General features: G+C 30.8%; 41 protein-coding genes. 28 read left to right on the forward strand and 13 right to left on the reverse strand.

The features are described from left to right. Window positions 1-202: 202 nt before the first annotated feature. A complete protein-coding gene (locus tag ACH2BP_RS05925; RefSeq protein WP_395057955.1) occupies window positions 203-670 on the forward strand; it encodes a hypothetical protein in 468 nt (155 codons plus the stop codon). A gap of 44 nt (window positions 671-714) precedes the next feature. Continuing rightward, the gene (gene yaaA, locus ACH2BP_RS05930) at window positions 715-1,473 is read left to right on the forward strand and encodes a peroxide stress protein YaaA (protein ID WP_395057957.1); all 759 of its coding nucleotides are present in this window, start codon (window positions 715-717) and stop codon (window positions 1,471-1,473) included. A gap of 215 nt (window positions 1,474-1,688) precedes the next feature. On the opposite strand, the gene rho is transcribed toward yaaA, so the two are convergent. Next, complete coding sequence (gene rho / locus ACH2BP_RS05935) at window positions 1,689-3,437, reverse strand: transcription termination factor Rho (RefSeq protein WP_395057959.1); 1,749 nt, start codon at window positions 3,435-3,437, stop codon at window positions 1,689-1,691. Window positions 3,438-3,615: 178 nt separating this feature from the next. Between rho and ACH2BP_RS05940 the strand changes: the two genes are divergently transcribed. The 4 genes from ACH2BP_RS05940 (at window position 3,616) to ACH2BP_RS05955 (ending at window position 7,061) form a co-directional block, all read left to right on the forward strand. Continuing rightward, window positions 3,616-4,026, forward strand: coding sequence for a DUF4293 domain-containing protein (locus ACH2BP_RS05940; RefSeq protein WP_395057961.1), 411 nt, complete (start codon window positions 3,616-3,618; stop codon window positions 4,024-4,026). A gap of 288 nt (window positions 4,027-4,314) precedes the next feature. Beyond that, window positions 4,315-4,983 carry a response regulator gene (locus ACH2BP_RS05945; RefSeq protein WP_395057963.1) on the forward strand — a complete coding sequence of 223 codons (669 nt, stop codon included), beginning with the start codon at window positions 4,315-4,317 and terminating at the stop codon, window positions 4,981-4,983. An 18-nt stretch (window positions 4,984-5,001) separates the two neighbouring features. Beyond that, window positions 5,002-5,274, forward strand: a complete 273-nt coding sequence (locus ACH2BP_RS05950) for a hypothetical protein (protein WP_395057965.1) — start codon at window positions 5,002-5,004, stop codon at window positions 5,272-5,274. A gap of 53 nt (window positions 5,275-5,327) precedes the next feature. Continuing rightward, window positions 5,328-7,061 (forward strand): ATP-binding protein, encoded by a 1,734-nt coding sequence (locus tag ACH2BP_RS05955; RefSeq protein WP_395057967.1) that lies wholly within the window; start codon window positions 5,328-5,330, stop codon window positions 7,059-7,061. A gap of 43 nt (window positions 7,062-7,104) precedes the next feature. Here ACH2BP_RS05955 and ACH2BP_RS05960 read toward each other — a convergent pair whose 3' ends face one another. Beyond that, window positions 7,105-7,599: a metallophosphoesterase family protein gene (locus ACH2BP_RS05960; RefSeq protein WP_395057969.1), complete on the reverse strand. Its 495-nt coding sequence runs from the start codon at window positions 7,597-7,599 to the stop codon at window positions 7,105-7,107. A 65-nt stretch (window positions 7,600-7,664) separates the two neighbouring features. On the opposite strand from ACH2BP_RS05960, the gene ACH2BP_RS05965 reads away from it, so the two are divergent. Beyond that, entirely contained in the window at window positions 7,665-8,792 is a 1,128-nt protein-coding gene (locus ACH2BP_RS05965; protein ID WP_395057970.1) for a cysteine desulfurase family protein, read from the forward strand. Between the two features lies 1 nt (window position 8,793). Next, the gene (locus ACH2BP_RS05970) at window positions 8,794-9,675 is read left to right on the forward strand and encodes a glycerophosphodiester phosphodiesterase family protein (protein ID WP_395057972.1); all 882 of its coding nucleotides are present in this window, start codon (window positions 8,794-8,796) and stop codon (window positions 9,673-9,675) included. 393 nt (window positions 9,676-10,068) lie between these two features. On the opposite strand, the gene lpdA is transcribed toward ACH2BP_RS05970, so the two are convergent. Then, the gene (lpdA, locus tag ACH2BP_RS05975; protein ID WP_395057974.1) at window positions 10,069-11,457 is read right to left on the reverse strand and encodes a dihydrolipoyl dehydrogenase; all 1,389 of its coding nucleotides are present in this window, start codon (window positions 11,455-11,457) and stop codon (window positions 10,069-10,071) included. Between the two features lie 295 nt (window positions 11,458-11,752). Between lpdA and ACH2BP_RS05980 the strand changes: the two genes are divergently transcribed. The 16 genes from ACH2BP_RS05980 (at window position 11,753) to ACH2BP_RS06055 (ending at window position 29,028) form a co-directional block, all read left to right on the forward strand. Beyond that, complete coding sequence (locus ACH2BP_RS05980) at window positions 11,753-12,178, forward strand: DM13 domain-containing protein (RefSeq protein ID WP_395057976.1); 426 nt, start codon at window positions 11,753-11,755, stop codon at window positions 12,176-12,178. Between the two features lie 28 nt (window positions 12,179-12,206). Next, the gene (locus tag ACH2BP_RS05985) at window positions 12,207-13,133 is read left to right on the forward strand and encodes a hypothetical protein (RefSeq protein ID WP_395057978.1); all 927 of its coding nucleotides are present in this window, start codon (window positions 12,207-12,209) and stop codon (window positions 13,131-13,133) included. Between the two features lie 10 nt (window positions 13,134-13,143). Continuing rightward, window positions 13,144-14,550, forward strand: a complete 1,407-nt coding sequence (locus tag ACH2BP_RS05990; RefSeq protein WP_395057979.1) for a hypothetical protein — start codon at window positions 13,144-13,146, stop codon at window positions 14,548-14,550. A gap of 41 nt (window positions 14,551-14,591) precedes the next feature. Then, on the forward strand, window positions 14,592-15,272 hold the full coding sequence (locus tag ACH2BP_RS05995; RefSeq protein WP_395057980.1) for a Crp/Fnr family transcriptional regulator: 681 nt from the start codon (window positions 14,592-14,594) through the stop codon (window positions 15,270-15,272). A gap of 77 nt (window positions 15,273-15,349) precedes the next feature. Further along, window positions 15,350-15,949, forward strand: a complete 600-nt coding sequence (locus ACH2BP_RS06000; protein ID WP_395057982.1) for a peroxiredoxin family protein — start codon at window positions 15,350-15,352, stop codon at window positions 15,947-15,949. A gap of 3 nt (window positions 15,950-15,952) precedes the next feature. After that, window positions 15,953-16,402, forward strand: a complete 450-nt coding sequence (locus tag ACH2BP_RS06005) for a YHS domain-containing (seleno)protein (protein WP_395057984.1) — start codon at window positions 15,953-15,955, stop codon at window positions 16,400-16,402. A 2-nt stretch (window positions 16,403-16,404) separates the two neighbouring features. Next, window positions 16,405-16,785, forward strand: a complete 381-nt coding sequence (locus tag ACH2BP_RS06010) for a DoxX family protein (RefSeq protein WP_395057986.1) — start codon at window positions 16,405-16,407, stop codon at window positions 16,783-16,785. A gap of 3 nt (window positions 16,786-16,788) precedes the next feature. Continuing rightward, complete coding sequence (locus tag ACH2BP_RS06015) at window positions 16,789-17,277, forward strand: DinB family protein (protein WP_395057988.1); 489 nt, start codon at window positions 16,789-16,791, stop codon at window positions 17,275-17,277. Further along, window positions 17,265-17,975: an NRDE family protein gene (locus tag ACH2BP_RS06020; protein ID WP_395057990.1), complete on the forward strand. Its 711-nt coding sequence runs from the start codon at window positions 17,265-17,267 to the stop codon at window positions 17,973-17,975. The genes ACH2BP_RS06015 and ACH2BP_RS06020 overlap by 13 nt, the downstream gene beginning before the upstream one ends. A gap of 137 nt (window positions 17,976-18,112) precedes the next feature. Further along, complete coding sequence (locus ACH2BP_RS06025) at window positions 18,113-19,009, forward strand: D-alanine--D-alanine ligase (protein WP_395057992.1); 897 nt, start codon at window positions 18,113-18,115, stop codon at window positions 19,007-19,009. 5 nt (window positions 19,010-19,014) lie between these two features. Beyond that, a complete protein-coding gene (locus ACH2BP_RS06030) occupies window positions 19,015-19,650 on the forward strand; it encodes a hypothetical protein (protein WP_395057994.1) in 636 nt (211 codons plus the stop codon). A 75-nt stretch (window positions 19,651-19,725) separates the two neighbouring features. Continuing rightward, on the forward strand, window positions 19,726-20,940 hold the full coding sequence (locus tag ACH2BP_RS06035) for an RsmB/NOP family class I SAM-dependent RNA methyltransferase (protein WP_395057996.1): 1,215 nt from the start codon (window positions 19,726-19,728) through the stop codon (window positions 20,938-20,940). Window positions 20,941-21,058: 118 nt separating this feature from the next. Continuing rightward, on the forward strand, window positions 21,059-22,240 hold the full coding sequence (locus ACH2BP_RS06040; RefSeq protein ID WP_395057998.1) for an endonuclease: 1,182 nt from the start codon (window positions 21,059-21,061) through the stop codon (window positions 22,238-22,240). Between the two features lie 186 nt (window positions 22,241-22,426). After that, a complete protein-coding gene (locus ACH2BP_RS06045) occupies window positions 22,427-24,541 on the forward strand; it encodes an endonuclease (protein ID WP_395058000.1) in 2,115 nt (704 codons plus the stop codon). 101 nt (window positions 24,542-24,642) lie between these two features. Continuing rightward, window positions 24,643-28,311: a phosphoribosylformylglycinamidine synthase gene (gene purL / locus ACH2BP_RS06050; protein WP_395058002.1), complete on the forward strand. Its 3,669-nt coding sequence runs from the start codon at window positions 24,643-24,645 to the stop codon at window positions 28,309-28,311. A gap of 288 nt (window positions 28,312-28,599) precedes the next feature. After that, window positions 28,600-29,028 (forward strand): hypothetical protein, encoded by a 429-nt coding sequence (locus tag ACH2BP_RS06055; protein WP_395058004.1) that lies wholly within the window; start codon window positions 28,600-28,602, stop codon window positions 29,026-29,028. A gap of 166 nt (window positions 29,029-29,194) precedes the next feature. On the opposite strand, the gene lpxD is transcribed toward ACH2BP_RS06055, so the two are convergent. Genes lpxD through ACH2BP_RS06070 form a run of 3 tightly spaced genes read right to left on the reverse strand, consistent with a single transcriptional unit; the run spans window position 29,195 to window position 32,210 of the window. Next, window positions 29,195-30,193: a UDP-3-O-(3-hydroxymyristoyl)glucosamine N-acyltransferase gene (lpxD, locus tag ACH2BP_RS06060; RefSeq protein ID WP_395058006.1), complete on the reverse strand. Its 999-nt coding sequence runs from the start codon at window positions 30,191-30,193 to the stop codon at window positions 29,195-29,197. A 24-nt stretch (window positions 30,194-30,217) separates the two neighbouring features. Further along, window positions 30,218-31,267: an AMP-binding protein gene (locus tag ACH2BP_RS06065; protein WP_395058008.1), complete on the reverse strand. Its 1,050-nt coding sequence runs from the start codon at window positions 31,265-31,267 to the stop codon at window positions 30,218-30,220. Next, complete coding sequence (locus tag ACH2BP_RS06070) at window positions 31,260-32,210, reverse strand: CPBP family intramembrane glutamic endopeptidase (RefSeq protein WP_395058010.1); 951 nt, start codon at window positions 32,208-32,210, stop codon at window positions 31,260-31,262. The genes ACH2BP_RS06065 and ACH2BP_RS06070 overlap by 8 nt, the downstream gene beginning before the upstream one ends. A gap of 91 nt (window positions 32,211-32,301) precedes the next feature. On the opposite strand from ACH2BP_RS06070, the gene arsC reads away from it, so the two are divergent. Next, entirely contained in the window at window positions 32,302-32,643 is a 342-nt protein-coding gene (gene arsC / locus ACH2BP_RS06075; protein WP_395058012.1) for an arsenate reductase (glutaredoxin), read from the forward strand. A 66-nt stretch (window positions 32,644-32,709) separates the two neighbouring features. Next, a complete protein-coding gene (locus tag ACH2BP_RS06080) occupies window positions 32,710-35,181 on the forward strand; it encodes a TonB-dependent receptor domain-containing protein (protein ID WP_395058014.1) in 2,472 nt (823 codons plus the stop codon). A gap of 141 nt (window positions 35,182-35,322) precedes the next feature. Here the strand turns inward: ACH2BP_RS06080 and ACH2BP_RS06085 are convergent, their stop codons facing one another. Further along, complete coding sequence (locus tag ACH2BP_RS06085; RefSeq protein ID WP_091477288.1) at window positions 35,323-35,490, reverse strand: hypothetical protein; 168 nt, start codon at window positions 35,488-35,490, stop codon at window positions 35,323-35,325. A 389-nt stretch (window positions 35,491-35,879) separates the two neighbouring features. On the opposite strand from ACH2BP_RS06085, the gene fumC reads away from it, so the two are divergent. Then, entirely contained in the window at window positions 35,880-37,277 is a 1,398-nt protein-coding gene (gene fumC / locus ACH2BP_RS06090; RefSeq protein WP_395058016.1) for a class II fumarate hydratase, read from the forward strand. A gap of 197 nt (window positions 37,278-37,474) precedes the next feature. On the opposite strand, the gene ACH2BP_RS06095 is transcribed toward fumC, so the two are convergent. The 6 genes from ACH2BP_RS06095 to corA all read right to left on the reverse strand — a co-directional run bounded on the left by ACH2BP_RS06095 (window position 37,475) and on the right by corA (window position 41,619). Continuing rightward, window positions 37,475-37,765, reverse strand: coding sequence for a helix-turn-helix domain-containing protein (locus tag ACH2BP_RS06095; RefSeq protein ID WP_395058018.1), 291 nt, complete (start codon window positions 37,763-37,765; stop codon window positions 37,475-37,477). Then, window positions 37,755-38,108 (reverse strand): type II toxin-antitoxin system RelE/ParE family toxin, encoded by a 354-nt coding sequence (locus ACH2BP_RS06100; protein ID WP_395058020.1) that lies wholly within the window; start codon window positions 38,106-38,108, stop codon window positions 37,755-37,757. Before ACH2BP_RS06100 ends, ACH2BP_RS06095 begins: the two co-directional genes overlap by 11 nt. A 229-nt stretch (window positions 38,109-38,337) precedes the next feature. After that, window positions 38,338-38,700, reverse strand: coding sequence for a hypothetical protein (locus ACH2BP_RS06105; protein WP_395058022.1), 363 nt, complete (start codon window positions 38,698-38,700; stop codon window positions 38,338-38,340). 304 nt (window positions 38,701-39,004) lie between these two features. Then, the gene (locus ACH2BP_RS06110; protein WP_395058024.1) at window positions 39,005-39,349 is read right to left on the reverse strand and encodes a hypothetical protein; all 345 of its coding nucleotides are present in this window, start codon (window positions 39,347-39,349) and stop codon (window positions 39,005-39,007) included. Window positions 39,350-39,832: 483 nt separating this feature from the next. Beyond that, the gene (locus ACH2BP_RS06115; protein WP_395058026.1) at window positions 39,833-40,525 is read right to left on the reverse strand and encodes a DUF1003 domain-containing protein; all 693 of its coding nucleotides are present in this window, start codon (window positions 40,523-40,525) and stop codon (window positions 39,833-39,835) included. A 23-nt stretch (window positions 40,526-40,548) separates the two neighbouring features. Then, window positions 40,549-41,619 (reverse strand): magnesium/cobalt transporter CorA, encoded by a 1,071-nt coding sequence (gene corA, locus ACH2BP_RS06120; protein WP_395058028.1) that lies wholly within the window; start codon window positions 41,617-41,619, stop codon window positions 40,549-40,551. A 70-nt stretch (window positions 41,620-41,689) separates the two neighbouring features. On the opposite strand from corA, the gene hutI reads away from it, so the two are divergent. Continuing rightward, a complete protein-coding gene (gene hutI / locus ACH2BP_RS06125) occupies window positions 41,690-42,925 on the forward strand; it encodes an imidazolonepropionase (protein WP_395058030.1) in 1,236 nt (411 codons plus the stop codon). The last annotated feature ends 285 nt before the right edge of the window (window positions 42,926-43,210 follow it).

Here is a 43,210-nt window from a genome sequence, read left to right on the forward strand (position 1 = left end):
AATCAAGTCAAATTTAAACAAAATGAGCCCGATACAATATCGAGCTCATTATTATCAAAATTAATTATAAATTTGTCCAAACTTTTGGGTGCAGTCTATAATTTCGGGACTTATTTTTTAAAGCCTTTTATAAATATTTTTTAGTTAAGAATCTCTTTATACCAAAACAAACTTATTCCCGTTAGTATTTAAAACATTCATAATGAAAAAGATAATCCTAATTATTGTTTTGGTTTTGTTATATAGCTGTAAAACCAAAAAGACAGCAACTTCGTCGGTAACAGAAAAATCAGTAGTTGTTGTAAATCCAAATGAAGTTGATGTCATAACTAAAAACCGAGCTTACGATTTAGGTACAAGATTATTAGAAGCTTGTAATACTTCTCGTTTCAAACCTTTTTCTAGTGAAGAAGCCACTGATAAAGTGAGACAAAATGTAAGGCCCGAAAAAATATCCGAAACCTGTAAAAAAATTAATTTCAGAAACGGAAAGTTTATTTCTTTAGATTTAATCGATGTAAAACATGACGAAATAAATGAACAATACATTTTTAAGTATAATATTAATTACGAAAAAAAATATTTCAAACGAGAACTCACTGTTTTTGTAAATGCTGACAATAAAGTTTCGGCAATGAGTACAAAAGAAGTAAAACCAAAACCGTTATAAATAGAAACTTTAATATATTTGTTGCAATAAAATTAAGCTTCTTCATGAAAATAGTCATTTCGCCAGCCAAATCATTAGATTTTGAAAAAAAATTACCAAACGATCAATTTACAAAACCAGTTTATTTAAAACAAACCAAAGAAATAGTTTCGGTTTTAAAAAAGCTAAAACCCAAAGATTTATCAGAAATGATGCATATTTCTGATAATTTAGCACAACTGAATTGGCAACGAAATAAAGAATTTAAAACCCCATTTACACCCGAAAATTCGCGTCCAGCGATTTATACTTTCAATGGTGAAGTTTATATAGGATTAGACTCCTACTCTATTCCTGAAGAAAAATTAGATATTTTGCAAAACAAACTTCGCATTCTTTCTGGACAATACGGAATCTTGAAACCATTAGATTTAATACAAGCTTACCGATTAGAAATGGGAACGCATTTACCAATTGGTGAACATAAAAATTTATATAGTTTTTGGAAAGAAGCATTGACAAATGCTTTAAACAAAGAATTAAAAAAGAACGAATTGTTCATCAATTTGGCGAGTAACGAATATTTCTCGGTGATTGATACAAAAAAATTAAAAGTTCCTGTCATTACACCAGAATTTAAAGATTATAAAGACGGAAAACTAAAAATGATTTCATTTTTCGCCAAAAAAGCTCGTGGATTGATGGTTCGTTACATCATAGACAATAATATTGAAACTTTAGATGGTTTGAAAGGTTTCAATTATGAAGGTTACTCTTTTGATGCTAATTTGTCGATAGGAAATACGTTGGTTTTTACGAGATAATTTAACCACAGAGTTTAAATAGATTTTGCTTTTAAAAATAGATTCCCTCCTGCTCGGGAAAGACAGTGTCGTAAATTGTCTTTCCCGCTCAGGCGGGAATCCAATTTAAATATTAAATTTAAAAACAAAATTCTCAAAGATTTCAAATAGAAAACTCTGAGAACTTTGTGAAAAACTCTTTTTACTCTGCGGTAAAAATATTCTGCAGTTAAAACCTAATCATTCATCGAAATCAAAAACTCTTCGTTGTTTCTAGTTTTCTTAAATCTATCATTTATAAATTCCATTGCTTCTACAGGATTCATATCGGCAAGGTATTTACGCATTATCCACATGCGTTGTATTGTTTTTTCATCTAATAATAAATCATCACGACGTGTACTTGATGAAGTAAGATCGATCGCTGGGAAAATACGACGATTTGCAATTTTACGATCCAATTGTAATTCCATATTACCAGTTCCTTTAAATTCTTCGAAGATAACTTCGTCCATTTTAGAACCTGTTTCTGTAAGTGCTGTTGCGATAATACTTAACGAACCACCATTTTCTACATTACGAGCTGCTCCGAAGAAACGTTTAGGTTTTTGCAATGCATTAGCATCTACACCACCACTCAATACTTTTCCTGAAGCTGGTTGTACTGTATTGTAAGCTCTTGCCAAACGTGTAATTGAATCTAAAAGTATCACTACATCGTGACCACATTCGACCAAACGTTTTGCTTTTTCTAATACTATATTGGCAATTTTTACGTGTTCTTGAGGTTCTCTATCAAAGGTAGAAGCAACTACTTCACCACGCACACTACGTTGCATGTCGGTAACTTCTTCTGGGCGTTCATCTATTAATAAAACGATTAAATACACTTCTGGATGATTGGCTGCAATGGCATTGGCAATTTCCTTAAGCAACATAGTTTTACCCGTTTTTGGTTGCGCAACAATCATACCTCGTTGTCCTTTTCCTATTGGAGAAAACAAATCGATAATACGAGTAGAAATTGAGCTTCCTTTTTCGGCCAAACGGAATTTTTCTGTTGGAAATATTGGAGTTAAATGTTCGAAAGAAACTCTGTCACGAACCACTTGTGGATCATGTCCGTTTATTTTTAAAACTTTTACTAAAGGAAAATATTTCTCCCCTTCTTTTGGTGGGCGAACCACTCCTTTTACAGTATCTCCAGTTTTTAAACCAAACAAACGTACTTGCGAAGTCGATAAATAAATATCATCGGGTGAAGCCAAATAATTATAATCTGACGAACGCAAGAAACCATAACCATCAGGCATCATTTCTAGTACGCCTTCGCTTTCTATAATTCCTTCGAACTCATAATCAGGCTCTCTAAAATTATTTTTATGTTTGGCGTTTGGGTTTTGATTCGGATTTTGGTTTGTATTTTTTTGATTTTGATTCGGATTTACCGGTTTTTCTTTTAGAACTGGCTCTTCATTTTCTGGTATTTGCGAAGCTACTTCATCTGTATTTGTAGGTGCAATTACAGGTTTTACAATTTTTTTATTTCTATGCGAATTGTCTACTTTAGTAACATTATTTTCATCTTTTGTAAAACGAATCACTTTTGGCGGACGTTGTTTTTGTACTGCTTCAACAACTGGTTTTTCTAATTCTGTAGTTGTTTCAGTTTTTGTTTCTTCAAAAGAGATTTCTTCTTGTTTAACTGGCGGTGTTACAACTGCCTTTTGAGTTATTGATTTTGGCGCAATTGGTTTTGCAACTTTAGCTTCAACTATTCTGGCTCTTTTTGGTTTTTCTTCAACTAATGGAGTAGTTTCGACTGCAATTGGAGCGATCTTCTCGGGATTTGCTGCTTGGTAATCTAATACTTGGTAAACAAGTTCGTCTTTTTTTAGCGTCTTGAATTTTGAAATTTTAGCAACTTTAGCAATTTCTTGTAGCTCGGTGAGCTTCATTTCTTTAAAAACAGAAATATCAAACATAAAATGATGTGTGAATTAATTATTTGGGATAAAATGCGAATGATTTTTTTTGAATCTTATTTTCCGAAGTATGAAGTGCTTACGGATTGTTATGGCAATATTACGTTTTTTTTTTGAGTAAACAATAGTTTTTTATAAAAAGAAAATATATTTTTGTCTTTATAATATATGATTTATAATGATTCAAAGAATACAAAGTATCTATTTATTACTCGCTTTTATAATAACTGGTGCGCTTACTTTTGTTTTTCATTTATGGAAATTAGAAAATGGCGAAACAATTTATTTTATGAATGATATAAAGTATACTGCTATATTTGGATTAAGTACTGCCTTATCATTAGTTAGTTTACTTTCGTTTAAAAAAAGACAACAGCAATTTGTGATGAACAGATTGAATATAATATTAAACTTAATTTTACTAGGATTATTTGTGTATCGTACACTAACAGTATCTGGAGGAACTACGGTTTCGGAGAAGGGTATTGGGATGTTTCTTCCTATTGTTGCTATCTTTTTGTTGGTTTTGGCCAATAAAGCCATCAAGAAAGACGAAGATCTCGTAAAATCTGTGGATCGATTGAGATAAACCTTTCATCTTAGTTTATTAGTGCGAGAAAAATCCGTTTCAAGAAATTGAGACGGATTTTTTGCTATATGACTGTTTGTTTTAGATCAATTATATTATTTTTTTAGTTAAGAATTGAGATTTAGACATTTCGAATTATCTCGGGTTTTTAACCTTGACACTTTTTTAGTAGATATTATGAAGAATAATATATTTTCATCTAACTAAATTTAGTTAGATGAAAATCATTAATTTCAGGTATTTCATGTAACTTTATAATCGTATATATTTGAAAATATAAATATGAAAATGGAAAACAAAATAAAAATACATTTAGCCGATGATCATCAAGTACTTATTGATGGTATTCTGGCTGTGCTAAAAACCAATTCAGATTTTGAAGTAGTTGGATTCTCTCTAAACGGAGAAGGTCTCGTAGATAGAGTGACGAGAAATAAAGCTGATATTCTTATTATGGATATAAATATGCCTGAAAAAGACGGCATACAAGTACTACGAGAAATGAACGAAGCAGGATTTCCTTGTAAGGTGATTATTTTGTCTAGTTACGATGATGCAAAACTAATAAAAGAAGTTATAAAATTAGGTGCTAGTGGCTATCTCACAAAACAATGCGCTGGGGAAAGTATTATAGATGCTATAAATACAGTTGCTTATGGAAACCAATATTTTTCTGATGCCATAAAAGATAAGATATTTAATATTTATACCGGAAATAATAACGACCACAATCAGTCATTAAATACCGAAGATTTAATTTCTAGCATAACCTCTAGAGAATTAGAAATTTTAAATCTAATTAGCCAAGAAAGAAGCGGAAAGTACATTAGCGATTTATTAAATATTAGTGTTAATACGGTAGAAACACATCGCAAAAACTTAATGAAAAAGCTAAATGTAAAAAGCTCAGTTGGACTGGTCATATTTGCCTCAAAACATAACTTAATAACTAATTAATAATAAAAACCAAACACTATGACTTATGACATGCTAGGATTGTTTTCTTTTAGTAAATTAAACACAAATGAATTTGAAATTTGTTTCGAAATTCCAGACAATTGTTTTTATGTTCTTACGCCTTTGGCTACAAGTTACATAATTACTGTAAAGCTAAATCCTGGAGAAACCCAACCCTCAACTACATTTGTAAGCTGCAAAGAAACCGCAACAACCCTTAGCAATAAACTTATTGCAAATTTCGAGCAATACAAATACTCTGGAGTAATACTTAAAAAAACCTACTGTTAGCATTGGTCTTTAAAAAAAGCATAACTAATAAACTACTAGTTTTCATTTTTTTAATGGCTAGTAAGTTTTGTTTTGGTTTTCAATCTCTAAATTTAGGAACGAAAACCAAAACAGATTCTATTTCATATTATATCGAAAAAAACAACTTGATAAAAGGATTGAATTATGCTCGCAAAAAATCAGAACACTATTTAGAAATTAAAAACTATTCGGCTTATTGTGACATTATGATTCAAAAATCGGAGGTGTATCGAGGTTATAACGACATGGAAAACACAATAAAAACACTTTATGATGCACGAACTATTGCCGAAACAAATAATTTATTAGAAAAACAAGTATTAATATATAGAGCTATTGGTAATATAAACGGAATTATTTACGAATATACAAAAGCCAAAAAATATTTGATAAAAGCAAATAATATAGCCTTAAAACTAAAAAATAATGATTTATTAATAAAAGTAAACCAAGGTCTTTTTAAAATATATTCCGAAACCAACTCAGATAGTACTTTTTACTATTTAAACAAAATAGACTCTTATACTAAAAAATCTAAAAATCTAAGAGATATAGGGCTTAATCAAAATAATTTTTTTTACTATTATAATTCAAAAAACGATAATATAAAAGCAAAAAAACATTTAGATAGTTCTTATTATGTAGCATTAAAAACTGGCGATAAAACTTTAATTGCAAGTGTCAAAAATAATTTAGGCCTTTATTATTTGACTACCGAAAAGGATTATGAAAAAGGAAAACAAGAATACATAGACGTTATCAAAATGTTTCCAAATAATGAGAACTCAATATCTTTATCTCCAGCTTATTTGAATATTTCATATGCTTATGAAAAATTAGGTGATTATAAAAATGCTTGCATATACAATAACAAATATTTAGAGTTACAAGATGAAAAAAATGCAAACCTGTACAAGTCAAATCAAGACGTTGAGATAAAATATGCAATAAATAAGGCTGAAAATGAGTTTAAAGAAAAAGAAAAAGCAATCATAGAAAAACAAGAAAGAAATCAAAAATTGTTATTATTATTTGCTTCACTATTTATTCTAGCTGGGTTTATCTTTTATTTTTATTACCAAAATTTATTGTTAAAACAAAAAAGTAAACTAAAAGATATAGATACAAAATTACAATACAAAATTATTAGTGCCACACTCGATGGCCAAGACGAAGAACGAAACAAAATTTCAGTGGTTTTACACGATCATGTAAGTGCCGTTTTATCATCAGTAGGATTACATTTATCCGCTTTTGAAAGCAGTTTAACAAAAGAACAAGTTACCGATTTAAAGAAAACTAGAGCTTTGCTAAAAGACGCGCATGATAAAGTAAGAGATTTATCTCATGAATTAGTTCCTCCATTATTAGTGAAATTTGGTTTGCAATTTGCGTTAAAAGATCTTTGCGAAAAAAACACAAACTCGCTCATACAATTTAAATTTCATTCTACTTTAGCTAAGGATAGAAGATATAACTCTGAATTTGAAACAAAAATATTTTTTATAGTATCAGAATTACTAAATAATGTGATGAAACACAGTAAAGCTTCAAAATCTAAATTATTACTAGAAGAAATTGACGGCAAATTACAGATTACAATTGAAGACAATGGTATAGGTTTCGACTCTAAAAATATTAGCATGTCTGATGGATTTGGTATTACTCAAATTCGTGCAAGGATAAAAAATATGCAAGGAGATATGAAAATTAAATCTAAAATTGGGCAAGGAACTACAATTATTATAAAAACCATTAGTACTTAAAACTTCTTAATCATATTTTATTAAAAGATTAAAAAAACTATCGTTATTTACTTCCTAATTCGATAATTTCTAAATCTTTTATTTTATCGCCATCTATAACAAATCTTAGCATGGTTTTCACCGTATGAAAACCACTTTTACCACAAGCACCAGGATTCATGTGTAATAAATTAAGTTTCTTGTCAAACTGCACTTTTAGTATATGAGAATGTCCACAAATGAATAATTTTGGAGGATTTTGTTGCAATTCTTCTCTAATATTAGGATTATATTTTCCCGGATAGCCACCAATATGCGTTATCCAAACATCGACACCTTCACACATAAAACGATTGTGCAAAGGAAATTCTAACCTTGCTTTTGCATCATCTATATTACCAAAAACAGCTCGCAATGGTTTGTGTTTTTGCAAAGTATCCGTAACTAATAAATTACCAATATCGCCAGCATGCCAAACCTCATCAGCAAGATTTACATATTTTAAAATTGCATCATCAAGATGACTGTGTGTGTCGGAAAGTAAAAGAATTTTTTTCAAAAGGACATTTTATGAAACAAAATACAAAGCTATACTAAAAATTTAAAATTTGTATATTTGCCATAATGAAAAAAGTATATTTAGATAACGCCTCGACTACACCACTTCGACCAGAAGTAATTTTAGAAATGACTCAAGTTTTGATGAATGATTACGGAAATCCATCATCTACGCATGCTTTTGGTCGTCATTCAAAAAACTTAGTTGAACTTTCTCGAAAAAGCATTGCAAAAAATCTTAATTGTTCCGCACAAGAAATTATTTTTACTTCTTGCGGCACCGAAGCAAATAATTTTATCATTCAATCTTGCATTAGAGATTTAAAAGTTGAAAGAATAATTACAAGTAAAATTGAACATCATGCTGTTTTACATACGGTACAAATTCTTCAAAAACTAAATGATATTCAAATTGATTATGTGAATATTTTGCCATCTGGCGAAATAGATTTGGTTCACCTATCGGATTTACTTTCTACAGAAGGAAAAACACTCGTGAGTTTGATGCATGTAAACAATGAAATTGGAACTGTTCTTAATTTGAATAGAGTTGCTAAAATATGCAAACAATACCAAGCATATTTTCATACTGACACTGTACAATCAATAGGAAAAACTACTTTCAATTTACAAGAAACACCAATAGATTTTCTTGTTGCAAGTGCTCACAAGTTTCATGGTCCAAAAGGAATGGGTTTTGCATTTATTCGAAAAGGAATGGTTTTAAACCCAATATTATTAGGTGGGGAACAAGAAAAAGGAATGCGTGCAGGAACCGAAAGTGTGCATAATATTGTGGGAATGGCAAAAGCGCTCGAATTATCCTATTTACATTTAGATGAAGAAGAAAAATATATTTTAAATCTCAAGGAATATACAATATCACAACTAAAATCTCATTTTCCAGAAATAAGATTTAATGGAAATCCGCAAGAAACATTTTACAATATATTGAATGTCATTTTACCTTTTTCTGAAGAAAAAACTTCAATGATTTTGTTTAATCTAGATATGAAAGGCATTGCCGTTTCTCGTGGTAGTGCTTGCCAGTCTGGAAGTGTAAAACCATCTCATGTTTTAGCCGAAATTCTTTCGGAAGCAGACTTAAAAAAACCAAGTTTACGAATTTCTTTTAGCCATTATAACACTAAAGACGAAGTAGATTATTTGATTGAAAACTTGAAATTTTTATAAAATGAAAAATATATATTTTCTTTTTACTCTGATTACTTTAAATTCTTTTGCACAAAATTTCGATATTCAAGGACATAGAGGTTGTCGTGGTTTACTTCCAGAAAATTCTATTGAAGCTATAAAAAAAGCTATCGATATTGGCGTTACAACACTCGAACTCGATATTGTTATTTCTGCAGATAATCAAGTTTTGCTTTCGCATGAGCCATTTTTATCGCACGAAATTTGCCTAGATTCAAATGGAAATGAAATTACAGAATCTAAAGAAAAGTCTTTCAATCTATATAAAATGAATTATGATCAGATTAGAAAATGTGATTGTGGTACGAAAATTCATCCAAGGTTTTTAAGTCAATCGAAAATAAAAACTTACAAGCCACTTTTATCAGAAATGATAGATAGTGTCGAAAATTATATTAAAAGGAAATATCCAAAAAAAACTATTTATTACAATATAGAAACTAAAAGCGCTGTTGAAGGTGATAACATTTTACATCCGGAACCAAAAGAATTTGTAAATTTATTATTGAAAGTTATTGATGATAAAAAAATTCATAAACGAATTCACATACAATCTTTTGATGTAAGAACATTACAATATTTACATAAGATCAAACCCCAAATAAAAACAGTTTTATTAGTAGAAAATAAATTTACTGTAGAAGAAAACCTAAAAATACTAGGGTTTAAACCCAATGTTTATAGTCCGGAATTTATTTTATTAAATAAAGAAAATGTTGACTTTTTGCATAAAAAAAAGATTCGAGTAATTCCTTGGACAGTAAATGAAATTATCGATATGCAAAAACTTATCAATTTAAAAGTAGATGGTTTAATTTCAGATTATCCCAATTATTATTTTGAAATGATAAACAAAAAATAAAAAAACCAGAAAAGAAATCTCATCGGGATATATTATTTTAATTCTAATTTCTTATTTATTTTGGTTTTGGTCTTTAAAAAAATTTGGAGCGATAAATTTTTTCCAAACAAATAAAACTAATAAAGAACCTAGAACAGCAAAAAACATTCCCATACTAAAAAGGTTACTACTTCCTGCGCTTTTATAACCAATTACATTAGCAACAGTTCCGCCTTCTATTAGACCGAAATAGCCTTAAAAATGTAAGTCATAATATTTTAGTTTTTTTAGGTTATGACTAAATTATAATGCTTTATTAAAACAAAACCATAACATATAAAAAAACCGCTTTGCTTTCACAAAACGGTTACTGTAGTATAAGAACACTAAAATTCTACTTTCTAATAATCTAAATTATAAGTGAATCACTTCACCATAAGCATCAGCCACAGCTTCCATAACGGCTTCACTCATTGTTGGGTGCGGATGAATTGCTTTCAATATTTCATGTCCTGTTGTTTCTAACTTACGAGCTACAACTGCTTCTGCAATCATATCGGTAACACCAGCACCAATCATGTGACAACCCAACCATTCACCATATTTTGCATCAAAAATAACTTTTACAAAACCATCTGGCGTTCCAGAAGCTTTTGCTTTTCCTGATGCCGAAAATGGAAATTTACCCACTTTGATTTCGTATCCTTTTTCTTTAGCCTGTTTTTCCGTCAAACCTACTGAAGCAATTTCTGGAGTTGCATAAGTACAACCAGGAACATTCCCGTAATCGATTGGATCTACATGCAAACCTGCAATTTTTTCTACACAATTAATTCCTTCTGCAGAAGCAACGTGAGCCAATGCTTGACCTGGAGTTACATCCCCAATTGCGTAATAACCCGGAATATTAGTTTGCGAAAATACATTGACTAAAATTTTATCTTTATCAGTAGAAATGCCTACTTCTTCCAAACCTATATTTTCTATATTTGTTTTGATTCCAACTGCCGAAAGCAAAATATCTGCTTCAATTGTTTCTTCACCTTTAACAGTTTTCACAGTAGCTTTTACTCCTTTTCCTGAAGTATCAATTTTTTCAACAGAAGAAGAGGTCATAATTTTTACTCCTGCTTTTTTCATCGAACGTTCCATTTGTTTTGAAATATCTTCGTCTTCAATAGGAACAATATTTGGCATAAATTCAACAATAGTAACTTCTGTTCCCATTGCGTTATAAAAATGAGCAAACTCTACTCCTATTGCACCAGAACCAACGATTATCATCGATTTTGGTTGTTTTGGCAATGTCATTGCTTGACGGTAACCAATAACTTTTACACCATCTTGCGGTAAGTTTGGTAACTCACGAGAACGTGCACCTGTCGCAATAATTATATGATCTGCATTATATTCGGTAACTTTATTATCTTTATCTGTAACATCAATTTTTTTACCTGGTTTTAGCTTTCCAAAACCATCTATAACGTCAATTTTATTTTTTTTCATTAAAAACTGAACGCCTTTACTCATGTCTCCAGCTACGTTTCTACTTCTAGAAACCACAGCGCCAAAATCTTTATCAAATGCAGGAACAACTAATCCATAATCCGAAGCGTGTTTCAAATAATCAAAAACTTGAGCCGATTTTAGCAACGCTTTCGTTGGGATACAACCCCAATTTAAACAAACTCCACCTAAATTTTCTTTCTCGACAACTGCCACTTTAAATCCTAATTGCGAAGCTCTAATCGCAGTAACGTAACCTCCAGGACCACTTCCTAAAACAATGATATCGTATTTCATTTTTTTGTTTTTTTTTTTTTTGTAAAAATGGAATTCGCAAAATGCTCATTTCATAATATAATTTTGTAATGAATTTTCAGTTTGCGAAATTAAGCAAATTATAAATACTACTAAAAATAATCCGTGCTTTTTTTAGTATAACAAATACAATACAAATGTAAGGAAGCTGACAATTAGCAACGAGAGGATTTTTTATTTTTAATGCGTTATTGTAAAACCATAATTCAAAAAATTACGTAAGTGTAAATGAAAGGTGATAAAAAACAATTCAATAATAAACTTAAAATTTAAAACCATGAAAAATCTATTTGCTTTCTTATTAGGAATATTTCTTTTCACTTCGTGTGAAAAAGAAGGGAATCTAACAACAAAAAGTTTGGAAAATAATACAATAAGTAGCACTGCAGTTCTAAAATATTCAGGTGAATTTTACCCAACATCTGGCATAAATGTTTCTGGTTTTGCTAAAATTTATATAGAAAACAATGAGTATAAAGTAAAATTAGAAAATTTTGCAGTATCTGATGGACCAGATTTGAAAGTCTATTTATCTAAAGAAAACACACCAATTAATTTTGTGAATCTAGGAAATTTTAAAGGAAATGGAAATACATTTTATACCATCCCAACTGGTGTAAATGTTTCTGAATATCAATATGTATTAATTCACTGCCAAGAATTTAATCACTTATTTGCAATTGCACCATTAACAAGTAACTAACATAAAAACAAATCAAACAAAACAGAACATGAAAACAACTAAATTAAAATTTTTATTATTATCATTATTTATCTCAGCAAGCTTTACTAATTCATTCGCGCAAGGTTGTAGTGATGCGGGTTTCTGCTCCGTTGGAAACGGATTTAAAGGTCACGAAGCAAATATGAAAAACAATTTTGATGTTGGCGTTGTATATGGCATTGCCGAAGAAGGTGTAACAGTATTCTCCCAATATTTAAGCTACACAAGAGATGTAACAGACAAATTTGCAATAAGTGCAAAACTAACATCAGCCATTGCTAATGGTGATTTTGGGACAAGAGGAAATATTGGTGATGTCTTTTTGACAGGAAATTACAAATTTAAAAACAAGTTTAGTGAACTTGAAAGTGCTAAAACATGGTCATTATTATTTGGGATTAAGATTCCTCTAACTGGCGCAAACGACAAAATAAATAATGTTTCTCTGCCAATGGCTTACCAAGCCAGTTTGGGAACCTTCGATTTTATTGGTGGTGTGAATCTTACATACAAAAAATGGGATTTTAATACTGCAGTACAAATCCCTTTAACAGACAACAAAAATTCCTATATAAGTAATCCATTGATCACTGATAAATTTGCCTCAACTAATTTATTTGAAAGAAAATCGGATGTTTTATTCAGAACAACTTACAGACTAAAAACTACTAATGAAAAATTTACATTCAAACCAAACCTTTTATTTATTTATCATTTAGGTGAGGATAGTTTCACTAATATTTTTGGGCAACGTGAAACAATTTTAGACTCCGATGGTCTAACTATAAACGGAAATCTAATTGTATCTTATAAATTAAATAAAAAGAGTTATTTAGAAACTTCGATTGCTTCTCCATTTGTTGTTAGAAAAGAACGTCCAGATGGGCTTACCAGAGGACTAACATTGGGGTTGAGTTATAAAGTTAATTTTTAAGTAAATGAGTATGAAAAATAATATTATTGTTTCGCTCTTATTATTTGTTGGATTAGTAAATGCACAAACTATTGTGGTCGAAGAAAAATTTAAGGATAATAATTTTCCAATAGGTTATAATTTCTTGCCTAATAAAAACAGATTGGTAATTCAAAAAGGAAATTATGTAGCATCATCAAATAATAAAATTATTAAAAACATTTATAGTTTTGATAATGATGGGTTTTTCGAAAAAATGATAGAAAATGAAGCACTAACAAACTGTATATTTTCCCCAACTGAAAATGCTTTTATAGTTTCTGAAACTTCTAAAACAGAAGAAAAAACTGATCGGTTTAAGTTAGTAATTAGTGGGAAGTCATCTCCATTTTTTAAAATGAATGAAAATTTTCAATATTTTAATGATGATTATGAGTTTAGTGTTTTAAATCAAGACAATAAAGGGGATATTAATTTTGAAAAAGATCAATTATCACTTAGCGTTACCGATATTGTTACTCGAGCAAACGAAAAATTTGCAATGAAAAAACCAAATTTAACTAGAATTATAGGTGATAATTTTGCAAAATATAATGATTTGTCGTTTGGTATTCGTGTAAATGAGTATAATTTTGGTCTTATCACAAAGTCAATTGCTAAAGATTACAAATCGGCAACACTATATCGTACAATATATAGTTATGGTGGTGTTATACTAAATGATTTTGCTTACAAAGTTGATTTTCAATACAAAAATCTCATATATAGTAATAACGGAGGCGGTTATATTTATACAAATCCGCAGTCTGGAGATACTTATGTAAGCGATTTGACTATCAATAATTTCGTTATCGACCAGAAAACAGACGAAGTATATGTTTACGGTTTATTTGGGAAAAACGCTAAAAGTTCAAGTAATATTACAAATGAACCATTGGGCTTTTATGTTTTTAAATTTGATAAATCTGGAAATAAAATATGGGAATCGGTACAAACAATCAATGACAAAAGTGATTTTAATGCAAACCAAATTGTAACAAACCTAAAGGTGAGTTTGACAATTAGAGACGAAAAATTATTGCTTTCTATAACTTCTCCATCTGAAAAGAAAGGTTATATTCAATATTCTTTTATTAACAAAATGACAGGAAATGTCATAAAGTTTAATAAAATAGGATTCAATATTTCAGCCGAAAATAAAACAATTAGCAACGGAAAGTTTGTTAATTCTTATTTTAACAATATTGGTTACGAAAAGAAGGCTTTAGATACAGAAGGATTAATTGCTCAAGAGAATAATATATTGTTTTCAAATTATCTGAGTAGTATTCAAAACAATCAAAAATTATTTTTTAAAACTTTTTATGCTAAAAACGGAATATGGTTATTAGAGACCGATAATCTTGGTTATTTTAAAATTTTATTTTTTAAAGAATAATTATACAAAAAATGTATATTTAAAGACTGAAAAACTATAAAATGTACGACGAATTAAAATACTGGTATCTGCGTGATCATAAACTTTTTAGAACATTAAGTTTTCCTCAAATAAAACAATTGTGTATCATTTCAGGTTTTAAAAAAGCTCAAAAAGGCGAAATAATATATTTCTCGGATTCCGATGTGCCAAGAATTTTTCTTTTAAAAACAGGAAGTATAAAAATTGTTTCTCTAGATGAAGATGGAAACGAAACCATTAAAGATATTATCCAGAAAGGAGATATGTTCGGAGAACTTTATTTGGATAGTGACATTCAAGTTAACGAATATGCTAAGGTACTTACTGATGAAGTTTCTATTTGTAGCTTTTTACAGTCTGATTTTGAGGATTTAATGCTTCGAAATCCACAATTAGCGTTAGGATATACCAAATTTGTTGGTCTAAAAATGAAACGGCTAAGAAATAACTATACCAATTTAGTTTCTAAAGATGCTAAAACAAGATTACTTACTTTCTTAAAAGAATGGGCTGAAAAAGAAGGTGTTTTTGATGACAATAATAAAGTAAAAATCGAAAATTATTTAACCCAAAATGATATAGCTCAAATAATTTGCACATCCAGACAAACAGCTACAACATTGATTAACGAATTTGTTGATAACGAAATTATAGAATACAATCGCAAGGAAATAATAATTCTTAATTATAAGAAATTATAATTTTTACTAATATATAAACTAGAAGACAATCATCCTACTTAAAACTACTTATTTTTGAAATAATAAATAAAACAATTATGAAAAAGTATATTTATCTTATAGTTTCAATTTTCTGTTGTGCCGTAAATGCTCAAACTGATTTACCAAAATCGGCAACAGAAATTTCTCCGTTGCTTATTGGCGAAAAAATTCCGTCAATAAAGGTTCAAAGCATCGACGGGAAAAATATAAATTTTGAAGATCTTACAAAAACTAAAAAAACGATCCTTGCCGTCTATCGTGGTGGCTGGTGTCCTTACTGCAATTTACATTTAAGTGCTTTAGGCGAAGTCGAAGAAAAACTAATCGAAATGGGCTATCAGATTATTGCTATAAGTCCAGATTCTCCAGAATCATTGAGAGAAACTATCACAAAAGACAAACTAAGCTATACCTTATTGTCAGACAGTAAAGGAGATTTCATAAAAGCTTTAGGAATAGGTTATAGTATCCCAAATGGTTTAAAAAAGCAGTTAAAAACTGTTTTGCATGGAGTAAAAAATGACTTTCTTCCTGTTCCTTCGCTATTTATCATAAATGAAGAAAACGAAATCGAGTTCGAATACATTAGTCCAGATTACAAAACAAGAATATCTAACAAATTATTATTAGCAGTTGGAACAGCTTTAAAAAAATGAAAAATGAAAAAACAATTATTAATTATAGCTTTACTTTTTACGCTTTCTAGTTTTTCTCAAAATACAAAAAAATCAGAACCCTTTAATCTAGAAAAGAAAATAGCCATACAAGGTTATGATCCTGTAGCTTATTTTAAACAAAAAAAAGCAATAAAAGGTAAGAAAGAATTATCATTTACTCATGAAGGAGTGATATATAATTTTTCTACAAAAGAAAATAAAGAAAGCTTTGCGAAAATGCCAGCAACATATGAGCCTCAATATGGCGGATGGTGTGCTTATGCTATGGGAAGTTCTGGAGATAAGGTCGATATTGATCCTGAAACTTTCAAAATTACTGATAATAAGCTATATCTTTTTTACAACGCTTATTTTAATAACACACTGAAAAGTTGGAATAATGACGAAAAACAATTAAAAATAAAAGCCGATTTAAACTGGAAAAAATATTAATTATGAATTCAATTTTAATAAACAGAACAGCAAAAATAATTATTGCTTTTATTTTGTTACAAACATTATATTTCAAATTTACGGCAAGCCCTGAATCTGTTTATATATTCACAAAATTAGGAGCGGAACCACTTGGAAGAATTAGTTCCGGAATTATAGAATTAGTTGCATCTATATTTTTATTTGTGGATAAAACTAAATTTTATGCAGCTTTCACATCCATGTCAACCATGTTTGTTGCCATAGTTTCTCATCTATTTATAATTGGTATCGAAGTAAAAAATGATGGCGGAACTTTATTTTTTTTAGCTTGCATAACATTTATTTTAAGCTTATTTTTAGCCTTTAGATACAAAAAAGATATTAATTTTTTGATAAAATAAACTATGAATTTTATTATTGTAAAACATACACTTGAAGAATTAAAGGATTTATTAAATCAATTATCTAATGAAGATTTTACTTTACCTATTTTATATTTAGGAAATTCATCAATAGGCGAACATTCAAGACATATCATAGAAATGTTTCAGTGTTTGCTCAATTCTTACGAATCTGGTTTGTTGAATTATGATGATAGAGTAAGAAATAATTTAATTCAAACAAATACCGATTTTGCAATTCAAACTATAGACAAAATTATTAAATCTATCGAAAGAGAAAATAAAAATATAGTTCTGAATCAGATGTTTTACGAAAATTACGTGTCGATTGAAACTAATTATTTTAGAGAATTATTATACAATTTAGAACACTGTATTCACCACCAAGCACTTATAAAAGTAGCTGTTTTTCAGTTAGATAACATACAAGTAACTGATACTTTCGGAATTGCTCCATCAACTATCGAATACAAAAAACAATGTGCACAGTAAGTTTTGTAAACAGTAATGGTAAATATATCATTACTTCAAATAGAGATGAAAAAGTCACTAGAGAAAAAGCTATAGAGCCCAAAATTCATTTAGTAAATGATAAAAAAATATTTTTCCCAAAAGACCAAAAAGCGGGCGGAACTTGGTATGCTGTAGATGATAAAGCACATATTATTGTTTTGTTAAATGGTGCCAAAGAAAAACATGAACTAAAATCTAGTTACAGAAAAAGTAGAGGATTAATAGTATTAGATTTAATTAGTTCGGAATCTATAATTTTATTTTGGCAGGAAATAAATCTCGACAATATTGAACCATTTACATTGGTTGTTTTTGAAAATCAAAAATTATATCAATTACAATGGAATGAATTAAAAAAAGAAATCACAGAATTGGAAACAACAAAAAATCATATTTGGTCATCATCGACCTTATATCCGTTAGCAATTCGGGAACAAAGAAAACAATGGTTTTATGATTTTTTAGAATCTAAAAATAGTGTTTCAGAATTAAATATGTTGCATTTTCACAAAAATACCGAAGACAATAATAAAGAAAACGGATTGGTTATAAATCGTAATAACGAATTGAAAACCTTAAGTATCACACAAACTGTTATCGAGAAAAATAAGGTTTCATTAACTCATTATGATTTAATAGAAAATCAGGAATTCACCAATTCATTTATAGTAATTTAATGCGATTATTTCTTCATAAATTGACCAATTGGGAATATTGGCCTTCGAAAATCGTATATTTTCCTATCAATTTTTTATGGGCTTTTTATGCTTTAAAATCTAGGACAATTTTCTTTTTTAATACTTCAAATCCAACAATGCGAAACGGAGGATTTTTTATGGAAAGTAAAAAGGAAATTTATGATTTGATTCCTCAAAAATATTACCCAAAAACAACATTAATAAAACACAAAACTTCTTTTGAAGAAGTTTTAATTGCTAAAGAAAAATCGAATATTCCCTTTCCATTAATTGTGAAACCAGATATAGGTTTACGAGGTTCAGCAGTAAAAAAAATAAAATCTGTTGATGAATTGAATGAGTATAACAAAAATGCAAATTTTGATTATTTAGTTCAAGATTTAATTCCTTTCCCTAACGAAATTGGTGTTTTTTATGTGCGATTTCCCAACCAAGAAAAAGGAAAAATCACAGGAATAGTAGCCAAAGAATTTATGATTGTTACTGGCGACGGAAAACTGACAATCAAAGAGTTAATAAAGCAAAATCCAAGATTTGAAATGCAGTTAACTACTTTAGAAAAAGAATATAAAAATAAATTAGATGAAGTTTTAGTTAAAGATGAAAAATTAAATTTAGTTCCTTTCGGAAATCATTGTCGTGGTTCAAAATTTGTTGATGCTAGTTATTTAATTTCAGATAAATTAACTAATGTGATAAATGAAATGTGTTTGCAAATAGATGGGTTTTATTTCGGACGAATGGATTTAATGTACAATTCTATAGCAGAATTAGAAGAAGGAAAAAACTTTCAAGTAGTAGAAATAAATGGTGCTGCAAGTGAACCAACTCATATTTATGACCCTAAACATTCTATCTTTTTTGCTTGGAAAGAGTTAGCAAGACATATTACTTACATGTATAAAATTAGCGTAGAAAATAATAAAAAGGGAGTTCCTTTTCTGACACATAAGCAAGGAATGTATCAATATCGATTACATCTAGAACAAAATAATAAAATATGTAATTTTTAATAATTTTGAAACATTTAAAAAACTTTATAGTCGGATTTTTAGTCAGTTTCGTGGGTTCGATTCCGCTAGGTTATTTAAATTTTATTGGATTCGAAATTTACAACAAATCAAATCTTACTCAATTATTATATTATTTATTTGGCGTTGTAATTGTTGAAGGAATTATAATTTATAGTACTTTTTATTTTGCTAACAAACTGATTTTAAACCCTAAACTTAAAAGTTGGATTTCAATATTTTCAATTATTTTTTTAATTTTTATAACAATTTATTTTTATCCTTCACAATCGCAAAAGAATGAAAATCATAATAGTGCAGTTACTTTTTTAATGTATCCATCTTTTATTATTGGATTAATTCTGAGTTCTTTAAACTTTGCACAAATTCCATTTTGGTTTAGTTGGAATATTTTTTTGGTTAATGAAAAGTATATCTCCTCAGTAAAAAACTTAAAATATGTCTATGTCTTAGGAACATTATTTGGTACATTTTCTGGAATGTTACTATTAGTTTTAGGACTTAAAAAAATTACCAATCAAGGAATTATTTCTGATAATTTTATATCAAACAATATTTGGATTATCTTTTTCGGATTGGCCATTTTTCAATTATTTCAGTTATTAAAAAGTAGAAAACCATAATATAATGGTAAATTGACTTTATGACTTTAAACTTTAGACTATTATATTGTACCTTTGCACCTCAATTTTAGAAAAATGAGATTACATAGAAATTTAGTTTACACCACAATAGATTCATTAAACGCTATTTTCAACGAAGGAGAATATGCAGACAAAGTAGTAGCGCGAGCATTAAAAAAAGACAAGCGTTGGGGAAGTTCAGACCGTAAGTTTGTTGCCGAAACTATCTATGAAATTGTACGTTGGAAGCGTTTATATTCAGAAATTGCAGAAGTTAAAGAGCCTTTCGATAGAGACAATATTTGGAGAATGTTTGCTTCATGGGCTGTTATGCGTGGTTACCCAATTCCTGATTGGAGACAACTAGAAGGAACACCTGAACGCAAAATAAAAGGTCGTTTCGACGAACTATCTAAAAACAGAGCCATCAAAGAATCTATTCCAGATTGGATGGATGCTTTAGGAGTAAAAGAACTTGGAGAAAAAGTTTGGGCTACCGAAATTGCTGCTCAAAACCAACCTGCAAAAGTTATATTAAGAACAAATACATTAAATACAACTCGCGAAAAATTACGTGCTATTTTAATGGATTTGAATATAGACACTGATATTTTAAAAGACCAACCAGATGCTTTAGTGCTAAAAGAAAGAGCTAATGTATTTTTGACCGATGCTTTCAAACAAGGATTATTCGAAGTACAAGATGCTAATTCTCAGTTAGTAGCTGCTTTTCTTGATGTAAAACCAGGAATGAGAGTCGTAGATACTTGTGCTGGTGCTGGTGGAAAAACATTGCATTTGGCTTCCTTAATGGAAAACAAAGGGCAACTTATTGCTATGGATTTGTATGAAAGTAAATTAAAACAACTAAAACTTCGTGCAAAACGTAATGGTGCTTTTAATATCGAATATAAAATTATCGATTCTACAAAAGTTATTAAAAAACTAGCTGAAAAAGCTGATAGAGTTCTTATTGATGCACCTTGTAGCGGATTAGGAGTTCTAAAGCGTAATCCAGATGCAAAATGGAAATTACAACCAGAATTCATCGAGAATATCAAAAAAATACAAGCCGAAGTGCTAGAAAGTTACTCACGAATTGTAAAACCTGGAGGGAAACTAGTTTATGCAACTTGTTCTATCTTACCGTCTGAAAACCAAGAACAAATTGAGAAATTTTTAACAACAGAAACAGGAAAAAGCTTTACCTTTATTGAAGATAGAAAAATTCTGGCCTCAGAATCAGGGTTTGATGGTTTTTATATGGCTTTATTGGAGCGTAAAATTTAAAAGATATTTGTTGAATATTATTAAATCATAAAGTTTGATTAATAAAGTTGTTTTTTTATTTTTAATCCTAAAATTAGGCTTATGTTTGCTAGCCCAAATTTTTTAAATTTTATTTATCATGAAAAAAATCTACTTATTATTATTACTTAGTGCTAGTTTAGGATTTGCACAAATTCCTACTAATTATTATAGCTCTGCTACTGGAACTGGTTATACTCTAAAAACACAGTTAAAAAAAATTATTGATAATGTAAATGATGGATTAAATCCAGAATATCTTCATATAGATAGAGGATATGGTTCTGGTACCAGTCAAACTAACAATGGTTTATGGTCAGGTTATGGCACAACAGATAGAGATAATGGAATTGGATACGAAAATGACAATACAATTGTTGATATTTATACAGAAATACCTTCAGGTCCAGACACTCATAATTTTAATTTCAATACAACTTCAGGTGCAAATTCTGGACAATGTGGAAGTTATACCAATGAAGGTGATTGTTATAATAGAGAACATATGATCCCACAATCCTATTTTGGTAGTGCAGGAATAATGCGTAATGATATACATCATGTTTACCCAACTGATGGTAAGGTAAATTCTATACACAATGATTGGGCTTTTGGAAGAGTAAATGTGGCGTCATACACATCAAGCAATGGTTCTAAATTAGGTTCAGCATTAAACTCTGGTTATTCAGCAGGATTTTCGGGAACTGTTTTTGAACCTATAGATGAATTTAAAGGAGATGTTGCTCGTGTATATTTATATTTTGCTACAAGATATGAAGATCAAATGGCTTCTTTCTACACAACATATACTACTGTTGATGCTAGAGTAATGTTTGATGGGTCTGCAAATCAAACTTTTTCACCTACTTTTTTAAACATTCTTCTAACTTGGAATTTACAAGACCCTGTAAGTACAAAAGAAATAGTAAGAAACAATGCATCTTATGCACATCAAGGTAACAGAAATCCTTACATAGATCATCCTGAATATGTTTGCCGAGTTTGGGGTGCAGGTTGTACATTAAGTACTAATTCTTTCGAGCTTATTGCAGATATAAACGTTTATCCAAATCCATCAAACGATCAAACAGTAAATATTGAAACTGAAAATGATTTAGATGAAATTCAGTTAATAAATGTAAACGGGCAAATTATGCAACAAGTTTCTAATCCTATTAGAAATCAAAACAAATACACTTTAGAAAATTTACCTCATGGATTTTATTTCCTAAAACTAAGTTCAGATAATAAATCTATTGTTAAAAAGATTGTTATTAACTAATTAAAAGCGGCAAATTTGCCGCTTTTTTTATGGCTATTTTTATCCTAAACAATTAACTATCAATAATAAATAACTTAACAATTAATTAATATCGATTATTTACTCGTTGTTTTATTAACCAATACTTTTGCATGAGTTTTTAAATTTTAACCAAACTTAGAACACTAACTAACAAACAATAACAAAATGAAGCAAAGACTACAATTACTCACATTACTATTTTCAATTTATTCATTTGCTCAAATTCCAACCGGATATTACAGTACCGCTACTGGAACGAGTTACACACTAAAAACACAATTGTATAATAAGATTACAGGTCATACAAATAATGGATATGATGGACTTTGGACAACTTATTCAACATCAGACAGAGATAACCAGTACGAAAATGATAATTCTATAATAGATATTTATTCAGAAAAACCAACTAGTGTAGATCCATACAAATATACATACGGTACAAGCCAATGCGGAACTTATAGTACCGAAGGTAATTGTTATAATAGAGAACATATTATTCCACAATCTGTATTTAATACTGCGTCACCTATGGTCGCAGATGCTCATTTTATTCCGCCAACTGATGGAAAAGTAAATGGCATGAGAAGTAATTATCCCCACGGAACAGTTGCAACTGCTTCATGGACATCATTAAACGGAAGTAAACTAGGAACAAGTTCTGTTTCTGGTTATACTGGAACAGTTTTTGAACCTATCAACGAATTTAAAGGAGATGTGGCTAGGATGTATTTCTATTTTGCCACTCGTTATCAAAATACAGTTGCTGGATATTCTTATGCTATGTTTAATGGAACAAGTAATCAGGTTTTTAGTACTCCTTTTTTAAATATGCTTTTAGCTTGGAATTCTCAAGATCCAGTTAGTGCTAGAGAAATTGCTCGTAACAATGCTATTTATGTTCGCCAAGGAAACAGAAACCCATTTATAGATCATCCAGAATATGTAAATATGATTTGGGGAAGTGGTGTACCAACTTCCGATACACAAGCCCCAACAGTACCAACAAATTTAGTAGCTTCATCAATTACATCAACTTCACTAAACTTATCATGGACTGCATCTACTGATAATGTTGGCATTACAGGTTACGATGTTTATATGAATGGCGTTCTTAGAACTACAATTACTTCAATTTCTACTTCAATAACAGGACTTGCAGGATCAACAGCTTATTCTTTTTATGTTAAAGCAAAAGATGCTGCTGGAAATAGTTCTGCTAATAGCACAACTATAAATGCAACAACCTTAGCACCGGCAGACACTCAAGCTCCAACAAGTCCAACAGGCTTAACTGCATCAGGAATAACAACTACATCAATAAATTTAAATTGGACTGCTTCGACAGATAATGTTGCAGTTTCTGGTTATGATATATATATGAATGGAAGTTTGAGAACATCAGTTACTTCTACAAATACCTCAATAACTGGATTAACAGCTGCTACAACTTATTCTTTTTATGTTAAAGCCAAGGACGCTGCTACCAATGTTTCGGCATCAAGTGTAACAATAAATTCAACAACAAATTCATCAGCTCCAAGTGTTACTAATTTGTATTTTTCTGAATACCTCGAAGGTTTTTCTAACAATAAAGCTTTAGAAATAACAAATGTAACAGGAGTTTCTGTAAATCTTTCTACTTATAGTATAAAAAAACAAACTAATGGGGCAGGTTCTTGGAGTACAGGAATAATACTTTCGGGAACAATTGCAAATAACGCAAAATATGTAATTGTAAATAGTTTAATTTCATCAACTTGTTATTCTACAACAACAGCAAATTTATCAACAACTTCAACAGATATGACTTTCAATGGAAATGATGCTATTGGATTATTTAAAAATGGAGTTCTTATAGATGTTATTGGAGATTTCAATGGAGGCACAGCAAACTTTTCGGCAGATGAAACTTTAAGAAGAAAAGCAACTGCTACTGTTCCAAAAGCTACTTTTAATAAAACAACCGATTGGGATGTTTTTGCAACAGATACTTGCACAGGATTGGGAAATAAGTCAGGGAATACAGATGAAATAAAAGCAACAATAAATTCCAATTTTAATATTTATCCAAATCCATCAAACGGAAATTTTAATATTTATTTTGATAATTCAAACGAAAGCTACTGTGTAGAAATCTATTCATTAATTGGTGAAAAAGTATTCGATAAAAAAAATACTAATGCAATAGAATCGGTTTCTAATCTTCAAAAAGGAATTTATTTAATTAAAGTAAGTAATGGCAACGAATCGATAACTAAAAAAATTATAATCAACTAAAAATAAAGAAGCGACAGAAATGTCGCTTTTTTTTATGCTATAATTTAATTGAAAATCATTAAATTTGCACTTTCAAACAACAACACACAAACACAAACACAATGATTTATTTCTTCGGAAACCAAACCAACACGGTTTTTGCAGTTCAGTCGCAAAACGAGATTTCAACTCAAGATATTTCAAAACTAAACTGGCTTTTTGGCGACTCAAATAAAATAGAAAAATCCGTGCTTACGGATTTTTTTGTTGGCCCTCGTGCCGCAATGATTACGCCTTGGAGTACAAATGCAGTTGAAATTACCCAAAACATGGGGATTTCAGGAATTATTAGAATTGAAGAATTTGAAAAAATTTCAGCCGATTTTACTGACTTCGACCCAATGCTGTCACAAAAGTACACGGAATTAAATCAAGAAATATATACCATTAATATTCAGCCTGAACCTATTTTGGATATTGATGATATTGCAACTTACAACAAACAAGAAGGTTTGGCTTTAAGTCAAGAAGAAGTAGATTATTTAGATCATTTGGCGATAAAATTAGGTAGAAAACTAACTGATTCGGAAGTTTTTGCTTTCTCTCAAGCCAATTCAGAACACTGTCGTCACAAAATTTTCAACGGAACTTTTGTTATTGATGGAGAAGAAATGCCTACTTCATTATTCAAATTAATCAAAAAAACATCAGCTGAAAATCCTAATGATATTGTTTCAGCTTATAAAGATAATGTTGCCTTTGTAAAAGGACCTCGTGTGCAACAATTTGCTCCAAAAAGTGCAGACAAACCTGATTTTTATGAAATTAAAGAATTTGATTCTGTTATATCTGTAAAAGCAGAAACGCACAACTTCCCTACTACAGTTGAACCTTTTAATGGAGCTGCAACAGGATCAGGAGGAGAAATACGTGACCGTTTGGCTGGAGGACAAGGTTCCTTACCATTGGCTGGAACTGCTGTTTACATGACATCTTATTCCAGATTAGAAGCTACTCAGGAAAAACCTTGGGAAAATGCAATGAACGAAAGGCCATGGTTGTACCAAACACCAATGGATATTTTAATAAAAGCGTCAAATGGGGCTTCCGATTTTGGTAACAAATTTGGACAACCGCTAATTACAGGTTCAATTTTGACATTTGAACACGAAGAAGAAGCTCGCAAACTAGGTTTCGACAAAGTAATCATGCAAGCAGGCGGAATTGGTTACGGAAAACTAGACCAAGCCATTAAGAAAAAACCACAAGAAGGTGACAAAATCGTTATTCTTGGCGGAGAAAACTATAGAATCGGAATGGGTGGCGCAGCAGTTTCATCGGCAGATACTGGTGCTTTTAGTACTGGAATTGAATTAAACGCGATTCAACGTTCTAACCCAGAAATGCAAAAACGTGCTGCCAATGCCATTCGTGGATTGGTAGAAAGCGATAACAACCCAATTGTTTCTATTCACGATCACGGAGCAGGAGGACATTTAAACTGTTTGTCAGAATTAGTTGAAGAAACAGGCGGTTTAATCGATTTAGACAAATTACCTATTGGCGATCCTACATTATCGGCAAAAGAAATTATAGGTAACGAATCTCAAGAAAGAATGGGATTGGTTATTGGTAAAAAAGACATTGATATTTTGCAAAGAATTGCCGACAGAGAGCGTGCGCCAATGTACCAAGTGGGTGATGTTACAGCCGACCATCGTTTTACATTCCAATCTAAATCGACAGGTGCAAAACCTATGGATTATGCTTTGGAAGATTTCTTCGGAAGTTCACCAAAGGTGGTTATGACCGATAAAACTATCGATCGAAAATATTCAGAATTAGAATATTCTAAAGATAAAATTGCAACTTATTTAGAACAAGTATTACAATTAGAAGCTGTAGCTTGTAAAGATTGGTTAACCAATAAAGTAGACCGTTGCGTTGGTGGAAAAGTCGCCAAACAACAATGTGCAGGGCCATTACAATTACCATTAAATAATTGTGGTGTCATGGCATTAGATTATCAAGGAAAAGAAGGTATTGCTACTTCTATAGGACATTCACCAATAGCTTCATTAATTGATCCCGTTGCTGGAACAAGAACAGCTATTGCAGAATCTTTATCTAATATTGTTTGGGCTCCAATTAAAGACGGTTTAAATGGAATTTCTCTTTCAGCCAACTGGATGTGGGCTTGTAAAAACGAAGGCGAAGATGCACGCTTATATGCCGCTGTAAAAAGTTGTTCAGATTTTGCAATCGAATTAGGAATCAATATTCCAACAGGAAAAGATTCTCTTTCGATGAAGCAAAAATATCCAAATGATGAAGTGATTGCACCGGGAACGGTTATTATTTCTGCAGCCGGAAACTGTACAAATATTACTAAAGTCGTAGAACCTGTTTTACAACATAATGGCGGAAATATTTACTATCTAAATTTATCGCAAGATTCTTTCAAATTAGGTGGAAGTTCATTTGCACAAGTTTTAAACAAAATTGGAACTGAAGTTTCTACTATTAAAGACGCTATTTTCTTCAAAAAAGCGTTCAACATTTTGCAAGATTTAATTAAAGAACGTAAAATTCAAGCGGGACACGATATTGGAAGCGGTGGATTAATTACCTCTTTATTAGAAATGTGTTTTGCAGATGTTAATTTGAGTGCAAAAATCGATTTGTCTTCTTTAGGTGAAAACGATACTGTAAAAACTTTATTTAACGAAAATATTGCAGTTATTTTTCAAGCTGATGGTTCTGTCGAAGCTGTTTTTGCTCAAAATAATATCGAAATTTTCAATATTGGTACTGTCGTTGAAGGAAATACAATTTCGATTACAAATTTTGATGATAATTTCAATTTTGATGTAGCTCAATTAAGAAATACTTGGTACAAAACGTCATTCCTATTAGATTCAAAACAATCAAAAAACGGAACAGCTTTAGCGCGTTACAACAATTACAAAAACCAACCGCTTACTTACACTTTTCCTACTCATTTTGACGGAAAAACACCATCAATAGATAACTTAAAACCACGTCCGAAAGCAGCTATTATTCGCGAAAAAGGAAGTAACTCCGAACGTGAAATGGCAAATGCTATGTTCTTAGCAGGTTTTGATGTAAAAGATGTGCACATGACCGATTTAATTTCAGGTCGTGAAACTTTAGAAGACATTCAGTTTATTGGAGCTGTAGGTGGATTCTCGAATTCTGATGTATTGGGATCGGCAAAAGGTTGGGCTGGAGCATTTTTATATAATGAAAAAGCAAATACCGCTTTGAAAAATTTCTTCAAAAGAGAAGACACACTTTCTGTTGGAATTTGTAATGGATGTCAATTGTTTATGGAATTAGAACTCGTTAATCCTGAACACAAAGTACATGGAAAAATGCTCCACAATGAAAGTCAAAAACATGAGAGTATTTTTACATCAGTAACAGTTCAAAAAAATAACTCTGTGATGCTTTCTTCTCTAGAAGGTGCAACTCTTGGTGTTTGGGTTTCTCATGGAGAAGGAAAGTTTAATTTACCAGAAGCAGAAGAAAATTATAATATCGTAGGAAAATATGGTTACGATAGCTATCCGGCAAATCCTAATGGTTCCGATTATAATACTGCCATGATGTGTGACACAACTGGTCGTCATTTAGTGATGATGCCACATATTGAGCGCTCTACTTTTCCTTGGAATTGGGCTAATTATCCAACTCACAAAAAAGATGATGTTTCGCCTTGGCATGAAGCATTTGTGAATGCAAAAAAATGGGTTGAGAAAAATAAATAATATATTTTTTAATTAGTCCAAGTTTCATCCCAAAAATTGTAAAGATTTAGGTATATGGGTTTGATTTTTTAATTAAAATCGAACCCTTTTTTCGTTGCTCTATGTTTGAATACTCTCAATTATTTATTATCAAATAGAAAAAAATATAAAGAATATTCCTTAAAAATATTTTCTAAATTAATTAGATCCTTTCTAATAATTAATTTTACAATTATTTTAAATAATTCTATAACATTACCGCAAAGCTTTACTGATAACTTTGAATATATAAATTTTAAAGAATTAATCATGAAAAATCGAAGTATATTACTAGCATTAGCGTTAAGTATCGGATTGTTTACAGTTTCTTGTAATAATGATGATGAGCCCGGAAATGGAGGAGAAACCATTGTTCCTTTAACTGGAAAATGGGAATTTAGTAAAGTAGGTACTACTGCTAGTGGAACGGAAACATTGACTGATGCACCACAAAATCAGAGCGGATGTAACAAGGATTTTATGGAACTTAAATCTGACAATACAGTAATAGAAGGTGATTATGATTCAACAATTGCTCCTTGTTCTTTTACTACTGATGAGGGAATTTATTCCAGATCACATAATAATTTAACAAGAGTTGTTGATGGAGTAACTACTGTTCAAGACATTGTTAATCTTACGATTCATGAACTAAAGCTAAAAGAGGCAAATGGTAATATTGAAATCTATACTAGATAATTCAATTTATTTTACCATTGAAATTCTGATTCTTTAAAGATGAAGCATAAAAAGCGGAAATAACTATTAGGTTATTTCTGCTTTTTTATTTCTTAGTTTGATAATAGATACATTATATATTGTGATTTGAATCGCTGAGTATTAAACCACAATAATTACAAAAAAATTACTTCGAAGAATCCTTAACCAATCGTTTTAAAATGGCCCATTGTTTTAGTGCATCTCTGGCATCGACAGCTGGATAACCTAAAACTACTTTTCCTGCAGGAACATCGGCGGCAACGCCAGAACCCGCACCAACCATAGCACCATCACCCAATGTTAAATGGTCTTTTATCGAGGCACTTCCTCCTATAACTACTCCGTTTCCTAAAGTAACCGATCCTGCTAAACCAGAGTTACCAGCCATAATACAAAATTTTCCCAATTTACTATTATGCCCTATCTGAACCAAATTATCTATTTTACAACCATCTCCTAAAATGGTCGAACTAAATTTTCCTCTATCTACTGAAGAGTTGGCTCCTATTTCTACATTATTTCCAATAATAACATTTCCTATTTGAGGAATTTTAACCAATCCTTTTTCCGGATCTGATCGAAATCCAAAACCATCGGCACCAATAGTTGCGTTAGGATGAAGAATACAATCGTTCCCAATATGACATCGTTCCCGAATTACAGTTCCTGACCAAATAATTGTATTGTCTCCAATAGTACATTCGTCGAGAATAGTAACATTAGGATAAATCGTCACATTTTTGCCGATTTTCACATTTACTCCAACATAACTTCCAGCTCCAATTCTTGTATCATCTCCAATAATTGCGGTTTCATCTATGATTGCTGTTGGGTGAATTGCTGTTCTAAATACTGGTGATGGAGGTGCGAAAAGAGCTAAGACTTGTGACATGGCCAAATCGGCATTTTTTACTTTTATAAAAACCCTGTTTTCTCCAGGTTCTATCGAAATATCTTGGTTTACAATCGCTGCACAAGCTTTTGATGTTTCCCAATATTTTTCATATTTTTTATGACCAATGAATGAAATCTCCGTTTCCTTTGCTAATTCTAGTTGTTCTGGAGCTGTTATACTGTGTGTTGTATTTCCTGAAATTTCGCCTTTTAGGATTTCATTTATTTCTTGAATCGAGTATGTTTTCATATATTTTGGTTGTTTTTGATTGATTTACAAAAATGAAGATACTACTTCATTTCTTTTAATTTTTCCAGTTTCGGTTTCGGCGAAATGTGGAATGAATTTTATTTGTTTTGGTCTTTCATATTTATCTAAATCCTCAAAAAGGGAAGATTCAATTTCGTATGGATTTCCTTCTATAAAAAGTATTAATTGTTCGCCTAATTTTTCGTCAGGGATTCCAGCAACAAAAAATTTATTGGCAATTTTATTTGAAAGCTTTGCTTCTATTTGCTCGGGAAATAATTTTATTCCGCCGCTATTTATTACATTATCTTGCCTTCCCAACCATATAAATTGATTTTCAGAAAGTAATTCAATGACATCATTAGTCACTATATTTTTTGCATTTAAATTTGGTGCAGAAATAACCAAACAATATCTATCATCTTGCGAAATAGAAACATTTGGCAAAGTTGTAAATGCCTTCTCTCCTACTCTTTTTGCTGCAATATGCGTAACAGTTTCGGTCATACTGTAAGTTTCGAAAACGTTACATTTAGATTGAATTATTTTTTTTTCTAAATCGGTATTTATTTTTGCTCCACCAATAATCAATGTTTTTATTTGATGCAATTGTGTTAATGAATTTTCGACTTGTAATGGAACCATCGCTACAAAATCGTAATTGTTTTCATTCCGAATCATTGGTTTAGAACTTGGCGCAACAAAATCTAAATCTAAACCTAAAATAAAAGCACGAACAAACATCATTTTTCCTGCAATATATTTTACAGGCAAACAATTTAAGGCTTTATCTCCTGATTTCAGTTCGAAAAAATCACCTGTTGCTATTGCCGAATTAGCCATGGCTTGCTTTTCGACTTTTATGATTTTTGGTTTTCCTGTTGTTCCAGAAGTCATAATTTCTAGATAGGTTTTCTCATCAAACCAATCTAAAATAAAGGAACCAAGAGGTTTTTCGTGCTCTATTCCTTCATTTATATAACTAAAAGCCACACGACAAAGATCTTCTTTCGTAAAATGAAAACCATTTAGTTTAAACTTATTATGAACATTTTTGTAAGTTGGTTTAGTCATTTTCTACGTTTATCACTTCCGGAGTTACTATTAATTTTCCAGTTAATTTTTGTTTCCAATTTGTCCAATTGTATTTTTTAGCAAAAACAAATAATAAAATTGGAAAAATAACCAATACTGGAAAAACGATTTCGAAACCTGCCTCTGGTTGTGAAACATCTTTTAGAATTGAATAAGTTTGAAAAGCTGTCCAGTCTGACGTAACCAATAAGGCTGCAAATAAATTATTTGCTGCATGAAAGCCTAGAGAAAGTTCGAGCCCGTCATCCATAAGCACTAAAATTCCTAAAAACAATCCTGTCCCGATGTAATAAACCATTGTGATATAACCCATTTTTTCTACTTCGGGATTGGCAAGATGCATTAATCCAAAAATCAGAGAAGTCATGAGTAACGGAAACCATTTATTTTTTGCTAACAATCCAAATCCTTGCATAAGATATCCTCTAAAAACAAGTTCTTCGACACTGGTCTGAATAGGAATCATCAGAATAGCAATGACTGCTAAAATGCCAAATTGGACAGGTTTAAAATTTAAAACAAAATCTTCGGGAGCAACATAATAACTAATTATGGTAACAATTATTTGAAAAATTCCCCAGATACTAAACGCGAAAAATACTCTTTTCCAATCTAACTTTTTTCTAATGGTTATAATATCTAACAAGGTTTGTTTGTGCAAAAATTTCAGTACTAAATATATTGCGCCAAGCGCTACGAGAAAAGAAAATAGAATTAAAAACAAAGTTAAATTTTTATCTAAAACAGTCATAAAACTGGTTTCGTCAAGATTATAAAAACCTTTTCCTTCTGCTACTAATTTTGCCATTACAATTCCCATTAACGGTAATTGACCAACTGTTGATGCAATAATTATTAGTATTGAACCTACTAGATATTTCCAGAAATGATTTTCTGATTTAAAAGCACGTAATAAAAGCATAATTATATTTTAGTTGTTTAATTTATATACATTTCATTAAATTTGTTTTTTATCTTAACAAAAATTTAATATTCCAAATATAGCTAAAAATATGATTACCATTTACCATAATTCCCGTTGTTCTAAATCTAGAGAAGGCGTTTGCTTTTTAGAAAACACAAAAGAAACCTTTCAGGTAATTAATTATATTGAAGATATTCCTACCAAAGACGAACTAAAAGAATTGCTCCGAAAGTTAAACATTGCTCCAATAGATTTGGTTAGAAAAAAAGAAACCGTCTGGATATCAGATTATAAAAATAAAAATCTATCTGACGATCAAATCATTCAAGCAATGATTGATAATCCGAAGCTCATAGAAAGACCCATTATTGTAAACGGTGACAAAGCAGTAATTGCAAGACCAACAGAGAGAATTAATGAGATACTTTAATTAACAATACTTTGGCAGAAAATCAATTATTTGAATATTATTTTTGTAATTGATAAATATCAAACTATGATTTTTCCTAAAAAAGCCTTTATATTTTTATTTTTAATAAGTATTTCTACACTTTTTGCACAACAAAAAACAGAAAATAAAAAAATTACTATTACTGGTAAAATGATCGAAAAAACGACTTCTTTACCTTTAGAATACGCTACAATTACTTTCAGAAAACCAAATACTACACAAGCAGTTTCTGGCGGAATTACAGATAATAAAGGAGAATTTTCTATCGAAATAAACTCTGGAACTTACGATGTAAAATATGAGTACATTTCTTTTAAAACTATCGAACTTAAAAGTCAAATATTTAATTCCAGTACAAATTTAGGTACCATTTCCCTTGAAGATGATGCTCAAAAATTAGATGCTGTCGAAATTCGTTCTGAAAAAACTACAGTCGATATGAGACTCGACAAAAAAGTATATAATGTTGGAAAAGACATCTTAGTAAGAGGCGGAACAGTAAGCGATGTTTTAGACAATGTTCCATCAGTTACAGTAAGTGCAGAAGGAACGGTAAGTCTTCGCGGTAACGAAAATGTAAGAATACTTATAGACGGAAAACCATCGAGCGCAATAAATGTGAGTGATGCTTTGCGACTTATTCCTGCCGATGCCATAGATAAAGTAGAAGTTGTAACCAATCCATCAGCTCGTTATGACGCTGAAGGTGGTGGCGGAATCATAAACATTATCTTAAAAAAAGGAAAAAACCAAGGGCTTAACGGAACGTTTATCGTATCAGCTGGAGAACCTGAAAACTCAAGTGCTTCGGCAAATATTAACCTGAAAAGTGAACAGTTTAATTTGTTTACAACAATTGGTTATAACAAACGTAAAAATCCTGGAAATACAAAAATAGACCAAGAAAATTTGAATCCTGACGGAAGTCTAAAATCATATCTTGAAGAAAGACGTGATAGTCAGAAATTTGGACAAGGAGCCAATGTTAATTTTGGAATCGAACTATTGTTAGACAAAAACACTTCTTGGACAAACGCTTTAAGTTACCGAAATAATGATGGAGGAAACAAAGAAAATGTATTGTATTATAATTATGACGGAAGCAAATCATTCATCAATACAGGACAACGATTTAATGATTTAACGTCTAATAGCGAAAATGTAGAATACACAACAAATTTTATCAAAAAATTCAAAAAAGACGGACACAAATTAAGTATTGATGGTGCCTTTTCTCAAGAAAAAGAAAATGAATCATCAGGTATTGAAGGTAAAATTCTAGAAACTAATGATTTTGTTTCCTCGGAAAATACCAGAAAAATCAACAAACAAAATAGAAATCTTATTCAAGCAGATTATGTTTTGCCAATTAAAGAAAATACACAAATCGAAGCAGGTTTTAGAGGCAATTATGTAAACTTATTAGCTGATTATCAAATTCAAGAAAGAGTAACTCCTACGAGTTCATTTACAAACGTAGCTCAGTTTACAAACAAACTAGAGTATAAAGAAAATGTAAATGCTTTGTATGCTCAATTTGGTTCAAAAATTAGTAAATTATCTTATTTATTTGGACTTCGCTTTGAGGACTCTCGAATCGAAGTAAACCAATTGACATCAAATATTTATAAAACCAAAAATTATAATAATTTCTTTCCAAGTGCTTTCCTAACTTACCAAATATCTGAAAACAGTAATCTTTCATTAAATTATAGCAAACGAATTACCAGACCAAGAGATCGTTTTATCAATCCGTTTGCTTCTTATACGAGTAACATCAACTTGTTTCAAGGAAATCCAGACATAAATCCAGCATTGAGCGACGCTTACGATTTAGGATATTTACGAAAATGGGATAAAGTAACATTAAGCACATCAGCTTATTTTAATCATACAACAAATTCGTTTCAAATAGTTAGAAAAGAACGTGGTGATTTTATAAATGGAGTTCCTGTAATCATAAATACACCATTCAACTTATCTAATGATGACAAATTAGGTTTCGAATTTACTTTAAACTACGCCTTCAAAAAATGGTGGAAAATAAACGGAAATTTCAACTTCTTTAATAATAAAACCACAGGCGATTATTCATACATAAATAGTGCTAACAATTTAGTGGTACAAAATTTCGATTATAATGCCAACACTTGGTTTACGAGAATAACATCAAAAATTACTTTACCTTATAAAATCGAATGGCAAACAAACGCAACCTACAATGCACCACAAAAATACCGCCAAGGAACAATAAATGGAATTGCAGCTGCAAATGTTGCTTTTAGTAAAGATGTCTTAAAAGATATGGGAACAATTTCGTTCAACGTAAGTGATGTTTTCAATTCTAGAAAAAGAAAACAAGATTTACAACTACCAACAGTAAATTCAAATAGCGAAATGCAATGGCGACAAAGACAGTTTACGCTATCATTTACCTACCGTTTCAACAAAAAGAAAACCGACAAAGACAACAAGCCAAAACAAAATGAAAATGGTGAAGGCGAAAATATGGGATAAAAAAGCCATGAGGTCTTAAAGTAGAAAGTCCTTTGTGAATCCACAATGACTTTCTACTTTAAGACCTCATGACTTTCGACTTTATAATATAGCAAAAAAGGTACACAATGTGTACCTTTTTTTATTTTGTTAAGAACCTAATTACTTAGACTCTTCTTGTTTCTTAGCTCTTTTCTCTTTATATAATTCCCATAAAGCACCGCCAATCCAGTACTGAACAAATCCTACAAGGAAAAATAATAACCAAAAACCTATAGTTAGAACGGTTAAGAAAAGTATGAAACCTAAATACTGTGGAAATTCAACCATGATAAATCGTAATTTTTTAATACACAACAAATGTAAATGTATTTATTCTTTTTACCAATAATATTTAGAAATTTATTTTAATACATTTTTTTAAGCAAGTAAGAATCATTATTTTTGTCAAGCTTTTTAGGAGCTTTTCCCGCTATCCGTTACAATCTTTCTTTTTCTAAAGAAAAAAAAGAAAGGATTTTCACTGCTATCAGGGCTACTTATGAAACATTTTAGTAAAAAACTTTGTGAATCTTTGTGATTTACTTTGAGAACCTTTGTGAAATAATTATATGTCAAAAATAAATTAGGTATTCAAGATAGCACCTAATAAACAAACCAACGATTAACCGAATAAACACCCGAGCGTCAGCGAATTGACGAAGTAAATCAACAAAAAAATGGAATACAGAATAGAAAAAGACACAATGGGCGAAGTACAGGTTCCAGCAAACAAATACTGGGGAGCTCAAACAGAACGTTCAAGAAACAACTTTAAGATTGGTCCATCGGCATCGATGCCAAAAGAAATTATACAAGGTTTTGCTTACTTAAAAAAAGCAGCCGCTTTTGCAAACTGCGATTTAGGCGCTTTACCAACAGACAAACGCGATGCTATTGCAGCGGTTTGCGACGAAATATTAGCAGGAAAATTAGACGATGAGTTTCCACTTGTAATCTGGCAAACAGGTTCGGGAACACAAAGTAATATGAACGTAAATGAAGTTGTGGCAAACAGAGCACAAGTTCTTGCAGGACACAAAATTGGCGAAGGCGAACAATTTATCAAAGCCAATGATGATGTAAACAAATCACAATCATCTAACGATACTTACCCAACAGGAATGCACATTGCAGCTTATAAATCGGTTGTGGAAATTACCATTCCAGGAGTAGAAAAGTTACGTGATACTTTACAAGCAAAAGCAACAGCTTATAATAATGTAGTGAAAATAGGTCGTACACACCTTATGGATGCGACCCCACTAACATTAGGTCAAGAAATTTCTGGTTACGTAGCACAATTGAATTACGGAATCAAAGCTGTAAAAAATACATTAACACACTTATCTGAAGTAGCGCTTGGCGGAACAGCAGTAGGAACAGGACTAAACACACCAGCAGGTTATGATGTAAAAGTTGCCGAATATATTGCAAAATTTACAGGTCACCCATTCGTAACTGCACCCAACAAATTTGAAGCATTAGCAGCACATGACGCTATTGTAGAAACTCACGGAGCATTAAAACAACTAGCAGTTTCATTAAATAAAATCGCAAACGACGTTCGTATGTTAGCTTCAGGACCACGTTCAGGAATTGGAGAAATCTTAATTCCAGAAAACGAACCAGGATCGTCTATCATGCCAGGAAAAGTAAACCCAACACAATGCGAAGCGTTAACTATGGTTTGCGCGCAAGTAATGGGTAACGATGTAGCCATTTCAGTTGGTGGAATGCAAGGTCATTATGAGTTGAATGTTTTCAAACCATTAATGGCGGCAAATTTCTTACAATCGGCAAGATTGTTAGGAGATGCTTGTATGTCGTTCGACGAGCATTGTGCACAAGGAATAGAACCTAACTACAAAAGAATTGAAGAATTGGTAAACAACTCATTAATGCTTGTTACTGCTCTTAATACTAAAATTGGTTACTACAAAGCGGCCGAAATTGCACAAACAGCACACAAAAACGGAACGACATTAAAAGAAGAATCGGTACGTTTGGGTTATGTAACTGCCGAAGATTTTGATTCTTGGGTAAAACCAGAAGAAATGGTTGGAAGCTTAAAATAATTAATATTTACAATTTATACAAAAGCCTGTCTCGTTCCAAAAAACGAGACAGGCTTTTGTTGTGAATTTTTACATGAAAAATAAACTTGAAATTTAATTTTATAGAATTCTTTGATAGTATCAAATGATACTATCAATCTGTTTTTTTTCAGAATATTCAAATATTATTTTAGCACAGTTCTTTGTTATTGGCTGTATTATATTTCGATTTGAATTTTTACTTTTCCACCAAACCCTTTTTCAACAATGTCGTAAAGAGTTTTTAAAGTTAAGTTACTTCCATTATTTTCAATTCTTGAAATATATTCACGCTTCTTGTCTACAAGTTCACCAAGTTCTGTTTGAGTTAAATGTTTTTCTTCGCGAGCTTTTTTTAATTGCAAACCGATTTTAAAACCTCCAAAATCTCTCTCAAGCTCATCACGTCTTTCAGTTCCTTTAACACCATAAACATTGTCTTTAATTTCTTTCCAGCTTTTAGTTTCCATTTTCTTTCTTTTTATCGTTAAAATACATTTCCATTAAACGTAATGCTTTCTCAATTTCGTTTTTTGGCGTTTTTTGTGTTTTCTTTTGAAAACCGTTAAGTAGAATTACAAGTTTTCCATTATCAAAGAAGCAAAAAACTCTCCAAATATTAGAAGCTAACTGTATTCTTGCTTCATAAAGTCCATTTGTCCCTTCTAAATGCTTTAAATAATTAGTCGGAACTCTTTCAAGAGTTTCAATTGCTTCAATAATTTTATAAATTTTATCTTGAACTTTTATCGGCTGTTCTTTGAGAAAATCTTCAAAATAATTTTTATATGCTATTACTTCACGTACTTTCATTTTTCAAAGGTAACTTAAAAGTTACAAATAGCAAAATTTTGAATAAAAAAAGCCTGTAATGAGAATTACAGGCTTTTAATGTTTAATGTTTTGCAGCTTGCAGAAGTGGCGGATTAAGGAAGCCGAAATTTTCGGTTAAACACTAATTTTGTAAGTACAAAACCAACTTTAAATTCAGCCTGAAACCCCAATCTTGCCAAACGGCTATTAGCGAATCGTTGCTGTTTAATTACTCTTCTTCATCGTTTTCGTCTTCCTCAATTGTTACTTCTCTGTCTGTATCTAGATCTGGATTATCATACTTTGCATTGTTTGTGACGTTAATAGTTACATTTAGACGCTCTAGAACTTCTCCAACTGTAAGTTCAAGATTTGGAGAAATATCAACTAAAACTTCTTTTTGATCAGTGCTTTCTTCATTATCTCTACATAATAACGAAACGCTAATTTCATCAGTTCCATAAAGAGAAATACCGATTATTGTATATCTCTCTCCAAGATTACACTTTTGCGCTAGTTGATCATAGTTAATTCCCGAAATGTCTGCTGACGCATGTCCAATTTTGTCATTGTATTGTACTGATGGTTTCATTGTGAATGATTTTATTTATATTAATGAATGTTTAGTTTTTAAGTTTTCAATCCTCGAGTCTGGTACAATGTTCGCTAACGTTTCGCCGCTTTGCACAGAGGCTTGAAATTTAAGACTGGACTTTGCAGACACAAAGCCCAAATTAAGGTTGTCTGAGTTTTTTCACAAGAAAAAACCAAGCCCAAGCCATTGTGCAAAACGGCTGTTAGCAGATGTGGCTTTATTTATAACTTGTTGTTAATAATTTGTTGGTAGTTAAGTTTATTTATAAAATATTATTGCTGTTTTTTTAACAAAAAAAGTTTTAATTTCTCTTCCAAATATATGTTACCCTTTGATTTTCTGGAACTCGACTGTAATTTGTTGAGCCTTGAATTGGCGGAAATTTATATATATTTATCACTTCAATGGTTTTAAAATATTGCTTATCAGCTGTGATATATGGTCTAAATAACCATTCTGGATGTTTTGAATAAAAATTTGCATCTTTTTCACCAAGTATAATTTGGCTTCCCGAAATTGTACAATTAGTCCCAGTTTGGCTGTTTGCAATTCCATTATTAAAAATGTACCTTTCTAATTGGAATTCAATTGACACAAAAGTGGGTTTTTGATTTATATTAAATTTACTTTTTTCTAATTCATCCATTGAAACGGAATTAAAAGTTGAATTATATTCATATTTGCCTACTAATTTCCAATTAAATCTGAATTTTGTTGAATCTCATTAAATACAAGAGTTTGATTTGGATCAACAGTGGCATTTGTACTTTCTGATTTAGAACACGAAATAATTGTAAATGTTGTGATTGCTAATAATAGTAATTTGTTAATTGTTTATATAGTTTAAATGGTTATTAATTTAATTCTAAAATGATTTTTCAACATTAATTTTTTATTTGATTTTAATCTATTTTTTAAAGATTTGTTTTTCCGTCGCCTCTATTGTTATAAATAAGCATTTTATTTTATGTTGTATTCTTTTTTTGCAATTTCTTCCAACTTGTCTATAAGCTCCTTTATTACACCAATCTCCCAAAAACGGTTAGCTTTGAGTAATTATTTATTTCCAAAATATAATGCTAAACTTGTTAAAAATAAATTCAGTTAGAAAATGCTTTGTGGCTGTAATTTACTTCTCAATCCGAGTCAAAATATCATTCATAATGTCTATTTGCACTTTCTGAATCTCGATAAGTGCTTGCTCTTGGTGCATGATGAGATGGTCTATTTTCTCATGAAGCATTCTAATTTCAAGCTCAGATTTTAGGTTAATCATATAATCACTTTTTGCACGTTCGCGGTCTTTTTCTTCCTGACGGTTATTACTCATCATGATTACCGGTGCTTGCAACGCAGCAATACAAGACAAGATTAGATTTAATAAAATAAACGGATATGGGTCGAATCCTTTGTTGAAGAAAATAAAAAAGTTTACAAAAATCCAAATCATAAGGAAAATCATAAACGAAATTATAAATGTCCAGCTTCCGCCAAACTTAGCCACATCGTCAGCAAGTTTTTGCCCGAAAGTATATTTTTTAGTTTCTAAATCGAGTTTATTGGTTAATGTTGTTTCGCTTTCAACGGCATCGAAAACTTTTTTCTCTAATAAATTTAGTTCGTCAACTTCTTTCAACAGGAATCCAGAAATATATTTTTCTCTAAACAAATTGAGTTCGCTAATCGCTATTTCGTCATTTTTAGTAAAGTTTGGGTGTTCTTCTTGTATAAAATCTAAAATAGATTTTCTTATCATACTCCCTTTTATCATATCGATAATTGGAAATTCTATTTTTGAAATCGCGCTTACAAATGTTTTCATTTACAGTAATTTTATTATATAATTTAGTACCATTTTTTCTTCTTAAAATAAACAATCATTCCTAAAAGCAAAATAAGCATAGCAGCTAAAATTAAGAAATAACCATATTTCCAGTGCAATTCCGGCATATTATCAAAATTCATTCCGTAAACACCAACAATAAATGTAAGTGGCATAAAGAAAACCGAAACAACTGTTAGGGTTTTCATAATCTCATTCATCTTATGGCTTTGTGCCGAAAAATAGAAGTTTGAAGCACTATCTAAAGTCGTAATGTCATATTCAATTTGCTCTAAAAGCTCTAAACATTTTTGATGCAAACGGTCAAAAAAACTATAGTTTTCCTTTTCAATAGCATTAAAAACATTGTCGTCTTTCATACTTTTTATAGAATATAAGGAATCACGTAAAGGAATAATAGAACGTTTCAGAAAATTAAAATTATCTCGATGTTTTTCTATTTGTTCTAAAATTTCTGGCTTGGTATTTGTTTTAGACAAATTAATTAATACTTCTACTCTATCTTCTTCATTTTCGATAGTAACATAAAAGTTTTCCATAATAGCATCTAGCAACAAATACAGCAAATAATCTGCTTTTTTCTCTCTTACAATTCCTGAATGGGTTCTTATTCTTTCTCTAATATGAGTAAAAAAGTCACTCTTTTTTTCTTGGAAAGAAGATAAAATTCCGTTTCTAAGTAAAAAACTTGTTTGTTCTACATTTATATTATCCGAGTTTTCTATTGGCAATAATGACTTAACATTAAAAAATAAAACATCATGATATTCGTCTAGTTTGGTTCGTTTTGTGGTATTTAAAATATCACCCAACATAAAGTTATCGACCTTCAGAAAATCTCCAACTTCTTTTATGACAGAAATTTCATTTAACCCATGAATATTTAACCAATTTACTTTGTTAAGATCTATTATAGAAAGTAAATCTTTGCATTTATGGTCTGCACATTCTGTCAGATTTTCATTGTCATATACAAACAATTGCATTTCTGTAGTAATATCTTTGTGTCTACCCGTATATTCTAAAAATGTAGGGACAACTTTTTTCCCTTTTTTATATTTTATTTTTCGCACCCTATAATAATTTGATATAAAGATAGCCGTTTTTAAAAATCAAAGATTATTTTTACAAAAATAATTTTCTATGCAAACATTAATCATCAATATAAAAGAGTTACTTCAAGTTCGAGATAATCCTATCGATAAAGTTTCTGGTCACGAAATGGCGATTTTACCCAAAATTGACAATGCTTTTTTATTAATAGAAGATAATCTTATTGCCGATTTTGGTCCAATGTCTAATTGTCCTGATATTAAAACTGACCAAACTATCGATGCAACTGGCAAAACTGTTTTACCAACTTGGTGCGACAGCCATACTCATATTGTCTACGCAGGCAATCGAATCCAGGAATTTGTAGACAGAATAAATGGTTTGAGTTATGAGGAAATTGCCAATCGTGGTGGTGGAATCTTGAATTCTGCTAAAAAATTGAATGAAACTAGTGAGGAAGACATTTACAACCAATCGAAAGTTCGTTTAGAGGAAATCATGCAACAAGGAACTGGTGCTGTCGAAATAAAATCTGGTTACGGACTCACAGTTGATGGTGAATTAAAAATGCTTCGAGTAATCAAAAAATTAGCCGAAAATTATCCTATAAAAATAAAAGCAACCTTTCTTGGAGCACACGCATTCCCAACTGAATACAAAGAAAATCATACAGCTTATATAGATTTGATTATTAATGAAATGCTACCTAAAATTGCAAAAGAAAAATTAGCCGACTATATTGATACTTTTTTAGAAACCGGCTATTTTTCGGTTCAAGAAACAGAAAAAATCATGGAAGCAGGAAAAAAATATGGTTTGATTTCTAAAATTCATGTCAATCAGTTTACAGCCATAGGCGGAATTAAAGCTTGTGTCAAATATGAAGCCCTTTCTGTAGATCATCTCGAAATTGTAACCGACGAAGATATTGAAGACCTAAAAGGAAGTATAACCATGCCAGTTGCATTGCCTAGTTGCTCCTATTTTATTAGTATTCCTTACACACCAGCACGAAAAATTATTTCTGCAGGATTACCGCTTGCCCTTGCCACCGATTACAATCCAGGGACGACTCCATCAGGAAATATGAATTTTGTTGTAGCCACCGCTTGTATAAAAATGAAAATGACTCCGGAAGAAGCCATAAATGCCACTACAATAAATGGAGCTTATGCCATGGGAATTTCTCAAACACACGGAAGTATCACAAAAGGAAAAAGTGCCAATATTATAATCACAAAGCCACTAACTACTTATTACGAAATGGCTTATTCGTTTACCAGTAATCTAATCGAAAAAGTTATTATTGAAGGAAAAGTTATTTAATAAGTCTATATTTTAATTTTGGCGTGCCCCTCATCTCGTCCCAAAAGACGAGACGGGTCGGGCAATCGCTACAATCTCCCGAAAAATCGGAAGGATTTCCGCTTCTATCCCTCACACAGGCAAAACTTTAACATTCAACATTCGTTATTCAATATTCCACCTTTTTAAATTTTGAACAACGAATATTAAACACAAAAAAATGCTTTAGTTGAGGAACTATAGCATTTTTTCATCAAACAAACTAAAACAAACAATTTTTATTTTTTTACAAAAATATTGGTATAA

Source organism: Flavobacterium sp. (assembly GCF_043756175.1).
In the GTDB taxonomy this organism is placed as follows: Bacteria; Bacteroidota; Bacteroidia; order Flavobacteriales; family Flavobacteriaceae; genus Flavobacterium.

Bases quoted from the DNA above. Each gene is read 5' to 3' on its own strand.
- ACH2BP_RS05925 (WP_395057955.1), top strand. From the start codon at position 203: ATGAAAAAGATAATCCTAATTATTGTTTTGGTTTTGTTATATAGCTGT.
- yaaA (WP_395057957.1), top strand. From the start codon at position 715: ATGAAAATAGTCATTTCGCCAGCCAAATCATTAGATTTTGAAAAAAAA.
- rho (WP_395057959.1), bottom strand. From the start codon at position 3,437: ATGTTTGATATTTCTGTTTTTAAAGAAATGAAGCTCACCGAGCTACAA.
- ACH2BP_RS05940 (WP_395057961.1), top strand. From the start codon at position 3,616: ATGATTCAAAGAATACAAAGTATCTATTTATTACTCGCTTTTATAATA.
- ACH2BP_RS05945 (WP_395057963.1), top strand. From the start codon at position 4,315: ATGGAAAACAAAATAAAAATACATTTAGCCGATGATCATCAAGTACTT.
- ACH2BP_RS05950 (WP_395057965.1), top strand. From the start codon at position 5,002: ATGACTTATGACATGCTAGGATTGTTTTCTTTTAGTAAATTAAACACA.
- ACH2BP_RS05955 (WP_395057967.1), top strand. From the start codon at position 5,328: ATGGCTAGTAAGTTTTGTTTTGGTTTTCAATCTCTAAATTTAGGAACG.
- ACH2BP_RS05965 (WP_395057970.1), top strand. From the start codon at position 7,665: ATGAAAAAAGTATATTTAGATAACGCCTCGACTACACCACTTCGACCA.
- ACH2BP_RS05970 (WP_395057972.1), top strand. From the start codon at position 8,794: ATGAAAAATATATATTTTCTTTTTACTCTGATTACTTTAAATTCTTTT.
- lpdA (WP_395057974.1), bottom strand. From the start codon at position 11,457: ATGAAATACGATATCATTGTTTTAGGAAGTGGTCCTGGAGGTTACGTT.
- ACH2BP_RS05980 (WP_395057976.1), top strand. From the start codon at position 11,753: ATGAAAAATCTATTTGCTTTCTTATTAGGAATATTTCTTTTCACTTCG.
- ACH2BP_RS05985 (WP_395057978.1), top strand. From the start codon at position 12,207: ATGAAAACAACTAAATTAAAATTTTTATTATTATCATTATTTATCTCA.
- ACH2BP_RS05990 (WP_395057979.1), top strand. From the start codon at position 13,144: ATGAAAAATAATATTATTGTTTCGCTCTTATTATTTGTTGGATTAGTA.
- ACH2BP_RS05995 (WP_395057980.1), top strand. From the start codon at position 14,592: ATGTACGACGAATTAAAATACTGGTATCTGCGTGATCATAAACTTTTT.
- ACH2BP_RS06000 (WP_395057982.1), top strand. From the start codon at position 15,350: ATGAAAAAGTATATTTATCTTATAGTTTCAATTTTCTGTTGTGCCGTA.
- ACH2BP_RS06005 (WP_395057984.1), top strand. From the start codon at position 15,953: ATGAAAAAACAATTATTAATTATAGCTTTACTTTTTACGCTTTCTAGT.
- ACH2BP_RS06010 (WP_395057986.1), top strand. From the start codon at position 16,405: ATGAATTCAATTTTAATAAACAGAACAGCAAAAATAATTATTGCTTTT.
- ACH2BP_RS06015 (WP_395057988.1), top strand. From the start codon at position 16,789: ATGAATTTTATTATTGTAAAACATACACTTGAAGAATTAAAGGATTTA.
- ACH2BP_RS06020 (WP_395057990.1), top strand. From the start codon at position 17,265: ATGTGCACAGTAAGTTTTGTAAACAGTAATGGTAAATATATCATTACT.
- ACH2BP_RS06025 (WP_395057992.1), top strand. From the start codon at position 18,113: ATGCGAAACGGAGGATTTTTTATGGAAAGTAAAAAGGAAATTTATGAT.
- ACH2BP_RS06035 (WP_395057996.1), top strand. From the start codon at position 19,726: ATGAGATTACATAGAAATTTAGTTTACACCACAATAGATTCATTAAAC.
- ACH2BP_RS06040 (WP_395057998.1), top strand. From the start codon at position 21,059: ATGAAAAAAATCTACTTATTATTATTACTTAGTGCTAGTTTAGGATTT.
- ACH2BP_RS06045 (WP_395058000.1), top strand. From the start codon at position 22,427: ATGAAGCAAAGACTACAATTACTCACATTACTATTTTCAATTTATTCA.
- purL (WP_395058002.1), top strand. From the start codon at position 24,643: ATGATTTATTTCTTCGGAAACCAAACCAACACGGTTTTTGCAGTTCAG.
- ACH2BP_RS06055 (WP_395058004.1), top strand. From the start codon at position 28,600: ATGAAAAATCGAAGTATATTACTAGCATTAGCGTTAAGTATCGGATTG.
- lpxD (WP_395058006.1), bottom strand. From the start codon at position 30,193: ATGAAAACATACTCGATTCAAGAAATAAATGAAATCCTAAAAGGCGAA.
- ACH2BP_RS06065 (WP_395058008.1), bottom strand. From the start codon at position 31,267: ATGACTAAACCAACTTACAAAAATGTTCATAATAAGTTTAAACTAAAT.
- ACH2BP_RS06070 (WP_395058010.1), bottom strand. From the start codon at position 32,210: ATGCTTTTATTACGTGCTTTTAAATCAGAAAATCATTTCTGGAAATAT.
- arsC (WP_395058012.1), top strand. From the start codon at position 32,302: ATGATTACCATTTACCATAATTCCCGTTGTTCTAAATCTAGAGAAGGC.
- ACH2BP_RS06080 (WP_395058014.1), top strand. From the start codon at position 32,710: ATGATTTTTCCTAAAAAAGCCTTTATATTTTTATTTTTAATAAGTATT.
- ACH2BP_RS06085 (WP_091477288.1), bottom strand. From the start codon at position 35,490: ATGGTTGAATTTCCACAGTATTTAGGTTTCATACTTTTCTTAACCGTT.
- fumC (WP_395058016.1), top strand. From the start codon at position 35,880: ATGGAATACAGAATAGAAAAAGACACAATGGGCGAAGTACAGGTTCCA.
- ACH2BP_RS06095 (WP_395058018.1), bottom strand. From the start codon at position 37,765: ATGGAAACTAAAAGCTGGAAAGAAATTAAAGACAATGTTTATGGTGTT.
- ACH2BP_RS06100 (WP_395058020.1), bottom strand. From the start codon at position 38,108: ATGAAAGTACGTGAAGTAATAGCATATAAAAATTATTTTGAAGATTTT.
- ACH2BP_RS06105 (WP_395058022.1), bottom strand. From the start codon at position 38,700: ATGAAACCATCAGTACAATACAATGACAAAATTGGACATGCGTCAGCA.
- ACH2BP_RS06110 (WP_395058024.1), bottom strand. From the start codon at position 39,349: ATGGATGAATTAGAAAAAAGTAAATTTAATATAAATCAAAAACCCACT.
- ACH2BP_RS06115 (WP_395058026.1), bottom strand. From the start codon at position 40,525: ATGAAAACATTTGTAAGCGCGATTTCAAAAATAGAATTTCCAATTATC.
- hutI (WP_395058030.1), top strand. From the start codon at position 41,690: ATGCAAACATTAATCATCAATATAAAAGAGTTACTTCAAGTTCGAGAT.